Annotated in this window: 54 protein-coding genes and 1 pseudogene (2 of these 55 only partly in view); 24 read left to right on the plus strand and 31 right to left on the minus strand. The window is 61.8% G+C overall.

Annotated features, from left to right (window positions below):
• The 6 genes in view from LB555_RS14365 to cyoA (LB555_RS14390) are tightly spaced (at most 10 nt apart) and all read right to left on the minus strand, a layout consistent with a single transcriptional unit that may run on beyond the window.
• Positions 1-512 carry the 5' end (the start) of an ATP-binding protein gene (locus LB555_RS14365; RefSeq protein WP_015316468.1) on the minus strand. 841 nt of this gene lie to the left of the window's left edge, so only the first 512 of its 1,353 coding nucleotides appear in the window; its start codon is at positions 510-512; its stop codon lies off the left edge, out of view.
• The gene (locus LB555_RS14370; protein WP_224683123.1) at positions 509-1,315 is read right to left on the minus strand and encodes an SURF1 family protein; all 807 of its coding nucleotides are present in this window, start codon (positions 1,313-1,315) and stop codon (positions 509-511) included. The genes LB555_RS14365 and LB555_RS14370 overlap by 4 nt, the downstream gene beginning before the upstream one ends.
• Positions 1,312-1,689, minus strand: coding sequence for a cytochrome o ubiquinol oxidase subunit IV (gene cyoD / locus LB555_RS14375; protein ID WP_224683124.1), 378 nt, complete (start codon positions 1,687-1,689; stop codon positions 1,312-1,314). Before cyoD (LB555_RS14375) ends, LB555_RS14370 begins: the two co-directional genes overlap by 4 nt.
• Complete coding sequence (gene cyoC, locus LB555_RS14380; protein WP_140793965.1) at positions 1,686-2,312, minus strand: cytochrome o ubiquinol oxidase subunit III; 627 nt, start codon at positions 2,310-2,312, stop codon at positions 1,686-1,688. Before cyoC (LB555_RS14380) ends, cyoD (LB555_RS14375) begins: the two co-directional genes overlap by 4 nt.
• Before the next feature lie 2 nt (positions 2,313-2,314).
• Entirely contained in the window at positions 2,315-4,312 is a 1,998-nt protein-coding gene (gene cyoB / locus LB555_RS14385) for a cytochrome o ubiquinol oxidase subunit I (RefSeq protein ID WP_224683125.1), read from the minus strand.
• Between the two features lie 10 nt (positions 4,313-4,322).
• Positions 4,323-5,504 (minus strand): ubiquinol oxidase subunit II, encoded by a 1,182-nt coding sequence (cyoA, locus tag LB555_RS14390; RefSeq protein WP_224683126.1) that lies wholly within the window; start codon positions 5,502-5,504, stop codon positions 4,323-4,325.
• Between the two features lie 205 nt (positions 5,505-5,709).
• On the opposite strand from cyoA (LB555_RS14390), the gene LB555_RS14395 reads away from it, so the two are divergent.
• Positions 5,710-7,032, plus strand: coding sequence for an MFS transporter (locus tag LB555_RS14395; RefSeq protein WP_224683127.1), 1,323 nt, complete (start codon positions 5,710-5,712; stop codon positions 7,030-7,032).
• Positions 7,033-7,088: 56 nt separating this feature from the next.
• Here the strand turns inward: LB555_RS14395 and LB555_RS29390 are convergent.
• A pseudogene (locus tag LB555_RS29390) lies at positions 7,089-7,175 on the minus strand (SDR family NAD(P)-dependent oxidoreductase); the annotation flags it as partial.
• Positions 7,176-7,397: 222 nt separating this feature from the next.
• Entirely contained in the window at positions 7,398-9,467 is a 2,070-nt protein-coding gene (locus LB555_RS14405; protein ID WP_224683129.1) for an FAD-dependent oxidoreductase, read from the minus strand.
• A gap of 222 nt (positions 9,468-9,689) precedes the next feature.
• Here LB555_RS14405 and argE point away from each other — a divergent pair, with 222 nt between their 5' ends.
• Positions 9,690-10,847 carry an acetylornithine deacetylase gene (gene argE / locus LB555_RS14410; protein WP_224586275.1) on the plus strand — a complete coding sequence of 386 codons (1,158 nt, stop codon included), beginning with the start codon at positions 9,690-9,692 and terminating at the stop codon, positions 10,845-10,847.
• Between the two features lie 15 nt (positions 10,848-10,862).
• Here argE and LB555_RS14415 read toward each other — a convergent pair whose 3' ends face one another.
• Genes LB555_RS14415 through LB555_RS14435 form a run of 5 tightly spaced genes read right to left on the minus strand, consistent with a single transcriptional unit; the run spans position 10,863 to position 15,764 of the window.
• Entirely contained in the window at positions 10,863-11,798 is a 936-nt protein-coding gene (locus LB555_RS14415) for a LysR family transcriptional regulator (RefSeq protein ID WP_015316459.1), read from the minus strand.
• A gap of 49 nt (positions 11,799-11,847) precedes the next feature.
• A complete protein-coding gene (locus tag LB555_RS14420) occupies positions 11,848-13,338 on the minus strand; it encodes an aldehyde dehydrogenase (RefSeq protein WP_015316458.1) in 1,491 nt (496 codons plus the stop codon).
• Positions 13,339-13,358: 20 nt separating this feature from the next.
• Positions 13,359-14,033 carry a DUF1028 domain-containing protein gene (locus tag LB555_RS14425; protein ID WP_224683130.1) on the minus strand — a complete coding sequence of 225 codons (675 nt, stop codon included), beginning with the start codon at positions 14,031-14,033 and terminating at the stop codon, positions 13,359-13,361.
• A 5-nt stretch (positions 14,034-14,038) separates the two neighbouring features.
• Positions 14,039-14,455: a RidA family protein gene (locus LB555_RS14430; RefSeq protein WP_015316456.1), complete on the minus strand. Its 417-nt coding sequence runs from the start codon at positions 14,453-14,455 to the stop codon at positions 14,039-14,041.
• Positions 14,456-14,489: 34 nt separating this feature from the next.
• On the minus strand, positions 14,490-15,764 hold the full coding sequence (locus LB555_RS14435) for a flavin-containing monooxygenase (protein ID WP_224683259.1): 1,275 nt from the start codon (positions 15,762-15,764) through the stop codon (positions 14,490-14,492).
• A gap of 383 nt (positions 15,765-16,147) precedes the next feature.
• Here LB555_RS14435 and LB555_RS14440 point away from each other — a divergent pair, with 383 nt between their 5' ends.
• Entirely contained in the window at positions 16,148-17,767 is a 1,620-nt protein-coding gene (locus tag LB555_RS14440) for a GMC family oxidoreductase (RefSeq protein WP_224683131.1), read from the plus strand.
• An 89-nt stretch (positions 17,768-17,856) separates the two neighbouring features.
• On the opposite strand, the gene LB555_RS14445 is transcribed toward LB555_RS14440, so the two are convergent.
• The 3 genes from LB555_RS14445 to LB555_RS14455 form a co-directional block, all read right to left on the minus strand.
• Positions 17,857-18,615, minus strand: a complete 759-nt coding sequence (locus tag LB555_RS14445; protein ID WP_167331150.1) for an ABC transporter ATP-binding protein — start codon at positions 18,613-18,615, stop codon at positions 17,857-17,859.
• Between the two features lie 122 nt (positions 18,616-18,737).
• A complete protein-coding gene (locus LB555_RS14450; protein ID WP_140614610.1) occupies positions 18,738-19,541 on the minus strand; it encodes an ABC transporter permease in 804 nt (267 codons plus the stop codon).
• Positions 19,542-19,636: 95 nt separating this feature from the next.
• A complete protein-coding gene (locus LB555_RS14455; protein WP_140715593.1) occupies positions 19,637-20,620 on the minus strand; it encodes an ABC transporter substrate-binding protein in 984 nt (327 codons plus the stop codon).
• 273 nt (positions 20,621-20,893) lie between these two features.
• Between LB555_RS14455 and LB555_RS29305 the strand changes: the two genes are divergently transcribed.
• From LB555_RS29305 to LB555_RS14475, 4 genes are all read left to right on the plus strand, one after another.
• Entirely contained in the window at positions 20,894-21,448 is a 555-nt protein-coding gene (locus LB555_RS29305) for a GFA family protein (RefSeq protein WP_083882986.1), read from the plus strand.
• Between the two features lie 49 nt (positions 21,449-21,497).
• Positions 21,498-21,914, plus strand: coding sequence for an HD domain-containing protein (locus tag LB555_RS14465; protein WP_015316448.1), 417 nt, complete (start codon positions 21,498-21,500; stop codon positions 21,912-21,914).
• Positions 21,915-22,072: 158 nt separating this feature from the next.
• Entirely contained in the window at positions 22,073-22,420 is a 348-nt protein-coding gene (locus LB555_RS14470; protein ID WP_224531261.1) for a hypothetical protein, read from the plus strand.
• A gap of 446 nt (positions 22,421-22,866) precedes the next feature.
• The gene (locus LB555_RS14475; RefSeq protein WP_140790257.1) at positions 22,867-23,586 is read left to right on the plus strand and encodes a Crp/Fnr family transcriptional regulator; all 720 of its coding nucleotides are present in this window, start codon (positions 22,867-22,869) and stop codon (positions 23,584-23,586) included.
• Positions 23,587-23,823: 237 nt separating this feature from the next.
• On the opposite strand, the gene LB555_RS14480 is transcribed toward LB555_RS14475, so the two are convergent.
• The 4 genes from LB555_RS14480 to LB555_RS14495 form a co-directional block, all read right to left on the minus strand.
• The gene (locus LB555_RS14480) at positions 23,824-24,087 is read right to left on the minus strand and encodes a DUF6894 family protein (RefSeq protein ID WP_041163723.1); all 264 of its coding nucleotides are present in this window, start codon (positions 24,085-24,087) and stop codon (positions 23,824-23,826) included.
• Positions 24,088-24,239: 152 nt separating this feature from the next.
• Complete coding sequence (locus tag LB555_RS14485; RefSeq protein ID WP_224683132.1) at positions 24,240-25,586, minus strand: PQQ-dependent sugar dehydrogenase; 1,347 nt, start codon at positions 25,584-25,586, stop codon at positions 24,240-24,242.
• Positions 25,583-26,014 (minus strand): DUF2231 domain-containing protein, encoded by a 432-nt coding sequence (locus LB555_RS14490; RefSeq protein ID WP_224683133.1) that lies wholly within the window; start codon positions 26,012-26,014, stop codon positions 25,583-25,585. Before LB555_RS14490 ends, LB555_RS14485 begins: the two co-directional genes overlap by 4 nt.
• Before the next feature lie 467 nt (positions 26,015-26,481).
• The gene (locus tag LB555_RS14495) at positions 26,482-27,231 is read right to left on the minus strand and encodes a Crp/Fnr family transcriptional regulator (RefSeq protein WP_015316441.1); all 750 of its coding nucleotides are present in this window, start codon (positions 27,229-27,231) and stop codon (positions 26,482-26,484) included.
• 602 nt (positions 27,232-27,833) lie between these two features.
• On the opposite strand from LB555_RS14495, the gene LB555_RS14500 reads away from it, so the two are divergent.
• From LB555_RS14500 to LB555_RS14515, 4 genes are all read left to right on the plus strand, one after another.
• A complete protein-coding gene (locus LB555_RS14500) occupies positions 27,834-28,925 on the plus strand; it encodes a flavodoxin family protein (protein WP_140614613.1) in 1,092 nt (363 codons plus the stop codon).
• Entirely contained in the window at positions 28,925-29,779 is an 855-nt protein-coding gene (locus LB555_RS14505) for an alpha/beta fold hydrolase (RefSeq protein WP_041163351.1), read from the plus strand. Before LB555_RS14500 ends, LB555_RS14505 begins: the two co-directional genes overlap by 1 nt.
• A gap of 207 nt (positions 29,780-29,986) precedes the next feature.
• Positions 29,987-30,682 (plus strand): LysE family translocator, encoded by a 696-nt coding sequence (locus LB555_RS14510; protein WP_224683134.1) that lies wholly within the window; start codon positions 29,987-29,989, stop codon positions 30,680-30,682.
• A 28-nt stretch (positions 30,683-30,710) separates the two neighbouring features.
• Positions 30,711-31,187, plus strand: coding sequence for a GNAT family N-acetyltransferase (locus tag LB555_RS14515; RefSeq protein ID WP_141906372.1), 477 nt, complete (start codon positions 30,711-30,713; stop codon positions 31,185-31,187).
• Between the two features lie 171 nt (positions 31,188-31,358).
• Here the strand turns inward: LB555_RS14515 and LB555_RS14520 are convergent, their stop codons facing one another.
• The 3 genes from LB555_RS14520 to LB555_RS14530 are packed head-to-tail and all read right to left on the minus strand — an operon-like array spanning position 31,359 to position 33,195.
• Positions 31,359-32,198, minus strand: coding sequence for a hypothetical protein (locus LB555_RS14520; RefSeq protein ID WP_224683135.1), 840 nt, complete (start codon positions 32,196-32,198; stop codon positions 31,359-31,361).
• Entirely contained in the window at positions 32,195-32,587 is a 393-nt protein-coding gene (locus tag LB555_RS14525) for a phage holin family protein (RefSeq protein ID WP_224683136.1), read from the minus strand. The genes LB555_RS14520 and LB555_RS14525 overlap by 4 nt, the downstream gene beginning before the upstream one ends.
• Positions 32,584-33,195, minus strand: coding sequence for a hypothetical protein (locus tag LB555_RS14530; protein ID WP_224683137.1), 612 nt, complete (start codon positions 33,193-33,195; stop codon positions 32,584-32,586). Before LB555_RS14530 ends, LB555_RS14525 begins: the two co-directional genes overlap by 4 nt.
• A 555-nt stretch (positions 33,196-33,750) precedes the next feature.
• Here LB555_RS14530 and LB555_RS14535 point away from each other — a divergent pair.
• Entirely contained in the window at positions 33,751-35,184 is a 1,434-nt protein-coding gene (locus tag LB555_RS14535; RefSeq protein WP_224683138.1) for a M20/M25/M40 family metallo-hydrolase, read from the plus strand.
• 57 nt (positions 35,185-35,241) lie between these two features.
• Here the strand turns inward: LB555_RS14535 and LB555_RS14540 are convergent, their stop codons facing one another.
• On the minus strand, positions 35,242-36,087 hold the full coding sequence (locus tag LB555_RS14540; RefSeq protein ID WP_015316430.1) for a manganese catalase family protein: 846 nt from the start codon (positions 36,085-36,087) through the stop codon (positions 35,242-35,244).
• A 180-nt stretch (positions 36,088-36,267) separates the two neighbouring features.
• Positions 36,268-37,185 (minus strand): hypothetical protein, encoded by a 918-nt coding sequence (locus tag LB555_RS14545; RefSeq protein WP_181166253.1) that lies wholly within the window; start codon positions 37,183-37,185, stop codon positions 36,268-36,270.
• 358 nt (positions 37,186-37,543) lie between these two features.
• Between LB555_RS14545 and LB555_RS14550 the strand changes: the two genes are divergently transcribed.
• From LB555_RS14550 to LB555_RS14560, 3 genes are read left to right on the plus strand one after another with little or no spacing between them, the layout of a single operon-like run.
• Positions 37,544-38,716, plus strand: a complete 1,173-nt coding sequence (locus LB555_RS14550; RefSeq protein ID WP_140660825.1) for a glycosyltransferase — start codon at positions 37,544-37,546, stop codon at positions 38,714-38,716.
• Between the two features lie 2 nt (positions 38,717-38,718).
• Entirely contained in the window at positions 38,719-39,882 is a 1,164-nt protein-coding gene (gene glf / locus LB555_RS14555) for a UDP-galactopyranose mutase (RefSeq protein ID WP_140614620.1), read from the plus strand.
• A gap of 34 nt (positions 39,883-39,916) precedes the next feature.
• Positions 39,917-40,438, plus strand: coding sequence for a ferritin-like domain-containing protein (locus tag LB555_RS14560; RefSeq protein ID WP_015316426.1), 522 nt, complete (start codon positions 39,917-39,919; stop codon positions 40,436-40,438).
• A gap of 58 nt (positions 40,439-40,496) precedes the next feature.
• Here LB555_RS14560 and LB555_RS14565 read toward each other — a convergent pair whose 3' ends face one another.
• Positions 40,497-41,666 carry a beta-glucosidase gene (locus LB555_RS14565; RefSeq protein WP_181171001.1) on the minus strand — a complete coding sequence of 390 codons (1,170 nt, stop codon included), beginning with the start codon at positions 41,664-41,666 and terminating at the stop codon, positions 40,497-40,499.
• 313 nt (positions 41,667-41,979) lie between these two features.
• On the opposite strand from LB555_RS14565, the gene LB555_RS14570 reads away from it, so the two are divergent.
• The 5 genes from LB555_RS14570 to cyoD (LB555_RS14590) all read left to right on the plus strand — a co-directional run bounded on the left by LB555_RS14570 (position 41,980) and on the right by cyoD (LB555_RS14590) (position 47,149).
• Entirely contained in the window at positions 41,980-42,849 is an 870-nt protein-coding gene (locus LB555_RS14570; RefSeq protein ID WP_224683139.1) for an MBL fold metallo-hydrolase, read from the plus strand.
• Between the two features lie 181 nt (positions 42,850-43,030).
• Complete coding sequence (cyoA, locus tag LB555_RS14575; protein ID WP_224683140.1) at positions 43,031-44,047, plus strand: ubiquinol oxidase subunit II; 1,017 nt, start codon at positions 43,031-43,033, stop codon at positions 44,045-44,047.
• Between the two features lie 2 nt (positions 44,048-44,049).
• Positions 44,050-46,053 carry a cytochrome o ubiquinol oxidase subunit I gene (gene cyoB / locus LB555_RS14580; RefSeq protein WP_224683260.1) on the plus strand — a complete coding sequence of 668 codons (2,004 nt, stop codon included), beginning with the start codon at positions 44,050-44,052 and terminating at the stop codon, positions 46,051-46,053.
• On the plus strand, positions 46,050-46,736 hold the full coding sequence (cyoC, locus tag LB555_RS14585; protein WP_140614623.1) for a cytochrome o ubiquinol oxidase subunit III: 687 nt from the start codon (positions 46,050-46,052) through the stop codon (positions 46,734-46,736). Before cyoB (LB555_RS14580) ends, cyoC (LB555_RS14585) begins: the two co-directional genes overlap by 4 nt.
• On the plus strand, positions 46,733-47,149 hold the full coding sequence (cyoD, locus tag LB555_RS14590; RefSeq protein ID WP_140614624.1) for a cytochrome o ubiquinol oxidase subunit IV: 417 nt from the start codon (positions 46,733-46,735) through the stop codon (positions 47,147-47,149). The genes cyoC (LB555_RS14585) and cyoD (LB555_RS14590) overlap by 4 nt, the downstream gene beginning before the upstream one ends.
• A gap of 280 nt (positions 47,150-47,429) precedes the next feature.
• Here the strand turns inward: cyoD (LB555_RS14590) and LB555_RS14595 are convergent, their stop codons facing one another.
• Positions 47,430-50,771 carry a DEAD/DEAH box helicase gene (locus LB555_RS14595; RefSeq protein WP_224683141.1) on the minus strand — a complete coding sequence of 1,114 codons (3,342 nt, stop codon included), beginning with the start codon at positions 50,769-50,771 and terminating at the stop codon, positions 47,430-47,432.
• Between the two features lie 247 nt (positions 50,772-51,018).
• Positions 51,019-51,435, minus strand: coding sequence for a hypothetical protein (locus LB555_RS14600; RefSeq protein WP_041163349.1), 417 nt, complete (start codon positions 51,433-51,435; stop codon positions 51,019-51,021).
• Between the two features lie 73 nt (positions 51,436-51,508).
• Between LB555_RS14600 and LB555_RS14605 the strand changes: the two genes are divergently transcribed.
• From LB555_RS14605 to LB555_RS14620, 4 genes are all read left to right on the plus strand, one after another.
• The gene (locus LB555_RS14605) at positions 51,509-52,243 is read left to right on the plus strand and encodes a Crp/Fnr family transcriptional regulator (protein ID WP_140614625.1); all 735 of its coding nucleotides are present in this window, start codon (positions 51,509-51,511) and stop codon (positions 52,241-52,243) included.
• A 19-nt stretch (positions 52,244-52,262) separates the two neighbouring features.
• Positions 52,263-52,499: a DUF6894 family protein gene (locus tag LB555_RS14610; protein ID WP_140660820.1), complete on the plus strand. Its 237-nt coding sequence runs from the start codon at positions 52,263-52,265 to the stop codon at positions 52,497-52,499.
• Positions 52,500-52,875: 376 nt separating this feature from the next.
• Complete coding sequence (locus LB555_RS14615) at positions 52,876-53,469, plus strand: sigma factor-like helix-turn-helix DNA-binding protein (RefSeq protein ID WP_140790229.1); 594 nt, start codon at positions 52,876-52,878, stop codon at positions 53,467-53,469.
• Between the two features lie 171 nt (positions 53,470-53,640).
• On the plus strand, positions 53,641-53,817 hold the full coding sequence (locus tag LB555_RS14620) for a hypothetical protein (protein ID WP_157163632.1): 177 nt from the start codon (positions 53,641-53,643) through the stop codon (positions 53,815-53,817).
• Between the two features lie 339 nt (positions 53,818-54,156).
• On the opposite strand, the gene LB555_RS14630 is transcribed toward LB555_RS14620, so the two are convergent.
• The 3 genes from LB555_RS14630 to LB555_RS14640 all read right to left on the minus strand — a co-directional run.
• Complete coding sequence (locus LB555_RS14630; protein ID WP_015316412.1) at positions 54,157-54,549, minus strand: response regulator; 393 nt, start codon at positions 54,547-54,549, stop codon at positions 54,157-54,159.
• A 290-nt stretch (positions 54,550-54,839) separates the two neighbouring features.
• Positions 54,840-55,370 (minus strand): DUF1003 domain-containing protein, encoded by a 531-nt coding sequence (locus LB555_RS14635; protein ID WP_140725922.1) that lies wholly within the window; start codon positions 55,368-55,370, stop codon positions 54,840-54,842.
• A gap of 43 nt (positions 55,371-55,413) precedes the next feature.
• Positions 55,414-55,993, minus strand: partial view of an alpha/beta fold hydrolase gene (locus LB555_RS14640; protein ID WP_224683142.1) — the 3' portion only. Its footprint extends 452 nt past the window's final position; only the last 580 of its 1,032 coding nucleotides appear in the window; its start codon lies beyond the right edge, outside the window; its stop codon occupies positions 55,414-55,416.

Consider the following 55,993-nt stretch of genomic DNA (forward strand, 5'->3'; position numbering starts at 1 on the left):
TGATGCGGGATGGCGATCGGCTGGAAAAGGAAGATGAGGAAGACGAAGCAGGCCGACGCGGCCGCCACCAGGATCCAGGTAAACCTTGGGGTCAGCAGTGCCGCGCCGAGCGTGATCTGCAGAAGGTAGAGCGATACGAACGGATTGGACGCGCCGCCGCTCAGGTAAAGCTGCGTCGTCAGTGCCGCCATGTCGAAGATGAGCGCGACGAAGAGCTGGGTGTTGGTGATCGGCCTGATACCGCGCAGGACCAGCAAGCTGAAGATGTTGAGGCCAACCAGGAAAAGCACAACGCCGGCCATCTTCGCCAGCGGCAGCGGGATCTCGAACCAGTATTGCGTCGCCAGAATGGTGAGCACCTGACCCGCCACCGCCAGCCAACGCAGTTGGATGAGCAGGAACAAGTTCTTCCTGTTCGTTGCTTCGGGATTTGGTACCGCGCCATTGTTGGCGGCAAGGGACGCCGTCACCAGCGATTTGTCGCGGCGGAGCGCTTGCGTGGGAACGCTCATCTTGCTGGTCCTTGCCGCTGGGGGCGGCCGGTCATCGGCTTGGCCAGGGCGAGGGCAAGCATCGCAGCGAGCGTGAACCAGGTCAAAGCATAGATGAGGTGGCTGTTGCGGAAAGTCACGACGGTCAGCCCGCCGTGTGGCCAGCCGTCGATGCCGGATGCCTCAGCATCAACAAAATAGGGTGCGACATCCGTCAGGCCGCGCGCGGTTGCGATGGCAGCGACATCCCGCGAATACCAGCGATTGCCCGTGGTGTCATTCTTGCGCAGGAAGCCACCGCCTGGCTCGCTCATGCGCAACAGTCCATCGATGATGACCGGCGCGGTTGAGCCGCCGCTCTCTTGTCCGAACTCGGCCTTGCGCTTCGGGGGAATGAAGCCGCGATTGACCAGCACGACGAAGCCACTGTCGGTCCGCATCGGCGTCAGCACCCAATAGCCGCCGCCAAGCTCCGTCACCGCCTGGACCAGCGTGTTGGCGCCGCCCAGGAAGCGTCCGGCCAATCGCACATGGCTGTATTCGTAGCGGGCCGCGGTGATGCCGTTCCAGCTCTCCGGGCCAGGCGCTTCGAAAACCGGGGCATGAATGCGTTGGTCGACACGGGCGATCAGGTCGAGCTTCCAGGCCCGCCTCTCCAGCTGCCATATGCCGAGCCCGACAAACACCAGCACGCCGAGGAGCCCGAGCAGCACAAGGACAAGGCGCGATGCGGACGACCGGCCGGCGCCCTCTTGCGACGCGGGCCGCGGACCGATGCCCGTCGCCTCGGTGTTGGTTCTCCCAGAGCCCGCAACCGGGCTCATGGCATCTCGCGCATGTCGTGCAGCCCCGGCATCATGTTGGCGTTGAGATGATACATCACCCAGAGCGAGCCGGTCAGTACGATCACGACCAGGATCAGCGTGAAGATCAGCGCCAGCATCGACCATCCGCCTTCCGAGGTGGTGTTCATATGCAGGAAGAAGACCATGTGGAGGACGATCTGCGCGACCGCGAAGGCCATGATGACGATGGCCGTCGCCTGCTTGTCGTCGATGGCGCCGCTCATGACCAGCCAGAACGGGATGGCGGTCAGGATCACCGACAGGATGAAGCCGGTCAGATAACTCCGGAACGATCCGTGTGCTGCTCCACCATGGGCGTGGCCGTGACCCTCGGCATGATCATGAGCGCTCATCGCAACATTCCCATCAAATAGACGAAGGTGAAGACGCCGATCCAGACGACGTCGAGGAAGTGCCAGAACATCGAGAGGCACATCAGCCGGCGGCGGTTCGCCTCGACGAGGCCAAATCTCGCGACCTGAGTCATCAGCGTCACCAGCCAGACGATGCCGAAGGTGACATGCAGGCCGTGCGTACCGACCAGGGTGAAGAAGGACGACAGGAAGGCGCTGCGCTGCGGTGTCGCGCCTTCATGGATCATGTGCGAGAATTCGTAGAGCTCGATCGACAGGAACGCCAGGCCGAACAGGCCGGTGACGGCGAGCCAGGCTTGCGTCGCCCCTATGCGACCCTTGTCCATGGTCAGCATGGCGAAGCCATAGGTGATCGAGGAGAAGAGCAGCATGGCGGTGTTGACCGCCACCAGATCGAGGTCGAACAGGTCCTTGGGCGCCGGCCCGGCCGCGTAGTTGCCGCCAAGCACGCCATAGGCGGCGAACAGCATCGCGAAGATCAGGCAGTCGCTCATGAGATAGAGCCAGAAGCCGAGCATGGTGGAGCCGCCTTCGGCGTGCGCATGCTCCTCTTCCAGGTGAAAGACCGGTTCGGTGCCGGCCGTGATTGCTGTCGATGCCATGCTCAAACCCCAGCCCCGAGGAGCGTCGTCCTCGCCTCTTCCGTCCGAATGATTTCGGTTGCCGGAATGTGGAAGTCGCGGTGATAGTTGAAGGTGTGGCCGATCGCGGTGGCGATGAGGCAAACGAAGCTCAGCGCCGCCAGCCACCAGATGTGCCAGATCAGGGCGAAGCCGAGCGCGACGCTGAAGGCGGCCAGGATGACACCGGTGCCGGTATTGCTGGGCATGTGGATCGGCTTGAAGCCGGCGAGCGGCCTGGTGTAGCCGGCCTGCTTCATGTCAAACCAGGCATCGTTGTCGCGAATGACAGGTGTGAAGGCGAAATTGTAGGCAGGTGGCGGCGAGGAGGTCGACCATTCGAGCGTGCGGCCGTCCCATGGATCGCCGGTCGGATCGGCAAGCGCCTCGCGCCTGCGGATGGAGACGAAGATCTGGATCAGGAAGGCGGCGATGCCGCAGGCGATCAGCACCGCGCCGAAGGCGGCGATGACGAACCATATCTGCAGGGAGGGATCATCGAACACGCGCATGCGGCGTGTCACGCCCATCAGGCCGAGCACGTAGAGCGGCATGAAGGCGAACCAGAAGCCGACCACCCAGCACCAGAACGAGACCTTGCCCCAGAACGGGTCGAGCTTGAATCCGAAGGCCTTGGGCCACCAGTAGGCAATGCCGGCGAACAGCCCGAACAGCACGCCGCCGATGATGACGTTATGGAAGTGCGCGATCAGGAACAGGCTGTTGTGCAGCACGAAATCCGCCGGCGGCACGGCAAGCAGCACGCCGGTCATGCCGCCGACGGTGAAGGTGAGCATGAAGGCCACCGTCCACATCATCGGCAGTTCGAAGCGGATGCGGCCCCGGTACATTGTGAACAGCCAGTTGAAGATCTTCGCTCCCGTCGGGATCGAGATGATCATCGTCGTAATGCCGAAGAAGGAATTGACGCTGGCCCCGGAGCCCATGGTGAAGAAGTGGTGCAGCCAGACGAGATAGGACAGAATGGTGATGACCACCGTGGCGTAGACCATCGACGTGTAGCCGAACAGGCGCTTGCCGGAGAAGGTCGAGGTGACTTCGGAAAAGACGCCGAACAGCGGCAGGATGAGGATGTAGACTTCCGGGTGACCCCATATCCAGATGAGGTTCACATACATCATCGGATTGCCGCCAAAGTCATTGGTGAAGAAGTTGGTGCCGACATAGCGGTCGAGCGCCAGCAGCGAGAGCACCGCCGTCAGCACCGGGAAGGAGGCGACGATCAGCACGTTGGTGCAGAGCGACGTCCAGGTGAAGACGGGCATGCGCATCATCGTCATGCCGGGCGCCCGCATCTTGATGATGGTGCAGATCAGGTTGATGCCCGACAGCGTCGTGCCGACACCCGCCACCTGCAGCGCCCAGATATAATAGTCGACGCCGACGTCGGGACTGTAGCCTATGCCGGAAAGCGGCGGATAGGCGAGCCAGCCGGTGCGGGCGAATTCGCCGACGAACAGCGAGGCCATGACGAGGATGGCGCCGCCGACCGTCATCCAGAAGGAGAAATTGTTGAGGAACGGAAAGGAGACGTCGCGGGCGCCGATCTGCAGCGGCACGACGAAATTCATCAACCCGGTGACGAAGGGCATCGCCACGAAGAAGATCATGATGACGCCATGGGCGGTGAAGATCTGGTCGTAGTGATGTGAGTTCAGGTAGCCCTCGGAGCCATTGAAGGCGATGGCCTGCTGAAGGCGCATCATGATGGCGTCCGAGAAGCCGCGCAGCAGCATGACCAGCCCCAGCACCATGTACATGATGCCGATCTTCTTGTGGTCGACGCTGGTGAACCATTCACGCCACAGGTAGCCCCACAGCTTGAAATAGGTGATGACGCCTAGAAGCGCGATGCCGCCGAGTGCCACCGCGGCGAAGGTGGCGACAACGATCGGCTCATGCAGCGGCAGCGAGTCCCAGGTGAGGCGGCCGAAAATGAATTTGGTCAGCGTATAGGGCATCGCAAGTCTCTCACAATTCGCGCCGCAGCAGGCCGAGGGCCGGCGTATCGGCCGCCGCGCTGCGGCTGTCTGTCCGGGGCCGGAGCAGTCCCGCCCCGCGCAGCGGGGACAGGTTCTTCACCGGCCAATAGGTCGGCCGGGCATCGCGCGACGCGCGCGAGACGGCAGCGGCCTCCTCCGCCGTGCAGATGCTGGCGACATAGGAGGGGTCGTTTCCGAACACCGCGCCGCGCCGGGCGAGCTTGTCATATTGCAGCGGCAAGGTGTTGCGCACGCCCGCAAGGCCGAGACCGCCCTTGGCGTCGATCGACATCATCTCGTCCATGCACATCTTGCCGCGCTCGACGCACAGATTGAGGATGGCGCCATAGAGATCGGGATCGACGGAGGCGTAGTGGCGGACGGGTTCGTTCTCGCTCGGCTTTTCGAGTTCGAGATAACTGTCGCGGTTGAGAGCCGCGGATGCGGTCCTGGCCTGTGCCACCCACTGGCTGAAGGCATCATCGGATAGGCCGTGGAAGGCAAAGCGCATGCCCGAAAAGCCGGCGCCGCTATAATTGGCGGAGAAACCGCTATAGGTGCCCGGCCGGTTGATGACGGCGTGCAGCTTCGTCTCCATGCCCGGCATGGCATAGATCTGCCCGGCGAGGGCTGGAATGTAGAAGGAATTCATCACCGCCGAGGAGGTGATGCGGAAGTCGATCGGCTGGTTGACCGGCGCCGCCAGCTCGTTGACGGCAGCGATGCCGTAATCGGGATAGATGAACAGCCATTTCCAGTCGAGCGCCACGACCTCGACCCTGAGCGGCTTGTGCAACTGGGTGACGGGCTGGCCGGGTTCGATCCTGTCGATCCGGCGGTACGGGTCGAGCAAATGCGTGCCGAGCCAGGTCAGCGCGCCAAGGCATATGATGATGAGAAGCGGTGCTGCCCAGATCACCAGTTCCAGTTTCGTCGAATGATCCCAATCCGGCGCATAGGTCGCCGAGGCATTGGAGTGCCGGTAGCGCCAGGCGAAAAAGACAGTCAGCGCCATGACCGGGACGATGATGATCAGCATCAGCAAGGTCGAGACCACCAGCAGGTCGCGCTGCTGGGCCGCGACATCGCCTGCCGGCGCGAGCACGACCATATCGCAGCCGCTCAACAGCCCGGTCAGGGGAAACAGAAGCAAGGCCTCAAATCGTTTCATCAGATGCTGCCCTCGATGGACCGCCGCACGCGGAGGGATGTTGCGGTGCGGTATCAACAAAGGGCTACTGCCGGCGGCGGCGCGCTGACATTGGACAATTTGTCCAATGCCCAGCCGGGGTGGGTCTGGCACAGTGTGCCGCGCACAATGGAATCCCTGTGATTGGGTCCCAGATATTTCATTCCACGCGGTGGCGACGGACAAGATGGCTCAGACTTCGACTGCCGAAACAAACAGCGGGCTGATCGGCTCGGACCACGGCCAGGTCAGCGCGGGCGATATCGCGGTCGGCGTGATCGTGGGCAGGACGTCGGAATTCTTCGACTTCTTCGTCTATGCGATCGCGTCCGTCATCGTGTTCCCAAAGCTGGTGTTTCCGACGCACGACCCGCTCGTCGGAACGCTCTACTCCTTCGCCATCTTCGCACTGGCCTTCATCGCCCGTCCGTTCGGCTCCGTTCTGTTCATGGCCGTCGATCGCGCCTATGGCCGCGGGGCGAAATTGACGATCGCGCTGTTCCTGCTCGGCACCTCGACCGTCGCCATTGCGTTCCTTCCCGCCTATGGCGATATCGGCGCGCTTGCGATCTGGCTTCTGGCGCTGGCCCGCATCGGGCAGGGCGTGGCGCTCGGCGGAACCTGGGACGGACTTCCCTCGCTGCTGGCGCTGAACGCGCCTCAGAACCGGCGTGGCTTCTACGCCATGATCCCGCAACTCGGCGCGCCGATCGGCCTCATCGTGGCGAGTTCCCTCTTCGCTTTCTTCGTCGCCAACCTGTCGGCCGACGACTTCCTTGCCTGGGGCTGGCGCTATCCTTTCTTCGTCGCCTTCGCCATCAATGTCGTGGCCCTGTTTGCCAGGCTGCGCATTGTGGTGACGCCCGAATTTTCAAGATTGTACGAGAGCGGCGACCTGCAGCCGACGCGCATCAGGGATACGGTCAGGGCCGAAGGCCGCAACGTCGTCATCGGCGCCTTCGCGCCGCTGGCGAGTTTCGCCCTGTTCCACATGGTGACGGTGTTTCCGCTCTCCTGGGTGTTCCTGTTCACCAATGAGGGGCCGGCGCGCTTCCTGACGATCGAGGCGGTGAGCGCGCTGTTCGGCATCGCGGCCATCGTCGCGTCGGGGCCACTGGCCGATCGTGTCGGACGCCGTGCGCTGCTCGGCGGTTCGGCGATCGCCATCGCGACGTTCAGCGGCTTTGCCCCGCAGCTCCTGGATGGCGGCACCGTCGGGGAGGCCCTGTTCATGGTGTTGGGCTTCATCCTGCTGGGGCTGAGTTTCGGGCAATCGTCGGGCGTCGTAGCATCGAGCTTTTCGCGACACTATCGCTATACCGGCTCGGCGATAACCTCGGATCTCGCATGGATGTTCGGCGCCGGCTTCGCGCCGCTCGCAGCCCTGCTTTTGGCCGGCAATTTCGGCCTCATCGCGGCGGGCGCCTACCTGCTCTCGGGCGCGGCCTGCACCTTGCTTGCCTTGTGGATCGACGGGCGGCGTTCGGTCGCGGATCGTCCGACCGACTGAACTCTATAAATGGCGGGAAGGGTCAGCGAGCGTCGCCGGAGCCGCTGCCCTCCCGGTCAGCGGAACATCGAGCCGCCATCCACGTCGAGCGCGGCGCCGTAGACGAAGCTCGCGGCGTCGGAGCAGAGGAACAGGATCGCTGCGCGGCAAGGTAAGGCCTCGCCGAATACACCGGCGCCGTCACGCTCCTCCATGTCGAGCTGGACAGTGGTCAGACCTGCCTCGTCATCCACAATCAAGGACCGGCCACAATCAAGGACCGGCGCCCGAAACCGGCGCCGAGGTCGGCCTGTGGGCCGAACCCGGGCATCTGCACTTCTTCGGCCAGGAAGGGCGGGCGATCTGATCTGCCGCGCCCCGGCGTTCTATTCCGCCGCCAGTGCGGCGACTTCCCGCCGAAATGGCAATGCGTCGCCGATGTCAGGTTCGTCCAGCTCCCGGGCGAAGCGATGGCCGGCATAGGTTGCCCAGGCGATCGGCCCCGGTGCTTCGGCGTCGCCAATGACCTTGACCGAACGGATGCCGTTGTCGGCCCACTCGTTTTCCCGCGCCTTGAGCTCGCGCCAAACGGCGTCGTCCTGATTGCGTGACGTGACCAGGACGACGGCATCGGCCGCCAGATCCTGTTTAGCGCCGGTGTAGACGCAGGCCGTCACGACGCCACCTGAAGCGACACTCGTGACGGTCCTGTTGAGGACGATATCGACGCCGAGTTCAGCCAAGCGGCGGTGAATGGCCCCTTGCTCCAGCGTGTTGCGGGTCCAGTCCGAGACATAAGCCGATGGCGTCACCAGGGTCACCTTCGTTCCCCGAAGCGCCATCAGCTCGGCGAGAACGCCGCCCATGTAATAGTGGTCGTCGTCGAACAGCACGACCTTGCCGGCCGGAACCTTGCCGGCCATCAGATCGTCGGGTGAGTAGACCGGCATCGCGGCGTCGATCGGCATCGGCACGACATGGGCACGCGCGACGCCGTCGCGGCGCCAGGTCGATCCGGTGGCAATGGCGACGTTCTGGAAGCCGAACGAGAGGATGTCACCGGCCGACAGCCGGCTTTCGAAATAGATGTCGACATTGGGCATCTGGCTGAGCTGATACTGCCGATAGTCGCGCACCCTGCCCCAGGCCGACAGGCCTGGAAGTTTGCTTTCGCGCGCCACGCGTCCGCCAAGCTCGGTGCCCGCTTCCGCGATGGCCACTTTATAGCCGCGCAGGCCGAGCGCACGCGCGGCCTCCAGTCCGGCGGGCCCGGCGCCGACGATCAGCACGCTGTCGCTGTCGCCTTTCGCCTGCATGCGCTCAGGATGCCAGCCTTTGCGCCATTCCTCCATGAAGGTCGGGTTCTGCGTGCAGCGCGAGATCGACATGGTCATGTCGCCGGTGATGCAGATGTTGCAGCCAATGCATTCGCGGATGTCCTCGATACGCCCCTCCTCGACCTTCCTCGGCAGGAAGGGATCGGCGATCGACGGGCGCGCGCAGCCGATGAAATCGAGCGTGCCCGACCTGATCATCCTGACCATCACGTCGGGCGAAGTGAAGCGGCCGACGCCGACGACCGGCTTCGAGGTCAGCTTCTTGATGCCCGATACCAGGCTTTCCTGCGCCGCCTCGTCCTTGAAGCGTGACGGACCCGAGCAATCCTCCCAGGCGCCGTGCGCGAGATCCCAAAGATCGGGCAGTTCGGCATGCATCTCGATCATGTCGCGGACTTCCGAATTGGCGAAGCCGAGTTCACCGATCATCTCGTCCAGCGACAGCCTGAGCGTCAGGCCGCACGTGTCGCCAATCGCGTCGCGCCCTTCCTCGATCAGCTCGCGCATCAGCCGCGAACGGTTTTCCAGCGAGCCGCCATATTCGTCACCGCGCTGGTTGGTGGCCGTCGATAGGAAATGCTGGATGATGCCGAAGCCATGCGCGCCATAGAGGCAGACAAGGTCGAAACCCGCCTGCTTGGCGCGTTTGAAGGCATTGCGGTGCCAGCGGCGCAGGTCGCGGATATCCTCTCTCTCCATGGCGCGCGCCTGCACCGGATCATTGGTGAAGGTGCGGATCGGCAGGGCCGACGGCCCGCGCGGCACCTCCTTGGTGTAGAGATTGGGGCCGTTGATGCCGGAATAGGCGAGCTGGATGCCAGCCAGCGCCCCGTGCTCGTGCATGGCCTCGGCCATCTTGGCCAAAGCCGGAATGTCGGCGTCATCCCATAGCCGCAGTTCGATGAAGGGCGTGATCTCGGAGGTATGGTGCATCTCCGTCTGCTCGGTGAAGATCACGCCCCAGCCGCCTTCCGACTTGATGCGGCGCATCTCTGCCGCCGCCGATGGATCGCGATAGCCACCGCCATTGCAGTGCGGAACCTGATAGAAGCGGTTCTTGGCCGTCACCGGACCTATCTTCATCGGCTCGAACAGGATGTCGTAGCGTGGGTCGCGCATGTAGCTTCCTCCCTGCCGGCTCGGCACCGCCGGTGCTGCCGAGACTACTCATAAGTTCGAGCCGGTGCGGGAAAACTACGGATTTCTTCTGTGCCGATTAGGACGCGCCTAATCGCGCGCCGGCGCGAATTAGTCTGCGTTGAACCGGGGCTGAGCGAAATGCGACTTCAGAGCATCGGCGGCATGATGCTAGACAGCCAGAACCCGACCGAGAGACAGAAAATGGACAGCATCAGGATTCTCGAACGGCTGATCGCATTCCCCACGGTGAGCCGCGACTCGAACCTCGACTTGATCGGCTATGCGGCCGACTTGCTCGAAGCGAGCGGCGTTGCCTGCCAGATCGTCCACGGCGCGGACAGGCACAAGGCCAACCTCTTTGCCACCATTGGCCCGGCAGGCAGACCCGGTGTCATGCTGTCCGGCCACACCGACGTCGTTCCCGTGGACGGCCAGAACTGGACGCTGCCTCCCTTCGAAATGACCGAGCGTGACGGCAAGCTTTATGGGCGCGGCGCGGCGGACATGAAGGGTTTTGTGGCCTCTGCGCTCGCCACCTGCATCAAGGCCTCCAGGATCGCGCTTCGGACGCCGTTGCATCTGGCGCTCTCCTGTGACGAGGAAGTCGGCTGCCTTGGCGTGCGCGACCTGATCGAAATGCTGAGTGCGGCGCCGCAGCGCCCGCTGCTGTGCATCGTCGGGGAGCCGACCAACATGCAGGTGGCGACCGGGCACAAGGGCAAGCTTGCCGCTCGCGCCGTCTGCAGGGGACGCGAAGGCCATTCGGCGCTCGCCCCGCTGGCGCTCAACGCGATCCACCTCGGGTGCGATTTCGTGCGCGCCTTGCGTGACGAACAGGAACGGCTGGCCCGCGACGGCGCCCGCGACGGCGACTACGACATTCCGTACACGACGGTTCATGTCGGCAAGATCAATGCCGGCGTCGCGCTCAACATCGTGCCCAACCTCTGCCACGTCGATTTCGAGATCCGCAACATTGCCGCCGACGATGCCGCCAGCATTCTCGACAGGCTGCGCGCCGCCGCGGTGCGCATTGCCGGGGACGCCGCTTCGATCGCGGCAGAGGCAGCGATCGACATCGAGATCACCAACACCTATCCGGGCCTCGACACGCCGGCCGCATCGGAGGCGGTGGCCTTCGTCAAGTCGCTGACCGGTGCCAACGACACGATGAAAGTCGCCTTCGGCACGGAGGGCGGATTGTTCAGCCGCGATCTCGGCACACCTGCCGTCGTCTGCGGGCCGGGCTCCATGGCGCAGGGCCACAAGCCCGACGAATTTGTCAGCGTCGAACAGCTGCGTCGTTGCGACGCGATGCTGGACAGATTGCTGGAACGGCTCACGGACGGCTGGCCGTGAGCCGCATGGCAGGCCTCACTTCACGATGCGCTCGGTACCGAAGACGCCCTGCTCGACGACGAAGCGGCGACAGTGGTCGATGAAGGCCTGCACCGTCAGCGTGCGATGCTCGGCGTTCGGCAGGGCAATTCCTATAGTCAGCGGCCGGAGGTCGCCCAACAAAGGCACAAAGACCAGCAATTTGCCGTCCGGCGACATGGTGTTGAGCGGCCGCATATTGGCGATGCCGTAGCCGAAGCCGTTGGCGACCATCGAGCGCATCACGGCGATGTCGCCGGTGCGCTCGACGATCTTGGGCCGCAGGCCCCTGGGCTGGAAAGCCGACAGGAAATATTCCCTGCTGTAGGGCAGGTCAAGCAGCACCATCGGCTCATCGACCAGCTCCTCGGGCGTGATACCTGCCTTCGCCGCCAGGCGATGCGCGGCCGGCAGCATGACATAGGCCGGCAACTGCATCAGCGGCTCGAAAGTCATGTCTTGCGACAGCTCCAGATCGTAGGTCAGCGCGGCGTCTATTTCGCCACGTTGGAGCATCTCGAACAATTGCCCCTGGTTGCGCTCGAATTGCCTGACCCGCACATCGGGATAGGCGTCCTCGAATTTCTTGCGCAGTGCCGGCAGCACGATCTGGGCGAAAGTGAGCAGGCAGCCGATCGCCAGCGGTCCGCGCACCTTTTCGGCGATATCCCCGGCAATGTCGTGCAGCGCATCCGCGTCGTTAAGCAGACGCGCTGCTTCCTTGAGGAACAGGCGCCCGCCCGCCGTCAGCGCCAGCGCGTGCGAATGCTTGCGCACGAAAAGCTGCACGCCGAACTCGGCTTCGAGCTGAGCGATCGACGCCGAGATCGATGGCGGCGAGACATTCACCTGCTCGGCCGCCTTGGCGATCGAACCCGCTTCGCCAACGGCGACGAAATATTCGAGTTGTCTCAGCGTGAAGCGAAGCGGCATGGTGGCTATGTTGCCGGTTTGCAGCCGGCGATCAAGTCGCGGCCGCTTCTCAATATTTTATCCAGGTAGTCTTCAGCGCGGTGTACTTGTCGAGCGCGTGCAGCGACAGGTCGCGCCCGAAGCCGGACTGCTTGAAACCGCCGAAGGGAGTCATCGGGCTCAGCGCGTCGACGGTGTTCACGGAAACCGTGCCGACGCGCAGCCCTTCCGCGAGACGATGCGCCCGCGACAGGCTGTCGGTCCACAGAGATGCGGCCAGGCCGTAGACGCTGTCGTTGGCGATGCGAAGCGCCTCGTCTTCGGTGTCGAAGGCGATCACCGACAGGACCGGACCGAATATCTCGTCGCGCGCAAGCGGGTCGTCGGGCGAGACGTCGTCGAAGATCGTGGGCTGCACAAAACTGCCGCGCCCGTCGACGGTAACCCGGTCGCCGCCGGTCACCAGCCGTGCCGACTTCTTGCCGCCATCGACGAAACGCATGACGGTCGCCGCGTGGCGCGCGTCCACCATCGCACCCATCCTGGATGCAGGGTCGAGCGGATCGCCGGGCTGGGTCGCCGTCGCGCGCTGCGCCAGTTTCTCGACGAGCGTATCCTTGATGCCGCGCTCCACCAGAAGCCGGGAGTTGGCCGAGCATACCTGTCCCTGGTTGAAGAAGATGCTGAAGGCGGCCATGTCGGCTGCCGCGTCCAGATCACCGCAATCGGCGAACACCAGATTGGGGCTCTTGCCACCGGTCTCCAGCCAGACCTGCTTCATGTTCGACTGGCCGGAATATTGCAGGAACATCTTGCCGACGGCGGTCGATCCGGTGAAGGCAAGGCAATCCACGTCCATATGACGGCCAAGCGCCTGGCCGGCCGTCTCGCCGAGGCCGGGCACCACATTGAGCACGCCGGCGGGCAGCCCTGCCTCCATGGCAAGCTCGGCCAGCCTGAGCGCCGAGAAAGGCGACTGCTCGGCGGGTTTGAGCACCACCGAATTGCCCGCAGCCAGCGCGGGCGCGCATTTCCAGGTCGCCATATCGAGCGGAAAGTTCCACGGCACGACGGCGCCCACGACCCCGAGCGGCTCGCGCCGTACCAAAGCAAGGTCGCCTCGGGCCGTCGGCGCCACCTCGTCATAGACCTTGTCTATCGCTTCGCCATACCACTGGAAGATCGCCGCCGACCCCGGCACGTCGACGGTCGCTGCGTCCTTGACCAGCTTGCCCATATCAAGAGATTCCAGCAGCGCGAGCTCCTGCAGGTTCTCGCGCAGCAATTCCGCCAGCCGCAGCAGCACCCGTTTGCGATGCTGAGGGGTCGCTCTCGACCAGACGCCGGCCTCAAAACTGCGGCGTGCCGCGGCGACGGCAAGGTCGATGTCCTCTTCGCCGCAGGAAGCCACCTCAGCGAGCGTTGCTCCGGTGGCCGGATTGATGCTGGTAAATGTTCTGCCGGAACGCGCGGGCATTGCCTTGCCATCGATGAACGCCCTGTCGCGAAAACGGATAGCCGAGGCTTTGCTGATCCAATCCTTATGACTGAGTTCGCTCATGCTGGCTCCAGATTGTCGAACTACTCATCACCGGGAACGCCGTAGCTTGGCGCACCGGACGGGTTGAGGGCGCGCGTGACATAAGCATCGAGCTGGGGCTTATAGATGTCCCACAGCATTGCCAGCTGCTCGACCGGACACCCTTCGGTCCAGTCGCAACGCAGGTCGGCGACCGGCCATGACACATCGCGTACCAGTTTCATGCCGGCGGAACGGACAGGCCCCGCCTCGCCGCCGGCCTCGAGCGCGGCTCGCATGGTGGCAATCAGCCGGTCCCCGAGATCGCCCTCGGAGGCGAGAAAGGCGTCCACCATGGCTTGCGGAACCCTATCGCTGGCAAGCAGGTTGCCGCCGCAGGCGACGTCCTCGCCGCGTGCCTCGCTCCAGATGCCAAGCGCTTTCGGTCCCGAATGGATCGCGCTGCCGCCGGCCTTGTCGACCGCCAGGACCTGCCGGTATTCGCTGAAAGCAGCCGTGCGCTTCAGGATCACGACGGCTTCGGCGGCGGAGGCGCCTCGCGCCATCAGCTCCAGCGCCCGTGGCCCGAGCGTCGGGTCCGTGACATTCTGGCTGGCAACGGCGCCGACGCCGGCCTGTGCATAGGCGCAGCGAGCCGCGACTGCGGGGGATGACGAGGATACCGCCACTCCGAACATGCCGGTGCGCCGGCACCGTGCGACGATGGAGAAGGTCATGGCGCTCAGTCCGGAATTACGGCCGTGCCGTCGATCTCGACCAGCCATTCCGGCCTTGCCAGGGCCGACACGACAAGGCCGGTCGAAACTGGATAGACGCCCTTGATGTATTCGCCCATCGTTCGGTAGACGGCTTCGCGATGGCGGACATCGGTGATGTAGACCACCACTTTCACCAGATGCTCCATGGTGCCGCCGCATTCCTCGATGAGCTGCTTGATATTCTGCATCACCTTGTGGGTCTGCTCGACCGGATCGTGGCTGGCGATATTCTTGGCGGTGTCGAGATCCTGCGGGCACTGCCCGCGCAGATAGATCGTCCGGCCACCCCGTGTGACGACTGCCTGGCACAGATCATTGTCGAGCTTCTGCTCGGGATAAGTGTCCTTCGTATTGAAGGTACGAATTCGGGTATGCTTCATCTTGATCTCCATCAGGTCGGGCTTGCGGCGGCGGTCAGGCGTCCACGGTCTCGCGCTTAGCGGCGGCGTGATAAGCGAGATATTTGCGCTGCGTCGAAATACGGTCGGCCACGTGCTTGGCATCGTGCCATACGCCCCAGATGAAGCTGGAACCCCTTCGCGACTGCCAGGGGAGGCCCAGGAAATAGATCCCTGGCTCGGTCGAGACGCCGCGCTGGTGCCTCGGCCGGCCCTGCTCGTCAAAGGCATCGACCTTCAGCCAGCTGTAATCGACGGCAAAGCCCGTCGCCCAGATGATCGAACTTATCCCGGCTTCGGTCAGATCGAGCTCGAGGATCGGATTGGTCACGCAGTCCGGGTCAGGGCCGATCCGGCGGGCAGCGGGTTCTTCGGGAAGGTCGAGACCGTTGCGCGCGACATAGGCGTCGGCCTCGTCCAGCAATGCCATCAGATTGGCATCACCGCGGGCAATGTTTTTGGCAAGATCGGGCGCGAAGGTCATGGCGCCGTCCTGGTACGCCCTCGTCATGCCGACGAGCGTAAGCCCCTGCGCCGCCAGACGGCGAAAATCGATCGTTTCTCCGCCCCGCGCGCCGCTCACCGCGATCGTGACATGCTCCGTGCCGGGTCCTGGAGTTTCGAGGTCCCATTTGCCGAGAACGCCCAGCCACCAGCAGAAGTCGCGGCCGCGATAGGCGCGCGGCGGGCGGTCGTGCGCGCCTACCGAGAGATAGACGCGTTTGCCAGCACGCTGGAGTTCGTCCGCAATCTGGACGCCCGAGGATCCCGCGCCGACCACCAGCACCGCGCCTTTCGGCAACTGCGCGGGATTGCGGTAGGCGCTGGAGTGGATTTGCAGGATGCCGGCATCGGCAGGAACGACGGGCGGGATGACCGGGACCTGGAAAGGGCCGGTCGCCGCGACAACGCTGTTGGCCTCGATCACGCCATCGGACGTCTCGACACGGAATCCGGGCCGCCCTATGTTTCTTTGCACAAGCCTGACCTCGACGCCGCAGCGGACCGGCGCATTGATCTGCTTTGCGTAAGCGACAAAATAGTCGGCGACCTCTTCCTTGGAGGGAAAGCCATCGGGGCCTGTCACAGGAAATTCCATGCCCGGGAAGCGGTCGTGCCAGGCCGGGCCATTGGCAACCAGGGAGTCCCACCGCTGCGAGCGCCAGCGCTCGGCGATGCGGCCGCGTTCGAGAACGAGATGCGGCACCCCGCATTTGCTCAGGTGCTCGCTCATGGCCACCCCAGCCTGGCCGCCACCAACGACAAGCGTGTCTATCGTCTCAACCGACATGCCCAGTCCTTTTCTGACCATCCGACAGCTCCCGCCGCACGCGATGAAACCGATTTCCGCCGGCCGGCAAACGCAGCCCCCGGAGATCAATTTCTCCGTGTTCCGGACAGGCCGTGCGCCATCCGGTCGCCTCCCCATTGGCGCTCACAAGTAGCAGCACGTGCCGGTTGGCGCCCATAACGAATCTCCGAAGTCACGCGTAACCATTTCCGAATTTCTCGTGCCGATGGACGCATCTACAGTTTCAGCGGCCGGATCCGCAGCGCCGCATGAGCTGGCCGCGAAGCCGGGCACGTGTCGGCACCGAATTGTTGCGGAACAGGATGCAGCCTCGCAGCGGCCCGTTCGGCAATGCCACGAGCCGGCATTCTCGAGGGGCTGGCATGAAGACTGAGAGCTATGATTACATTGTCGTCGGCGCGGGTTCGGCCGGATGCGTGGTGGCCAATCGGCTGAGCGCCGATCCGTCGGTCAGGGTGTGCCTGGTAGAGGCAGGCGGCAGCGACAACAGCCTGCGGGTAAGGATTCCGGCGGGCATTCTGTCGCTCTATGGCAACCCGAACTACGACTATTGTTTCGTCGGCGTGCCGCAGCCCCATCTCAACAACCGCCGCATTCCGGTCAATCGGGGCAAGGCGCTGGGCGGATCGAGTTCGATCAACTCGATGGTCTATATTCGCGGTGCCGCGCAGGACTATGACGAGTGGGCCGGGCTCGGCTGCACCGGCTGGGCTTACAGCGACGTGCTGCCGGTGTTCAGGAAGCTGGAGCGCAACCTGATCGCCCAGGACCCACGCTATCACGGCACGGACGGCGAGCTCATGGTCGACAATCCGCGCGATCCGAACGTGCTTTCCGCCATGTTCGTCCTGGCCGGGAAAAATGCCGGCCTGCCCGCCAACGACGACTTCAACGCCGAGAGCCAGTTCGGTCTCGGCATCTACAACGTCACCCAGAACCGGGGCCATCGCTTCAGCAGCTTTACCGCCTTCATGCGTCCGGTGCTCAATCGCGGGAACCTGACGCTGCTCAGTGCATGCGAGGTGGTCGACCTTGTCATCGCCGAAGGGCGCGCCACCGGCCTGCGGGTGCGCCACGACGGCGAGCAAAAAATACTCGCGGCTGGCCGCGAGATCGTGCTCTGTGCCGGGGCCATCAACTCGCCCAAGATCCTGATGGCATCCGGCATCGGCCCCGCGGACGAGCTGCGGCAGATCGGCATCACGCCGATTCTCGATCTACCAGGTGTCGGCAAGAACCTGCAGGACCATGTCGACGGCATGATCACCGTGCGCTCCAGGAGCATCAGGACGCTCGGCCTGTCGTTTGCCAACCTGCCCCGCATCGCGGCAGCGCCTTTCCAGTATTTCGCGCGCCGAAAGGGAATCCTCACGACCAACTATGTCGAGGCCGGCGGCTTTGCGAAGACTCGGCATGCGAACGGCCTGCCCGACATTCAGTTCCACTTCGTGCCGGGCTATCGCAGCCATCGCGGCAGGCTCATCGAATATGGCCACGGCTACGCCGTTCACACCTGCGTTCTCAGGCCTAAAAGCGTTGGCGAGATCAAATTGTCACGGGACAGTTCTCGCCGTGACGTTCTCATCGACCACCGCTTCTTCGCGGACGAGGACGACGCCATAGTGCTTGTCGAAGGCATCAAGATCGCGCGCAGGATTCTCGCCGCGCCGGAGTTCGATAACATTCGTGGCAAGGAGATGCTTCCCGGCAAGGATGTTCGAAGCGACGACGAGATCCTGGCCTATCTGCGCGCCGAAGCTCTGACCGTCTACCACCCTGTCGGAACCTGCAAGATGGGGACGGACGCGATGGCGGTCGTTAATCCGGCGACGCTGAAAGTGCGAGGCGTGGACGGTCTCCGGGTCGCCGATGCGTCAGTCATGCCGAAGCTGATCGGCGGCAACACGAACGCGCCAAGCATGATGATCGGACAGAAGTGCTCGGAGATGATCCTGGGCTCGGCGTATCGCGGCGAAAGGTAACGATCCGCTCCGCCTTTCAACATTGTCGGCAGTTCAGCGTTGGCAACGCCGACCTGCCGACGACCGTTTGTGTTTCCTCGAGATTGCTCTCAATGATCCTCATCGATCTCGTCGTGCAAGAGGCCGAGGATGCGGCGCTTGAGGGCGATGAACTCGGGTTCGAGGATCACATCCATCGAACGCGGCCTTGGGATGTCGACCTTGATCTCCGCCTTGATCTTGCCGGGCCGGGCCGTCATCACCAGGACGCGATCGCCCAGGACCAGCGCCTCGTCTATATCGTGAGTAACGAACAGCACCGTCTTTTGCTGCCGCTCCCAGACGCGCAAAAGCAGTTTCTGCATGGTGCCGCGCGTCTGGCTGTCGAGGGCGCCGAAGGGCTCATCCATCAACAGAACGGCCGGATCGTTGGCAAGGGCGCGCGCGATCGCCACGCGCTGCTTCATGCCGCCGGAAAGCTGGGCGGGGTAGTGGTCGGCAAACGGCGCGAGGCCGACTTCGTCGAGATACTGGTCGACGATCTGCTTGCGCCGCCCCGCCGGCAGGCCTTTGCGCTTGGGTCCATACTCGATGTTGGCGCGCACGGTGAGCCAGGGAAACAAGGTGTAGCTCTGGAACACCATGCCTCTGTCTGGACCCGGTTCGATCACTTCCCTGCCATCGACCTTGATGCTGCCTGAAGTCGCGTCGTTGAGGCCGGCCGCAAGGTAGAGCAGGCTCGATTTGCCGCATCCCGAGGGGCCGACGATGACGCAGAATTCGTTCTTGGCCACCTTCAGCGACACATCGTCCAGCGCCAGCACGCCGTTGGCGTCGCCGTAACGCAATGTCACGTCCTCAACGGCCATCGTCGTGCCGGTCGAGCGCGGATCGCCGGTCGTCGCGGCCGTGCCGGCCAGATCGTTCGCCTTTATGGTCTCGCTCATTGCTACCCTTGATCCGACTGCGGTTTGCGAGCTTGCGTTCAAAATCAGGATGCCCATGGCGCGACCCTGGCCCGGATGATGCGGAACGCCGTGTCGGTGATAAGGCCCAGAAGCCCGATCGCGGCGATTGCCATGAAGATCACATCGACCTGGAAGCCTCGCATCGCCTTCAGGCTGATATAGCCGAGGCCGCTCGACGCGGCGACGAGTTCGGCCACGACCAGATAGGTCCAGGCCCAGCCCATGGTGACGCGAAGCGTGTCGAGGATGGCTGGAAGCGCGGCCGGGAAAATGACGTGCCACACCGCTTCGCTGCGCTTGGTGCCCAAAGTGTAGGAGGCGTTGACCAGGTCCCTGGAGACGCTGCGCGCACAGTCCGAAATCATCACGAGCTGCTGGAAGAAGGTGCCGAAGAAGATGACCGCTATGCGCTGTTCGATACCGATGCCGATCCAAAGGATGAACAGGGGCACGAAGGAGGTCACAGGCAGGTAGCGGATGAAGTTGACCAAGGGCTCCAGCGGCGCCTGCACCACCCGATAGGTCCCCATCCACAGCCCCAGCGGCACCGAGATCAGCGAGGAGACGATGAAGCCCAGGATCACCACCTTGGCGCTGGTGAAAGTGTGGTAAAAAAGGCTGCCGTCCTGGGACATGCGATAGGTCGTCTGCAGCACGGTTCCGGGCGTCGGCAGGAACATGTTCGGCACGACGCGGCCATAGGACAGCAGCGCCCAGCCGCCGATCACGGCCACCCACATCGCCAGCGCGAGTGTCGTTGCCGTGCTGGCGGGAATGTTGGCGAATGGGGTCGTCAGGCGTGTCCACGCCGTCCGCCTCTGTGCCATGGCATGGCCTCCGTTGATTTTCTGAAGCGAGAAGGCTCCGGCCCGTCGGGAAACCGGGGTCGGCCCAAGCGGACCGACCCCGGTTTCTCGAAGGCTCATTGTTCCCTGATGAAGTCGGTATCGAGGATGGTTTTCGCGTCGATCGTCATCTTGAGCTTGCCGGCCTTGCCCCAGATGTCCTGCGCGAAATTCACCAGCTCGGACGCCTCGCTCTTTTCCGGCATACCGAAGAATTCCAGGTTGCGATCGCGATCGTAATAGCGCACGCCCTTGGCACCGGCGGCGAAATCCTCGGGCTTTTCGAGATAGCCGCCAATGCCCTTGGCCATGATCTCATAGGCCTTTTCCGGATTGGTCTTGATGTATTCAACCGCTTTGTAATAGCCCTTGACGAGGGCCTTTACGTCCTCGGGATGTTTTTCGATCAGATCGCATTTGAGGGCGATCACGTCGACGATCAAGCCAGGGGTGGTCGTGGAATCGATCAACACCTTTCCCTTGCCACCCTTGCGGACCTCGGTGAGGTGCGGCTCCCACGTCACGGCGGCGGGAACCTGGCCGGCGATGAAGGCGGTCGCCGCGTCATCGGCGGTCATGTTGGTAATGGTAACGTCGTCCTCGGTCATGCCTTCCTTTTTCAGGAGCACGTTGAACCAGAATTCGGAAACGGAGCCCTCGTTCAAGGCCACCTGCTGGCCCTTCAGATCCTTGAGCGACTTGATGTCGGGCTGCGTGACGACGCCATCACCGCCGTGGCTGTCGTCGAGCGCAAGGACGTATTTGAAGCAGAGATCGTCCGAGCGGTACTTCATCAGCTCGTCTACGGTGGAGGCGGCGCCATCGAGATCGCCGCCGGCGACCGCAGCCATGTAAAGCGCTGATTCTTCTATGACCTTCAGGTCGACGTCGACGCCGGCCTCCTTGAAGTAACCGAGGTCGCGGGCAAGAAACAGCGGCCCGTAACCTACCCAGGTCGTCATGCCGAGACGGATGGCGCCCGCATTGGCGGGAGCTGCAAGCCCCAGGCCCAGCAGGCCTGCGCCGACCGCGCCCATCAGGCAGTTTCGAAATGTCTTCATTGTCGTGGTTCCCCTATGGCTGTTGCCGGCATCGGCCTCATTCTCGCGGCCTATGCCGGTTGCGTTTCGGCAGCCGCTCTTGTTTGGGCGTCGCCTCCCAGCGAGCCTTGCGTGTTCTAAGGTTTGCAACAGAGCATCCGGGCCGGATCGCAAAAAGAAGTCTTTTTCTGCCCATTGCTTCGTCGAAACCGAAGCGGCTCGATAGCCGATCGGCGGCCTGGCTCTGGACCTGGCTGGCCATTTTCCGCAGGGTCGCCGACAGAAGCGGCCTCAATGCCACGGCGCTCGAAAAGACGAGAGCCCCGTGCGCGAACCCCTCCTGCGGGGCATAGGAACCGACGAGGGCGGCCGACGTTTTCGCCAGATGAACGAAGCTGCCCGCACGAGATTGGAGAGCCTGCCGAAACGCAGGCTCATCGGACTGGAGCCAAGGTGGAACTGAACGGCGGATGTCTTTGCGGCCGGATTCGCTTCAACGTCACAAGCGAACCGAGAGTGCACTATTGCCATTGCGATATGTGCCGGCGCGCGACCGGCAGTGCATTTGCGGTCCTGGCGTGGGTGCCTTCGCCAGACCTGACCTGGATCGACGCCACTCCCGCCTATCGCCGATCTTCGCCAATCGCCCAAAGGGGGTTCTGTCCCGCCTGCGGATCACCGCTCAGCCTTGCCTATGACGTCTCGCCGGGGGAAATCGCGCTGCATGTCGGCACATTCGACGATCCAGCGCGGCTGGAGCCTCGCTACAATTACGGATCAGGGCAGCGGCTTGGCTGGGTCTGCTGCGGCGTGGACTTGCCGCACCGCGAAACCGAGGAACGCTGGTAGCGCCTGAAGGCGATGCGGCTCGCTGGCCGAAAGGACGGAGATCGATGTGATGAGTATTTTCTATCGGGCGGCCAAGATTGCGGAGCAGGCGCATGCATCGCAGCATGACAAGACAGGAGGCCCCTATATCGATCATTGCCGTCGAGTGGTCGACGCCGTCGAAACGATAGATCAGAAAGTCGTCGCCTATCTGCACGACGTCCTGGAAAAAAGCGAAGGCTGGAGCAGGGCCAAGCTCGAAGAGGCGGGCTTTGGACCGACGATTGCCGCCGCGGTCGACGCCATGACACGCAGAGAAGGCGAGGACTATTTCGCATTCGTACGCCGGGCCGCCTCGAACCCATTGGCGCTGCCGGTAAAACGGGCGGATCTGGCCGACAATATCTGGCAATCAAAGCAGATCGGAGCATCCACGGCCAAGTATGAAGAAGCATTGCGCATTCTTGACGACGAGTTCACCAAGTGAGTGCCGGGATGCTGGCGGCAATCGCGTCCTGGCATGCGACAAGCGCCACTGGACGATGCCTGTAGTCGCGCGATGCCAAAATACATGGATTACGGGAACCAACCCGTTTGGTAATTTTCGTACCAACGTTTTTAGTGACACGCTGGGTGGGTGGTTTTATGAATCCGATGATCGATCCGCGTCCGGCATGCCCTCTGATGCGCAATGCCTGGCTGCCTTCGGATCGCTTCGAGACCAAGGTGACGCCCATGCGGGAATTGCCGAAAGACATTGACGCCGATGTGGTGATCGAAATCAGCAGATTGCTGGACGACAGCGCGCTTTTCGTGCCTGTCCGCGTTCATGAACTCACAGCAAGGGTAAGGCAGAAAGTGAAGACGGGATTGCCGGATCGTTCGATCGAAGAGTTGATCGTGGAAATGGCTTCCTTGCGTCGGTTGGCCATGGCCTTTGAACTGCCCGGATCGGAAAATGTGGTGCAAATTCCACAGCGACTCCTACGCTGACCGCATCAAGGTCACGCGCTCCACCCGGCGGTCAGGACAAGCGATGCCTCGAACACCTGGGCGCCCGCCTCATTGCGCACTTTGCCGGTATGTTGACCAGGTCGCGATCCGGCATTTCATCGCGAGCGACTTCCTGCGAAATGCGAATGGCTTCTGCCCTCGCCTGTTCTCGCGATTCAAATGGCTGCCGTCGTCGTTGGGTGCGGGGCCATGACCGTTATAGAGATCGAAATGACACCGTTTCATTTTCGGGGCAGCCTTGGACACCTCTAGCGTGCTAATAGCTAGCGACACTGGTGGTTCCCGCTCCGGCGCTTGCGCCAGAATACGCGCAGGCTGCCGATGATAGGGTCCGCCATCTTCCGAAGGCCTAAGGTCCGGCTGCTATCCTTGCGTCCAGGACATCTGGCGATCGGCGTTTCAACCCCGATCGCCTTGAGGCCATGATGTTAGAGTCCCTCTATCTGCAACTCGGCCAGCACGACACTCTTTCGGACGTCGAGAAGGTCTTGCTGGCCGAAACGGTTGTTTTCGGACGCGAGTTCGAAAAGGGGCAAGATGTGGTCAAAGCGGGGTCCCGGCCAACCTATAGCACCATGCTGCTGGATGGCCTGGCGGCACGCTACAAGGTGCTCGAGGACGGCGGCCGGCAGTTCACGTCCTTGCAGGTGCCCGGCGACTTCGTCGATCTCCACGCCTTTTTGCTCAAGACCATGGATCACGGTATCGTCGCGCTGTCGCCTTGCCGGGTGATGTACGCGGACCACAACAAGCTGAAAGCCATTACGGAACAGGCCCCTCACCTGACCCGACTGTTGTGGCTCGATACGCTGGTCGATGGGGCCATACATCGCGAATGGATCGTGGCAATGGGCCGCCGCTCCAGGACCTCGCATCTGGCCCATCTCATCTGCGAACTGTTCGTACGTCTGCAGGCGGTGAAACGCACCAGCGGCATGAGTTTCCATCTACCGTTGTCACAGACTGAAATGGCCGACGTGCTTGGGTTGTCGGTCGTGCACATGAACCGGGTGATCGGAGGCTTGAAGAAGATCAAGGTAATCACCTGGACGAACCATATGGTCACCATTTTGGACTGGGACCAGCTTGCCAGGCTTGCCGAGTTCGACCCTACCTATCTGAGCATCAACAACGAACCGAGATGAGCAGCCTTAAACTCAGTTATGAGGCGGATTGCTCCACCACAACTCAAGCGGCCCGCGTTACGAGCGGGCCTTGTCATTCCCTACGGGTGGATAGCGCCTGATTTGGCGGAAAGCCGGTCCAGCAGCTTGCGCGATTCCTCGATTACGCGCCGCGTGTCTTCAATATTCGAGCGAAGATCGGCAATCTGTGCCGCCGCCCTCCGTTGATATAGGCGCGCACTTTCATTGAGGAAGTAGTCAGGTTCCCACGGGTCCATCGCGATCAGGTCCGTTGCGCACCAGTTCGAACGTTACCTTCACCATAACGAGGGGTTTGCTAGCACCAGCACGGACATGCAGGGCAACCTCTCGGAAATTGCCTTCAGGCATCTGGTCCTTTGCTATTTCGAGCAACGCCTTTGCCGCCTCATCCTCAGCTGCCTCCAAGCTCGGAAGCTCGGTTCCTTCAGTGTCCGGGAAGGAGGTTCCGTTGTCGACTAGATCAAAATAATAGCGCGCCATCATCGCTAACAAGGCGGCGCGACCTTTGTTCCTCTCGACTTATCGCGAGTGCCGGGTAACGCATGCTTTGAATCCTCAGTATAGGTTACGCCGCCGATAACAGCGTGAGGATCAGTTTCACTACCGGGCTTCCTGCGCATACAATCCGATAACTACCGAGCTGCGGTCACGCGCCAGACGGTGTTTCCGACATCGTCCGCAATCAACAGCGCGCCCGCCTTGTCGACGGCAACGCCCACAGGCCGCCCATGTGCCTTGTTGTCATTGTCAAGGAAACCGGTGACGACGTCCTGAGGCTTACCGTCAGGATGACCTCCATTGAACGGTATGAAAACGACCTTATAGCCGTTGAAGCGCTTGCGGTTCCAACTGCCATGTTCGCCGACAAAGGCGCCATTGCGATAGGATTCGGGCAGATTGGTGCCGGTGTAAAATGCCAGGCCCAGGGGCGCGACATGGGAACTCAGTGCATAATCCGGAGGGATGGCCTTGGCGACCAGGTCCGGCCGCCGCGGCATCACCCGCGGATCGACATGCTGGCCATAGTAGCTGTAGGGCCAGCCATAAAACGCGCCGTCCTTGACCGAAGTCATGTAGTCGGGAACCAGATTGGGGCCGAGTTCGTCGCGCTCGTTGATGACGGCCCACAGCGCTCCGCTCTGCGGCTCCCAGCTCAAGCCGTTGGGATTGCGCAGCCCGCCTGCGAAAATGCGCGAACGGCCTGTCGCCCTGTCGACCTCCCAGATCGCGGCGCGATCCTTTTCCGCCTGGATGCCGTTCTCGGTGATGTTGCTGTTGGAGCCGACACCGACATAAAGCAGCAATCCGTCCGGACTGGCGACGAGAGACTTGGTCCAGTGATGATCGATCGGGCCGCCGGGCAGCGGCGTCAGCACGGTGCCTGGCGCGGTGATCTTGGTCTCGCCGGATGTGTAGGGATAACGCACGATCGCATCCGTGTTGGCGACGTAGAGATCGTTGCCGACCAGGGCTACGCCGAAGGGCGAATTGAGATGATCGAGGAAGACATCCTGCACGTCGGGCACGCCGTCGCCGTTCGTATCACGCAACAGCGTGATGCGGTTGCTTCCCTCGGTGCCGCCGCCCGACGTCGCCATGGACTCGATCCAGCCCATGATCAGGTCCTTCGGACGCTTGATCGCGGCGCCGGGCGGCGCCACGGACTCGACCACGAGAACGTCACCGTTCGGCAAGGTGTAGAGCGAGCGTGGATGCTTCAATCCCTTGGCGAATGCCTGGATCTGCAAACCCTTCGCGACCGTTGGTTTCTCGTCCTGCTTCCAGCCGACGACCGAAGCGACATGCATGGGCGGAACAAGATATTGCGTTGGTTCAGGCAGTGTCGGATTTGGCCCGACCTGGCCGCTTGGGTCTGGGTCGTCGTTGCTGCAGGCGGGCAATGCCAAAAGCGATCCGCACAACAGACCGAACCCAAGGGCACGCCGAATGTGTGTGTTCGAAACCTGCAGGGCGTTCATTCGAGCACCTCGACGCGGGTGCGGCCGGTGCTCCATTCCAGCAACCACACGAGAACCAAGACGATCACGGCCGCCGCCGAGAGGACGAGCCCTGTCGGCACGACCGACGTCCAGGCGTCACGGCTGTGCACCAGCGCGTTGAAGAACGACAGCACAAGCACCACCAGGCTGCCGAGCAGATAGGCTCCGTGCGTACGGAGAATTCGACGGGTGAAGAGATCGAAAAGCGCCGCAAGCACCGCAAGAGCGCCCATCACGAGGCCGGCAAACAGCAGCCATGCGGAAAAATCGGCCCACATCATCTCCGCCGTTCGCCAATAGGTGAGGTCGGTCAGCAGCGTGCCGATGAAACAGGCATTGGCGACCGCCATCGGTGTCCGATGGATCGGACGGCCGACGACCACCGGTATCGATCGCGAATTGGCCACGGATCTTCTCCGCCCCTGCTCCAGATGGCATCTGGGCTTCAAACAAACCTGAAGTTGAGATGTTCCGGGAACTGTTCGCGTTCAAGGACTTGTGATTGCCCTGACCAATGCCGATCGCTGTCGCCGGTGAATGGCGCGAAGCGCGGTGTGCTCCGGGAATTCAAGTTCGCAATGTCCGCAGCGCGAGTAACATTGCCTGGCAAGCGGTGGGACGCCAGTTCCATTCCGTGTGCGAGATGAGCAGGGCCCGTATCGCCTCCCGTCAGTGAGATTAGGTTCGGCTTCGTACGTTTCTTACCGAGCCTTGGCCCTTTATTGTCAGTCATTGGCAGATGACTAGATTAACCAGGCGGCATCCCCAAATCATGCCGCAGTGGCCGATGCGGGCTTAGGCAATGTGCCGTCATCGGCATCGTCGCGTCGGCCACTTCCGCGATCCTCGCCCTGCAATGCCGGCATGATGGCGGTCAGCTGGGCGGGCGGTCCTGTCTCGAAGGGTTCTTTGAACCGAGGTCCCCGACCAGCCGACGGTATTGCAGTTCGGGAGGGCCGTAAGATTCCCGTGCCAGCGCCACGAGACCTTTCCGATCCCGGATCGTGATTTCGCCGCGGCGGGCACGGATGTAGCCGTGGCTCTCGATTGTCTGAAGCCCCACTGTAACCCCGGGGCGCCTGACGCCCAGCATGACGGAAAGGAATTCGTGGGTTATCATAAGCCTGTCGCCGACGGTTCGGTCGCTGCACATCAGAAGCCATCTCGCCAGCCTGACCTCCAGGCTGTGCCGCGCGTTGATCGACGCCGTGTAGCTGGTCTGGACATGGAGGTACTGAACGTAGCGCAACAGGAACGGCCGCAAGGTAGGGCTCTCTTCCAAGGCTTCGACGAACGGCGCGGCGCTCATCCGTATCGCTTCGCTCGTCGACTGGATGTAGCAATCGAAGCTTGCCAGATCGTCGCCCATGATCAGCGCCGAACCGGTCATGCCTTCGAAGCCGATTATTCCCACCTCTGATTCAGCCGTTCCCGCAGTCTTGGCGACGACCGATGCGATGCCACTCTCCAGGAAATAGACAGCTTCGATCTTTTGGCCTTCGATCTCCAACGGCGAGCGCAACTCCAGAAAAACACTTTCGAGATGCGGCCGCAGCCGCTCGAAATCGGCCACGCTCATTCGGCGCAACAACTCGCTCTTGGCCTGCAGAATCTTGGGATCCACGAGACGCTCTCCACTTGGGCAAGAGCACTGGGATCTCTCGGCCGGCCGCGCCCCTCGAACGAGGGGACGGTGGCAAAACATAAACTGTCCCACCCGGCCAGCACTAGGCAGGCGGCCGCGTCGGTATGAAACCGACAATAGCTGCTGTGGACAAATCGCAAGTTTTGTCGACTATCCATCCTTCGCCAGAAGACGAGCTTCCCTGAGGATCGAAGAGCGATCGAACCCTACCAGCAACACTATGTCACGTATCTGCTGTTCCGTAGCGCCCGATTCCCGGGCAAGTGTACGAACGGCTTCGGGCGCCAGACCGGGGCGCTCAGGGTCTTTCGTCATGACATCCTAGCCTCACGCTGGGGCAGGAGTGCGATGGTCGCTCCCAAGCGTCAACGCCCGGATCGTGCTGCTGACGACCTCTTTGTGTACGCCTTCGTACCGAACTTGGCGAATCAATTCGAAACACGCTGGTTCGGGTGATTCCGGCGCGCCTTGTTTTGTACTCGCCCAAAAGTCATTGCAGATCATGGCTATGCGCGTTCGGAACGCCGCGCCTGTTTGCCGCGTTTGAGCTTGGATCGCTTTCCATGCAGAGGTGAAACCCCATGTTCGATTGGCTGAAGCGCGGCGCGCCAGAACCGCGCAAGGGCATGCCCAGCCCCCGCCTCGACGAACAGGCTTTCAAGCGTCGCTATGGCGAACAGTTCAATGATCCGGCGTTCGAGCCCCTGGCTGCCGACATCGAGCGAATAACGGAGGTCGCCTGGCAGGCCTACAGGGATTCCAGGAAAAGCCCGCGGACCCGAAAGGCGGGCCGTGGCTTCGCCGATCCCGATTACGATCTGGCGGTCGATTGGCTCGAGGCGAGACAAGCAATCGAGCGCGCAAAGCGCATGAACGAGCTGGGCAAACGACGCCGCGTCCTGATCGTGAACGGATCGCCGCGCAGCGAGCACACCTGCCCCGGCGAGATGTCCAAATCCTATCGTTTTGTCGAGATCGCCCGGAAGATCTTCAAGGCCGGCGGCGCGGAAGTCGAGATCCTGGATTTGTCCCGGCTGGCCGCCGAATACGGCCGCAAAATCTACCCTTGCAAGGCCTGCTTCTCCACCGCTGCCGCGCTTTGTCACTGGCCTTGCTCCTGCTATCCAAATCATTCGCTCGGCCAGACGCAGGACTGGATGAACGAGATCTATCCAATGTGGGTTGCCGCCCATGCGGTGATGATCATAACGCCTGTCCACTGGTATCAGGCCACCTCGCCGCTGAAGCTGATGATGGACCGTCTGGTATGCGCCGATGGCGGCAATCCCGATCCTAGTTCCACGCACGGCAAGGAGGCGCGGGAGGCGAAGGCGCTGGAACTCGAGGGATGGGATTATCCCCGGCACCTTGCCGGCCGGCTCTTCTCGGTAATCGTGCACGGCGATACCGAGGGAGCCGAAAACGTCCGGCGCTCTTTATCGGATTGGCTGAAATCGATCGAAATGGTCCCGGCGGGGCCGAAGGCCGAACTCGACCGCTACACCGGCTATTGGAAGCCATACGCTACAAGCCACAACGAGCTCGACGACGACATGGACCTGCAGGAAGAAGTCCGAAACGCGGCGCGTACGCTTCTGGCCGCGGCGGTCGCTCGGAAGGAGGGCACTTTCGTCGCCGCTGGACAGTCGCTGACCGATCCTCGGCAAAAATGATGTTCGACGGCTTTAGCCTGGAGATCGTCAAGCTTGCGGATGCGACATTGCGCGTGCGCCATGGTGGGGCTGGCCCACCAGTGTTGCTCCTGCATGGGCACCCGCGAACCCACACCACATGGCATCGCGTCGCGCCGATCCTGGCAAGACATCACACCGTCATTTGCCCGGACCTGCCGGGGTTCGGGCAATCGTCCGTCCCGGCCGATGCCTGGGAAAGCGCGGGATCTTCAAAGCGGGCAAAGGCCGGCATTTGCGTGGCTCTCATGCACAGGCTTGGTTTTGATCGTTTCGCCGTCGCCGGGCATGACCGTGGCGCCCTTACCGCGTTCAGGATGGCGATGGATCATCCTGCCAGTATTTCGCACCTTGTCGAAATCGATGGCATTCCGGTCCTTGAGCATCTGGAGCGTTGCGACAGCCGCTTCGCGACAGAGTGGTGGCATTGGTTCTTCTTTGCCCAGCCAGACAAGCCCGAGCGCGCCATCAATGTCGATCCGCAGGCCTGGTATGGCGGATCGGCCGAGGCGATGGGCAGAGAAAACTTCGAGGACTATCAGGCGGCGATCAGCAGTCCGCATGTCGTGCATGGCATGCTGGAAGACTACCGGGCCGGGCTCACGATCGATCGCCGGCACGATGCGGAGGATCGCGCCCGAGGGCTCCGGGTCGAATGCCCAACGCTTGTCCTGTGGTCGCTGCGCGACGATCTTGAACGGCTCTATGGTGATGTGCTGGCGATCTGGCGCCCATGGGCCCGGCACCTGCAGGGCCGAGGCATCGACAGCGGCCACCATGTCGCCGAAGAAGCACCGGACCTGTTGGCAAAGGCGATCCTGGACTTCCTTGCTTGAACAGCCGCTGCCGGATGACACGCAGCGTTCATTCCCCGGGAACAAATCTCCCTTTGGAAAATTGTGACGCCGAGAAAAATGCCGCATGCTCCGGGCCGGAAATATCGCCTTGCGACGGAGTTCTCATCGAGCAGGGGCTCGCCATACGGTCTGACAAGGCCGGCCAGACGGCGCCAGGGGCGATCGCGCCGGCAAGGATGTCGCCGCTTGCCGGGACAGGGGGCCACCATTGAACGCACCAATAGGCTTGGGCCAAGGAGGTGTAAGATCGATCCCAATCTGTGGTTCGCCTTTCTCGGCACCGTGATCCTGTTGCAGATGCCGCCTGGGCCCGACAGCATGCTGGTCATGGCACGTGGCATCGGGCAAGGCCGTGGCGTGGCGTTGTTCACGGTCGTGGGAATGACATTGGGCGCAGGCATGGTGCAACTGCCGCTGATCGCCCTGGGTGTCTCCTCGCTCTTGCGTGCATCGCCATTGGCATTTGACACGCTCCGTTGGGCTGGAGCAGCCTATCTGGTCTGGTTGGGCATAAGTTTGCTCTCGGACACGAAAAGCGATCTGGATCTCGATTGCGTCGAGCGCGTCGGGCCGCTCGCCGCGATGCGGGAAGGTATGATAGCCAACCTCATCAATCCTTGGCCCATGACCTTCATGATCGCCTTCCTGCCTCAGTTCGTCGATCCGAACCGTGGCTCTGTCTGGTTCCAGATGCTGATGCTCGGCGCGACCCAGAAATTGACTGGCGTCTTGGTCCTGGGGACCTATGCGGTTGCTTCTGGTGTGCTCGGCGAATGGGTCATGCGTCGACCCCGCGTGAGACTTTGGCAACAACGGATAGCGGGCTGCTTCATTGTCGGCCTTGGCATTCGAATGGCCGTGGGCGGCGGGGCCGGCAAGTGAAGCCAAAGTCTCCTCCGCAGATCCAACGATGACAAGATCGAAGCAGGTTTCAGACTGGGCATGTTCAGCGAGCCGCGCAGCACGGAAGCCGGATCTCCTGATCGAGTTGGTTGAAACCGGCGGGGATGCCAAGGCAGAAGCGGGCGCTGCGCTCTATCGCTACAATGTGGCCAAGTCCGGCGTCGCGGATCGAATGCCGATCGGCGCCATAGTGCGGGATGCCTCGGGAAAGGTCGTTGGGGGTTTGTGGGGCAGGACTGAGCTTGGACTGTTGTTCCTGGACATGTTTTTCGTGGCTGAGGATGTTCGAGGAAAGTCGTATGGCAGCCGGCTCCTTTCAGCCGTTGAAACAGAGGCAAGAAAGCGTGGCTGCGCCCGCGCCGTGGTCGAGACCAGCAGCTTCCAAGCACCTGGCTTCTATGTTCGCCACGGATACGAGGAATTTGGCAGGGTTGAATTTGGCATTCCTGGCGCGGCGCGCATCTTCCTGCGAAAAGAGCTCTGAAAATTGGCGCTACAACCCTTTGGCGAGCTGTTGTATCGAAGGCGGCGCTTCATTCGAAGCGCCCGATCGTGGTTGCTGAAGTGGCGGAGCCCCCACTGCCAATCGGGTTGAAGCTCCCGCCTTGCCTTGCAAGAATCGCGCACATCGTTACGGCGGCTCCAGCATCCTCACCTAGGATTTTTGTTCCGACGGGGGAGAGATCCGTTCCCGTAGGGACTGCTCCGTCGTGTCGGCCGCGGACTTGACGATTTCACCAATCTGGTCGGCCACCGTGCCTGCTTGTGTGTCCTGCCGTCCAGCTTCCTGCTTGATCGTCTCATAGGCGTCCGCGGCAACCTGCCTGGCCTGATCGAGGCCTTGCTCGAGCATGGTCTCCGAGGTGTTGCGAAGCTTCTCGCCATAGCCGCCCAGCTGCTCATCCTCCATTGCGGTATGGGGCAACATGGCGCCTATCGCGGCGCCGATGGCGAGACCGACCGCCGCAACGGCGAGGGGCTGATCGTTCAACAGCTCCTGTGCCGAGCGGCTGGCTTTCGCAGCCATGTCGCCAGCCGTCGATCCTGCGCTGGCGGCGTTGCTCGTCAGCCCTTCGGCGACGCCGCTTGCTGCGCCCGATATGGCTGCGCCAGCGCTGCTTGCGGCCGACGTGAGCGATTCAGCGGTTCCGGAGAGCGTGCTGCCCAAGCCGCCGCCCTCCGCCTCGTCACCCCCGCTGGGCGGGGTTGGCGCCGTATAGCCGGCCGGGCGACGGCTGCCGTTCGACGGACCGCTGCCCAGCATCAGCCAAGCCAGACCGGCGCCCACCATGGTCACGGGCAAGGGATTGTCCCTGACCTGCGTTCTCAGGTTGTTGAGCATTGCCGAACTCTCTCCTCCAGAGAAGATGCCGGTGAATTCGTCCAGCAATTGTCCCGGTGTCATTTTGCCTCGAATGGATTCGGCGGTCTCCACCACCCTGGCGCGCGCGGCCTCGGCCTCGCGTTCGAGTTCGGCTGCGGATTTCTCGGTCATCTCACTTGTTCCTTGATCACAGTCGCGTCGCGCCTGAGCTGTTCCTGGGTTCGGTCGGGAGTAAGTTCGGAAGGCGCCATGCTTGCCATGCCGGTGCGCAGCAGAATGACGCCAAGAATTGCCACCACCACGCCGACCAACAGGGAGGACCACCCGGCCCCCAGCCCTACCCGCGTCAATGCGATGACCAGTGCCTGAAGCAGCACGAGCAGAGCCGCGAGCAGGCAGATGGCCCCGCCCAGCACCTCGGCGGCGCCAGCTCCCGTCTTGGTAAACTTTTCAGAGAGCTCCGCCCGCAGAAGCCTGGCTTCGGTTTGCACCAGCGTGGTGACGTTTTGCGCCAAGTCGGTCACCAGGGTCGCGAGGCTGGGATTATCTTGAGTGTTCATCTGTCTTGCTCCCCATACTGCGTGGCCAGATCGTCAACACCGCCGCCGAATCCTTGCGCCCCATCGGCCGACCAACCAGCAGCTTCGCCGGTCTGCGAATTTGCACCACCCGAGGCACTTCGAGATGCTTCGGGGCTTCTGGGCGGGGAAGCCTTGATGAACCGACCCAGCGCCAATCCGGCCAGTACAGACCCGGCAAGCAGGACACCGGGGTTTTGCCGGCCGAAAGACTGCACATCCTCAAGCACCTGGCCAAACGGCTTTTGTTTCAACGAGGAGGAAAGCCGCTCCAGCCCGCCAGCGGCGTCCAGGGCAAATTTCGACGCGGTCCTTTCATCATTGTTGGCCAGATGCTCGCTGGCCGCGCGCAACGCGCCGCCCAACGCCGCCAAGCTCGATCCTATGTCGCGCTGCGCCTCCTCCGCCTTGTCCGAAATAACCTGCGTGGCTTCTGTCGCGTAGTCGCCAGCCTTGCGGGTCAGTCCGTCGCGAGCATCGTGAAGCAACTCGCTCGCACGCTCTTTTTCCCGGCCAAGCCTGTCGGAAACGTCGCTTGTCGCCTTGTCGAAATCAGTGGGTTTACGGTCCTGGCCGTCATTGCGTTGCATGGGTCACCTAGTGAAAACCGAGGAAGGAGAGGACCGCGAGCACGACAACGACGAGGCCGATAAGATAGATGACACCGTTCATGGCACGTTCCTCCTTGGCAGCCCAACTTCATGGACCCTGCGATGTTCCGTCGGCGAAGAGCTTTTTGCGATCCAAGAGCAATGCAGGAAGAACCGGTCCAGAGCGTCGCCAGTCCGTCATCGAGACGAGCTGCCCGGCCCGGGAGTTCCCCTCTGAGCACGAATACCTTCCAAGTGGATTCCACTGAGCCACCGCCGAAGTGTGCTTGAGAGAAATCGCTTGACCAGGATAGGATCCACCGTTCCCACCCGAATGGCAGGATCGCAATGACCCGCAACCCTATCGAGACGCTGTCCAGTCGCGCGCGGCGCTGGGCAATCGGGTTGACCAAGCAGAAGAGCATCACCGGCACGGACGGCGAGGCTGCCTTCGGCCCTTGGTTGGCAGCGGAACTCCGGAAGGAGACGGCATTTCAGAACGCGGAGGTCTGGACGATCGAGGTCGGACCTCAGGACGGCCGTCACTGCGTGGCAATGCTCCTGCGCGGCACTGGTCGCTCGACCGTGCTCTTGACCGGTCACTACGACACTGTCGGGACAAGCGACTACGGACAGTTGGAGCCTCTGGCCACTCGGCCCGACGGGCTGACAAAGGCGTTGCACGGTTCCCTCGTCGCCGCGAACGCTCCAGCCGCCATCCTGGCCCACCATGATTTCGCGAGCGGGGAATTCCTTGCCGGACGCGGCCTTCTTGACATGAAAGCGGGCCTTGCAGCGGGGCTGGCCGTATGCGCCGAATTTGCCGAAAGTGCAAAGCCGGCTGGAAATCTGCTTTTTATCGCCGTGCCGGACGAGGAGAACAATTCCGCCGGCGCCCGCAAGGCGGCACAGATGCTGCCTGAACTCTGTAAAGAGCGCGACCTCGATTTGGTCGCGGTGATCAATCTCGATGCGATCGCGGATGATGGCGACGGCAGCAAGGGTCGCGTCATCGCTCTGGGAACCGTCGGCAAGCTGCTTCCGGCCGCCTGCGTGGTTGGTGTTCCCACACATAGCGGCTTTCCCTTGAATGGCCTCAATGCCGGCGCGATCGCCGCGGCAATCGCCGCGCGGATCGAATGGGCGCCCGAGCTCACCGACATGTGCGGCACCGAACCCGGCACCCCGCCCAGCCTGCTCGGGATTCGGGACGGAAAGACGGGGTATGATGTCACGACACCGCGGACCGCCCATGCCACTTTCAATGTGCTGAGTTATCGCCGGGCGCCCAGTGAGGTGCTCGACCGGTTCGACAGCCTATGCGCCGAAGCGGCCTCGCGTCTTTTACAGGAGCTCCGGCGGCGCGTCTCCGCTCAGCACGAAACAGGTCTGCTGGAGATGGTGCAATCGATCCCGGTCCATCGGTATGAGACTCTGCTGGCGCGTCTCGAAGAACCGGAGCGGATGCGGCTCGAAGCTGTTTCCGCTTCGATCGCCGCCGGCGACCAGCCCCTGCCCGAGAAGTGCCGATTGATAACCGAGCAGGCCTGGGAACTCAGCCGCTTGGCCGGACCAGCCATCGTGACGGGCTTCGGATCCATTCCCTATCTGCCGACGAACCTTTCCGCGCAGCCGGCAGCCGCCAGGCTGCGAGCCGCTGCCGTCGAGGTGGCCGACGAGGCAGCGGCTCGCTATGGCAGCGCGGTCACCTGCGCGGACTACTTCGCCGGGATTTCGGACATGAGCTTCTTTGGCGAAGCGGCCGAATCCTCCCTCGACGTCGTCGCCCGCAACACGCCAGCCTGGAAAGACAGCGTGCGCTGGCCTGTCACGCGAGCCCTGGCCAACATACCGACAATCAACATCGGTCCGTGGGGACGCGATTATCACACGCCGCTGGAGCGATTGCATGTCGGCTATGCGTTCGACGTCCTGCCGCAGCTCATTCGCGATGTCTGCGCCAAGCTCCTTCGGCCCGACGCGGCCTGACAAGTACCAAAGCGGAAGCGGCCCCATTTGGCCGCCGCCTTCGGCCTGCGACTATGACTATTCGGCTGCCTTCCTGTCGAACATCTGCTCACTCTGCGCACCAGAGCTTGGCCGTGGCGGCGAAAGCATTGGCTCCTCGCCCATCGGTGCGCCGGGCACCAGGGAGAACTCGCCCTTGCCGTCCATCGACGGGCCTTCGCTCCAGCGTCCCTGCGCCGGTGCTACACCTTCGATGAAACAGTTGATGAAGGCATAGGATACGTCCTGACGCTCTTTCTCCTGCGGGAAGGAATTGGGCACCGGCAGAGACGCGGTCAGGCCGCCCATGTCCTCGATCGCCGCCAGCCACTGCTGCTGATGCATGGTGTCGCGCGCAATGAGGAATGACAGCATGTCCTTCATTCCAGCATCGTTGGTCATGTTGTAGAGGCGGGTCGCAAGCACGCGTCCGCTTCCTTCCGCGGTTACGTTGGCGACCATATCGGCGGCAAGATTGCCGCTGGCATAAACATGCGAAGCATTGAAGGGAACACCGTTGGAGTTTTCCGGCAGGGCGGCGAGCCCAGTCGACAAGATATGACGGAAATTCATCCCGTTGAGGACAGAGCCGCCGACCGCATCGGACGACACGTCCTCCTGCAGCGAAAGCGGTGCCCCTTCGAGATTGAGCGCGACCGCGGTCGCCAGCATCTCGATATGGGCGAGCTCCTCGGTGGCTGTGTTCAACAGCAGGTCGCGGTACTTGGCCGGTCCACGGCACCCCCACGCCTGAAAGAAATACTGCAAGGCGACACGAATTTCGCCTTCCACTCCGCCTATGGCCTGCTGTAAGGCGCGTGCAAAGATTGGGTTCGGCGTCTCGACTCGAACCGGGAACTGCAATTTCTTGTCGGTGTAATACATGGCTGACTCTCCGTTTTGAAGTCAGCCGAACCTCAGCCCGGAAGCATTGTTCCGCCCGGGTAGGCGTTTAATTTGGAAAGAACTGGCAACGGATCGCCTCGTGTCAACGGAACTCAATTGCACGACGACGACAGCCGCTCCGGCCGGTCGAACGCAGTCGTGCCGGCCGGCAGACCAGGATCATGCAACCTTGGAAAACAGAGCCACGTCACATCGGGCCAAGCCGTAGCGCCATCGGTGGTCGGTCGCGGCAACCCGGCTTTGGTAAAACAGGGAAAGCTGGCTGCCTTCGATCATCACCGTTGAATGACCGTTCTCGCCCGGCTGGCCTGGTTCGAGTACCGGGCCTATGGACACGTAAGGTCCGGCAACCTCGTCAGCGATGGCAAAAAACACGCGCTGGCGATTCCCACGAAGGCCATTTGGAAGAAAGCAAGTGGCGTTCAGAAGCACTCGGCCATCCGGCAACTCGACCAGTTGGGCACCTTCTATGCCCCATTCATAGTCGGGGTCCTCTCTCGTATTGTGATGAGGGACATCAGCGTGATCGAGGATCTTGCCGATCCGCTTCCACGGCCCGAACCACGAGTCGGACTGGCTGCGTGCGAGATAGATGTCGGGCTGCGGCACCCTGTTGAATTTCGGCATGGCAGAGTAAACGAGATAGCGCTTGCCACCAATGACCGCCGGATGCGGATCGTAGATGCCATCCTCTTCCGTGTCGGGGATGGCGAGAATGGCCGGGCTGAGAACCACCCAATGGAAGCCGTCGTTGGAAACCGCATGCTCGCAGCGGCCCCCGGATTTCATGAACTCGGTCTGGATGAACATATGGAAGACGCCACTTTCGTGGATGACGCCCGGAGCCGCGACCCCGGTCCCATTGATGGGAAGCTCGATCGCTTCGTGCTCGGTCCAAGGCCCATAGAGGTCGGGGGCCGTGGCGTGCAGGATCCTCCACGTCTCGGTCGTCACCGTCCCGCTTGAGCCGAACACATGCCACAGCCTGCCATCGAAGACGGGGCATGGGTCCTTGAGATCATCCACGCTTTGCGGATGGAACAGCGGAAACACGTTGGTATCGAAGTCGATCTTCATCTTAGCCCCGGAATTTGCCCTTGCCCCGGACCCGCCCAAGCTGCGGGCGAATCAAGTTGATGTCCGGCACATTTTATAGCCAGCAAGTTCAACGCAAATACGGCGAAGGCGGTTCTCCACCAGCAAACTTGGTCGGGGCAGTTTCGATGACCGCCATTTGAGACAGCCAGTCTGCCTCCGCGCAGCCGGCGCTTTGCATTCGTCCAATCCGAAGCGGCGACCGAGGCTCTCCGTTTCACCTTGGAACAACTCACCTACCCGAAAGTTAGGAGCTGAAACCGAAGTCTAGTTCCCCCTCATCCCCGATTAACAAATGTTAGTCGAAACACAAACCACCGTCTATAAAAGGAATATCTCAATGGAAGCAGCCTTGGGCAGGGTCACCGTCAGTAAACAGGCTGGCAGGCAAAATCTACTGGTTTGCTTCTCTCATTTAAGGTGGAACTTCGTTCATCAACGCCCGCAGCATATCCTCACACTCGCATCCATGCAGCAGAGGGTTGTCTACTTTGAAGAACCTGTCTTTGAAGAACTGCCGCAGCCGCTAATGCGGACGAGCGAGGCCTCGCCAAACATTCTGATTGTGACACCAGTGCTCCCGGTCGGCACGTCGGCTGCGAAAGCAGATGCCACGCAGCGCAGATTTGTTCAGCAGACAATCGCTTCTATGCCGCACAGCCGGCTGATCGCTTGGTATTATACGCCAATGGCTCTCCGCTTCACGGAGTACCTTGAGCCTGACATATGTGTCTATGATTGCATGGACGAACTCTCGGCGTTCAAGAATGCGCCGCCTGAATTGAGGCAGATGGAAAAGGCGCTTCTGCACCGCGCCGATCTTGTTTTCACCGGCGGCCTGAGCTTGTTCGAGACCAAGCGCCACCTGCATCACGCGATCTATCCCTTTCCGAGCAGCATCGACGTGAACCACTTTCACAAGGCCAGGAAGCCGGGAAAAGACCCGGCCGATCAGGCCGGCATTCCTCACCCGAGGGTCGGCTATTTCGGCGTCATCGACGAGCGGCTGGACGTCGATCTCGTGGCCCAGGCGGCGGAGACCATGCCGGACGTGCATTTCGTCATGCTCGGCCCGGTGGTCAAGATCGACGCTGCAAGCCTGCCGCGCGCCGAGAACCTTCACTGGCTGGGCGGGAAAGCCTACCGCGATCTGCCCGACTACCTGCGCCATTGGGATGCCGGCTGGATGCCGTTCGCCCTCAATGAAGCGACCCGCTTCATCAGCCCGACCAAGACGCCGGAGTTCCTCGCGGCAGGGCTGCCGGTAGTCTCGACGGCGATCGTGGACGTGGTGCGCAGCTACGGCGCTGCCGGGCTGGTGGAAATCGCCGACAGCGACGATCTGGAAACCAAGCTCCGCTCGGCTCTTTCGCGACCGCGCCAGATGCTCCGGCAACAAGTCGACGCCTACCTTGCGGATACCTCCTGGGAGCGAACATGGAATGCCATGGCGGCTCACATCGAGCGCGCCCATGAACGCAAGAAAATCGTCCCTCTTCGCAGGAGCGCTTAGCCATGTTCGACTGGCTGGTCGTCGGGGCGGGTTTTGCCGGCAGCGTGCTTGCCGAAAGGATAGCCTCGCAGCGTCACGAAAGCGTCCTGCTGGTAGATCGTCGCGGCCATGTCGGCGGCAATGCGTATGATTGCTACAATGAAGCCGGCATCCTGATCCACCGCTACGGTCCGCATATCTTCCACACCAACAGCCAGGCAATCGTGGACTACCTGTCGCAGTTCACCGAGTGGCGGTCATACGAGCACAGGGTGTTGGCGGCGGTGGACGGGAAACTCGTTCCCATCCCGATTAATCTCGACACGATCAACAGCCTTTATGGACTGGACCTGACCTCGGCCCAGTTGGAGGAATTCTTCGCGTCGCGACGCGAGACTGTGGAGGACGTTCGCACGGCCGAGGATGTCGTTGTCAGCACGGTGGGCCGCGAGCTCTACGAAAAATTCTTCCGTGGCTACACCAGGAAGCAATGGGGCGTCGATCCCAGTCAACTGAGCAAGTCGGTGACGGCACGAGTGCCGACCAGGACCAACCGTGACGACCGCTATTTCAGCGATAGTTTCCAGAAAATGCCGGCCGGCGGATACACCAGGATGTTTGAACGCATGCTCGATCATCCGAACATCAAGATCATGCTGCAGACCGATTTCCGCGAAATCCGTGAGAAGATCCCGTTCAGGCGGATGATCTATACCGGTCCGATCGACGAATATTTCGGGTGGCAGCTTGGGCATCTTCCCTATCGCTCGCTGCGTTTCGAGCACGTCACCCTGGACCGCGAGCAGTTTCAGCCGGTCGCCGTCGTCAATTATCCGCAGACGCAAGATTACACCCGCATCACCGAGTACAAACATCTGACCGGCCAGCAGAACGCGCGGACCAGCCTGACTTACGAATACCCGACGGATATCGGCGACCCGTACTACCCGGTGCCGCGAGCCGAAAACGAAGCGCTCTACAAGCGCTACGAAGCGCTCTCCGCAACCTGTCCCGACGTGTGGTTTGTCGGCCGCCTGGCAACATACCGCTACTACAACATGGACCAGGTGGTCGGACAGGCTCTGGCCACTTTCGCTCGCATCCAGAAAAGTCTGCCGGAATGGGCGGGCACTGGAAGGACGTCCCTGGCCGGACTGGTGGCGAGTTCTCCCGCACATGGGAGCTGAATTAACCGCGGCAGAAAACAGAAGGAGAATTGCGATGGATACAAACTTCAACTCGGAGAGCCGTTCGATATTCATTGTTGGCTTGCGCAACGCCCATGCCATGGAGAACCAAGCGCTGTCGATCATGAAACCACAGGTCGAGCGTATCGAGAATTATCCTGAGGTGGCTGATCGCTTGCGCCGGCATATTCAAGAGACCGAGGGCCAGATCACTCGGCTCGAGACGGTCCTGGAGGGTCTCGATGAAGAGCACTCGACTCTCAAGGACACGGCCCTGTCGATGGTTGGCAGCATGGCTGCCATGGGACACTCGATGGCAGGCGACGAGATCATCAAGAACAGCCTAGCGAATTTCGCCTTCGAGAACTACGAGATCGCTGCCTACAATTCGCTCCTGGTGCTCGCCGAGGCCGGCGGCTTCCAGGATGCCGAAACGGTCCTCAAGCAAAATCTGAGCGAAGAGGAAGCGATGGCCGATTGGCTTAAGGAAAATCTGAGCGACGTGACCCTGCGGTACGCCAAGTTGCGCGCGGCGGGGGAGACCGCAAAAAGCTGATCCAACGGCCAGGGGCGGCATCCACAACGCCGCCCCCGCCTGGTTGCCGGCCGCTCCTTCAACGCGTCCGGTTTGGTGCGAACAGATCTTGCTGCCGAACCAGTTCGTCCGCGACGGGCTGGCGGAGGCGTCGCGTGCCATCCGCCTGGATGACGGAAAACAATCCCACCTCCGCATGTCGGGAATTATCCCACCCGGGGTAAGCGGTTATCGGATACAGGCAAATACCCTCGATCGGCGCTTCGAGTTTTATCGCCGCACGCACCTCGTCGCAGACATAGTGGAGCCAAGCCGCCCCGCCCGATCCCTCCGAGCCGGTTTCGGCAATGAACATCGGCTTGCCGTATCGATGAGCGACCTCGATCAGCATTTCCGACAGAGCACGGTACTCGTGGTGCCCCATCGGAATGGTCGGTCCATTTATGTACCATTGATTGTGTGGGTAGAAGTTCAGGCCCACGGCGTCGACAACATCCTCGCTGCCGCCCAACTCCGGTTCGACGCGGCCCAGCAACATGTCGTAGGCCTCGAACTGTCCCAGTCGGGCGTTTTCGGCGCGGCGCCGTTCGCCGCGGGTCCGGTCGCGAGGCGCGATGTGGATGAGCGGCTCGGCCCAGACAAATCCGCATGCCGGATCGACCTCCCGCATTGCACGAACACCGGCGATGGCAGCCTTGACGAGGTGCCGCTTGAACCATCCCCGCTTGTTCGGCCCTACGCGCGGGAAATAGCCGACCTCGACGGCCCAGGCGAAGAAGGAGATTTCGTTGATCGGACACAACAGAGGCGATGTTCCGGTTATCGAACGGTACACCCTCACGGCTTCCGCCGCGAACGAGGCATAGGCATCGATGAACTGGATGGACCCCTGATCGACATGATCCGGGGATCCATAATGGAAGATGTCCCAGATGACCTGGACCCCTGCCGATTGGGCTGCCTCGACCATAGGCATCCAACTTGACCAGTCATAGGTTCCGGGAGCGGTTTCGATCAGGTGCCAGCGCAGCCCATCGCGAATGGTGCGCAGGCCGAGTTCGGCGCAGGCCCGGTAATCGCCGAGGGCATGCAAATTATGCGAAGTCGCACGAATAAGGTCGAGGCGGACGCCATCCTTGCGCCGATGCGAGGAGCACTCAAAGCCCGCCATGAAAAAACTGGCAAAGCGCGAAGCTTTCGGAGCCGACTCACCCACTTCGTGCCCGTCCGTGCGTCCCACTTCGTCCATTCGAAGTCTCCTTTGGGCAGTCGGTTTCAAACTCGGCCGCCCTGTTTGGACCGCGAATTGCCTTGGCAAAACGCCGGATCCGATCAGGCAAGCCGCATCCCATTGCTCAGCTCAGCTGACCCCTCATCCTGCCTGAGCGGGGTAAAGCCGAACCGACTGGCCGAGCCTTTGTTCCGGTGGTCGACCAGCCGCGAGCTGGGTGGCGATTGGCGACATCAGGAACAAGGAGGCTCGAGCCAAGTTCGGGGCGATGTAGCACCGGCGTCGCTTAACTCGACCGGCTGCCCGGCAAACAACAGAGGCACGGGATCACATGACCGTTCAAATTCAACTTTCCGATATCGACCACGCCAGGCGCGAGGATCGTGGCGACGGTGCTTGGAGCATCGCACCGGATCTGGGTTATTTGCGGCTGGCAATCGTCAATGTCGTGTTCTTCGGCGCACCGGGCAGCGGAGACCGGAAATGGGTGCTGATCGATACCGGGTTGCCGACGTCCCGGAGCAGCATCCTTGCTGTGGCGGAGAAGCGCTTCGGGATTGACGCGCGGCCGGCTGCGATCATCTTGACGCACGGCCATTTCGACCATGTGGGAACGGTTCTGGACCTGGCGAATACGTGGGACGTGCCTGTCTTCGCGCACCCGCTCGAGCGCCCCTATTTGGACGGGACCACATCCTATCCGCCGCCGGACCCCTGGGTCGGGGGTGGACTGATGGCGCTGCTCTCGCCGCTATTTCCACGCGGGCCGATCGATCTTGGCAACCGTCTGGAACTCTTGCCGGCCGACGGTTCGATCCCCGGAATGCCCGGATGGCAGTGGCTGCACACGCCAGGACACGCCCCGGGGCATGTCTCGCTCTGGCGCGAGGAGGACCGCTCGCTGATCGTAGGGGACGCTTTCATCACCACAGGCCAGGAGTCGGTCTATGAGGTCGCCGTTCAGGATCTCGAGATGCACGGTCCGCCACGCTATTTCACGCCGGACTGGGATGCGGCGGAAAGATCGGTGAAGCGCCTGGCCGCGCTGAAGCCGCAGATGGTCATCAGTGGACATGGGGCGGCGGCGGCTGGCATGGGCATGCGTCAAGCTCTTGACAGCCTGGCTGATCGGTTCACGGAGTTTGCCGTGCCGCCGAAGATGAAATTCGTGCGCGAGCCGGCGACGGTTCCAAATAGCTGAGCCTGTCCGAGCGCAGCGCTCTGCTGCGGTTCTCAAGATCTGTCAAAAACGCGCCGGCTTTGCCGCCCGGGCGGCCCAAGACGGGCGGCGGCGGAACAAACGTCACAGGCGCCAGTTAGGCGTTCGTTGGGCGGCAGGCGACACCGGGCGTATCTCGAATTCTGCGTCAGGGAAGACTTAGATGGAAAACGCGAAGAACGCGTGCCCTCACGACGCGTCCTCCCCGAGATGCGTGGCGCAGCCACTGTTATTGCCACCCACCTTCAAGCCGGCGCGTTCGCTGCTCTGGATACCCGCAGCCGCATTCTTGCCCGGCTGCGCGGGGGGCGTGCTCGACCCGCAAGGGCCAATTGGCGCGGGCAATCGCACGATCCTTTTGAACTCGCTGGCGGTGATGCTGGTGATCGTCATTCCGACGCTGATCGCACTGCTGGCCTTCGCCTGGAAGTTCCGCGCCTCGAACAGCAATGCCCGTTACGACCCGGAATTCACCTATTCCGGTCGGATCGAGTTGATCGTCTGGTCGATTCCGACGCTCACCATCCTCTTCCTTGGCGGACTGATCTATTACGGTTCCTATCACCTTGATCCGCGCAAACCGATCGCCTCGGCGCAGCCACCGCTCGACATCCAAGTGGTGGCGCTCGATTGGAAATGGCTGTTCCTCTATCCCGAGCAGGGTGTTGGGGCGGTCAACCAGCTGGTCATCCCGGCCGGCGTTCCCGTGCGTTTCAAGCTGACCTCGGCCAGCGTGATGAACACGTTCTTCGTGCCTCAGCTTGGCAGCATGGTCTATGTCATGAACGGCATGCAGACCGAGTTGCATCTGCAGGCCGACCGCGAGGGGAGCTATTTCGGTCAGTCGGCGCATTTCAGCGGCGACGGCTTCTCGGACATGAACTTCAGCGTGACCGCGGTTTCGCCTGATGCGTTCACCCGCTGGACGTCATCGTTGCGTGGCGGCGGCGGCGTGCTCAACGCCGACGCTTACCGCGAGCTCACCCGGCAAAGCACAAACCTGCCGCCGGCTTCGTTCGGCCACGTGCAGCCCGGGCTGTTCGAAGCGGTTGTTCAGCAGACGCTGCCGCCCGGCCCCGGCCCCGCTGAAAGTGCCGGCAGCGGTGAGCCACAGGTCAGTCCGAAGGCGTTACGAGCGGCGGCCATGGCGCACCACCAGCAGGCAGAAGGGGGAGAATGACGATGCTCGGCAAGCTCGATTGGTCGGCGATTCCGTTCGACCAACCTATCCCCCTCGCTGCGGCCTTCGCGGTGTTCCTCGCCGCGGCAGCGGTGCTCTGCTGGATAAGTCTCAAGGGATATTGGCCCTATCTGTGGAGCGAGTGGATAACTTCGGTCGACCACAAACGCATCGGCGTGATGTACATCGTGCTCGCGATGCTCATGCTTTTGCGTGGCTTCATCGATGCCATCATGATGCGCACGCAACAGGTGCTGGCCATCCACGGTCCAGGCTATCTTCCGCCCGAGCATTACGACCAGATCTTTTCGGCGCACGGCACGATCATGATCTTCTTCGCGGCAATGCCCTTCATCATCGGACTGATGAATTTCGTCGTGCCACTGCAGCTTGGCATCCGCGATGTCGCCTTTCCGACACTCAACTCGGTCAGCTTCTGGTTGACGGCTACCGGAGCCCTGCTGGTCAACATCTCGCTTGTCATCGGCGAGTTCGCGCGCACCGGCTGGTTGCCCTATGCGCCCTTGTCGGAAACCACCTACTCGCCGGGCGTCGGTGTCGACTACTATCTGTGGTCGATCCAGATCTCCGGCGTCGGCACGCTGCTGACCGGCGTGAACCTGGTGACGACCATCCTCAAGATGCGTGCGCCGGGAATGGGGTACCTGCGCATGCCGATGTTCTGCTGGACATCGCTGGCATCCAACCTGCTCATCGTCGCGGCCTTCCCGATCCTCACCGCCACGCTCGCGATGCTGACGCTGGACCGCTATCTCGGCTTCCATTTCTTCACCAACGAAGCCGGCGGAAATCAGATGATGTTCGTCAACCTGATCTGGGCCTGGGGCCATCCCGAGGTTTACATCCTGGTGCTTCCAGCCTTCGGGATTTTTTCCGAGATCTTCTCGACCTTCTCGTCAAAGCCGCTGTTCGGATATCGTTCGATGGTCGCGGCGACGATGTTCATCTGCATCGTCTCGTTCATGGTCTGGCTGCACCATTTCTTCACCATGGGCGCCGGTGCCGACGTCAATGCCGCGTTTGGCATCGCCACCTCGGTCATCGCCGTCGGCACCGGCGTAAAAATCTACAATTGGCTCTTTACCATGTATGGCGGGCGCGTTCGCTTCGACACGCCCATGCTTTGGGCACTGGCTTTCGTCACCACCTTCACCGTCGGCGGCATGACCGGCGTTCTGCTAGCCGTCCCGCCCGCCGACTTCGTGCTGCACAACTCGCTTTTCCTCGTGGCACATTTCCACAACGTCATCATCTCGGGCGTGCTGTTCGGCGCCTTCGCCGGCTTCACCTACTGGTTCCCCAAGGCATTCGGCTTCCGGTTGCACGAAGGTTGGGGGAAGGCGGCGTTTTGGGTCACCTTGGTCGGCTACATGCTGGTCTTCGTGCCCCTCTATATCGTCGGCCTGCTTGGCATGACGCGGCGCCTTCAGCACATCGACATGGATCTTTGGGCACCGTGGCTGGTGGTGGCCGCGTTCGGCGTGCTGGTGATGATCATCGGCGCCGCACTGCAGATCATGCAGCTGGTGGTTTCGATCCGGCATCGCGACAAGCTTCGCGACGAGACCGGCGACCCGTGGGATGGGCGTTCGCTGGAATGGTCGACACCCTCCCCTCCACCCGCCTTCAACTTTGCGCGGCTGCCACATGTCGAGAACGAAGAACCCTACTGGACCATCAAGCAGCGGGGGATCGAGGAGCAGAGCGCGGAGACGGAGGCCGCGTACGAGCCTATCGAGATGCCGCGCAACAGCCCGACGGGCTTCGTCACCGCTTTTTTCAGCACGCTGATCGGCTTCGCGCTGATCTGGCACATTTGGTGGCTGGCGATCGTCGGCTTCATCGGCGCCTACGCCACCTTCGTCGTCTTCGCCTGGCGCGATCATGGCGACTACGAGATCCCCGCCGATGAGGTCGCGCGAATAGACCGAAACGGCCGAGCCGCGCGGCTTGCCTTCCTGCGCAGCTGGGAACGTCCGGTATGAGCGATCACGCCTTCACCACCGACATCAGCGCCGACGGCCAGACACGCGACCAATACCGGGTCAATCGCACCGGCAGCCATGGTGCAAGATCCGCGACGGGCCACGGACAGGGCGGCCCTGCGTCGAAGTTCGTCACCGTTGCCTACGGGTTCTGGATCTTTCTGCTGTCCGACATCATCATGTTCTCGGCTTTCTTCGCCGCCTATGCCGTGCTCGCCAAGGCAACCGCCGGCGGACCGACCGGCAAGGATCTGTTCGAACCCACGCGCGTTGCGGTGCAAACGGGCCTTCTGCTCAGTTCAAGCTTCACCTGCGGCTTGGCAACGCTCGCGAGCCACCGCAGATCGATGGCTGCCACCCAGTTCTGGCTGCTGGTTACGGGCCTGCTCGGGGCAGCCTTCCTGCTCCTGGAGGTGCAGGAGTTCGCGGCGATGGCCGGCGAGCAGGCAGGCCCGTCTCGAAGTGCATTTCTTTCAGCCTTTTTCGCACTCGTTGGTTGCCACGGGACCCACGTCGCACTTGGCCTGCTCTGGCTAGGCACCATGATGGCGCAGCTGTGGGTCAAGGGTTTTCGACCCGATATTTTGCGGCGGCTCCACTGCTTCGGGCTCTTCTGGCACGCGCTCGACATCATCTGGGTTGCAATCTTCACCCTGGTTTATCTGTTAGGAGTATCGCCATGACCGAAATCGGGGGCGAGAGCGGGGCCGGCGAGACGCCAGACCGCCGCGATTCAGCGCCGGGCGAGGAACGCATAACCGAGCACGAAATGGCGGGGGGCCTCTCTGGCTACCTGCTCGGCTTCGGCCTGGCCATCCTGCTGACGATTGCTTCGTTCCTGGCGGCTCAGACCAACCTGATCTACCAGCCGGCGGTGATTTCGGCCCTGGTGGTGCTCGCTGTCGCGCAGATGGGGGTGCATCTTGTCTTCTTTCTCCACCTGACGACCGGACCGGACAACACCAACAACGTCCTGGCCCTGGCCTTCGGCGTGCTGATCGTGGCGCTGGTGGTTCTGGGCTCAGTCTGGATCATGGCCCATCTGGATCAGAACATGGCTGCCATGACGGCCCATCAAGCCGGAGTGATGCCTTGAGCGAACCGCACGCCGGACACGGCATTAGCTGACTTTCGCTCGCCTCGTCACGCGTTTCAGGCGGGAACTTTGGTTCGGGCAGCAAGTTCGGACGCCATCGGAGACAACAGGCTCGCGGTAGATGGGCGCCCAGATCAATCACTTCGTCAAGGATATCCTCATCGAGGTCGCCGAAATGCTTCCGGCCGTGACTCAAAGGGAAAGAACGCCGGCTGACGAACTGCCCATCGAAGCGCCGGACTTTCCCCACGATCTGGAACCGGCGATCCGAGCGAACCCATCATGGGCGGCGCCGCGCCGGCCGGGCTGCACGCAAGGCACCGAGCACCGAGCGTACGGCATCGATACCTGAGCCGCGAGACTGGATCGGGGGCCTGAAAATCAGCCGGCCGTTGCGGAACTCGAAGCCCTGTGCGTTTTTAAAGCGCCATTTTGATGCCACCGGCTTCTTGCGGAAGGTAATCGCGATCCCTTCTGGTCCCACATCGACTTTGCTGATGCCCAGGTCCGCCGCGGCTATGCGCAACCTGGTCAGTTCCAGTAAATCCGCCACTTCGCCGGGCATGTCTCCAAAGCGGTCCTCAAGCTCTTCGCCGAATGCATCGAGGTCCGTCTCGGCAGCTAAACGAGACAGCCTCGCATAGAGGCTGACGCGCACCGTCGGCTCGTTGACGTAACTTTCGGGAAAGGCCCCTTTTCCGGCGCCGTTGATGTCGGCAAGCTGCTTGTCGGTATCGGCCCCTCCCGCAGCCAGCGAGACCGCCCGCTGCAGAAAATGTTGGTAAAGGCCTGCTCCGATCAGCTTCATGTGTCCGGCTTGATCTTCGCCGAAAAGGTCTCCTGCCCCGCGCAGGTCGAGGTCCCTTTGGCTGATCGCAAGGCCGGAGCCAAGCCGATCGAGCGCAATCATGGTCGAAAGTCGGGCTTTTGTGCCTTCGGCCAGTTCGATGCCAGGCTCGGTCAGAAGAAGAGCAATAGCCTGCACCGCCCCCCTTCCGACCCGGCCGCGAAGCTGGTGCAGCTGTGCCAGACCGAACCTGTCCGCTCGCCAGATCAGTATGGTGTTGGCCCGCGGCACGTCGAGGCCGCTCTCGATGATGTCAGTGCTCAACAAGACGTCGCCGTCACCGTTAGCGAACCCGACCATGATGTCGTCCAGTTGTCTCCCTTTCATTTCGCCGTGCGCCGTCTTGACCGCGAGTTCCGGCACCAGTCTGTTTAGCTGCAGGCGAACCGGATCGATGTCTTCGATGCGCGGAACCACCAGGAAGCTCTGTCCGCCCCGACGAAACTCGCGCAAAAGGGCGGCTCTTGCCGAAGCTGGATCGAAGGGCGCTAGGATGGTGCGAACGGGACGTCTTTTGGCGGGCGGAGAGTTGAGGACGCTGACCTCCTGGACGCCTGACATCGCCGATTGCAGCGTCCGCGGTATCGGCGTGGCGCTCATGCTCAGCGTATGAAGGCGGGGCGCCATGTTCCGCAGCGCCTGCTTCAGCTTGACACCGAACCGGTGCTCCTCGTCGATCACCAGCAGCCCGAGATTGGCGAAGCTGACGCTCTTGGCCGCCAGGGCCTGGGTACCCACAACCACCGCGACCTGACCGCTCCGCAGCCGCTCCTTCACCGCTCTCGCCTCCGCCGCTCCGACCATTCTCGAGAGGTGGGCGACGTCGAGGCCGGTTCCCGCAAATCTTCTGCTGAACGTCTCGTAGTGCTGACGTGCCAACACCGTTGTCGGCGCTATCACCGCCACCTGCTTCCCGCAGAGGGCCACGGCGGCGCAGGCCCTCAGGGCCACCTCTGTCTTGCCGAAGCCGACGTCGCCGCAGACAAGGCGATTCATTGTTCTCCCCGACGACAGGTCGCCGAGCACGTCGCGGATGGCGGCAGCCTGGTCGGGAGTCTCGGTATAGGGAAACCGCGCCGCGAACCGGGCAAGGTCCGCGCGAGAGGGTTTTATGATTGCGGCAGGCTGGCTGGACCTGGCATTGGCAAGGTCCCTCAAGCGCTTGGCCAGCCTGTCGATATCGCGCAGCGCCGCCTTGCGTCGGTTGAGCCACCCATCGCTGTTCAAGCGATCGAGCGGCACTGCACCGGGTTCCGAGCCGTAGCGCCATATCCGCCCAAACTCATCGACCGGGACCAGCAAGGAAGCTCCGTCCTGATATTCCAGCCTGACGACATCCTGCTGCTGACCGGCCAACTCGACCTGTTCGACCGCCACCAGCGTGGCCAGGCCATGGTCCTCATGGACGACGACGTCGCCAATGCGCAACTCGGGTTCGAGTATGCTGGTGGCCGCGCTGCCGTTTGCTTTCAAGGCGTGGCCAAACAGGTCGGCTGCGGCCACCACCGCGATGCCAGATTGCTCGTCGACAAAGCCTTCGTCGAGAACGATCTCGGCCTTGAGAAGAGAGCCCCTTGGGGCCGAACGGATCCGCGGCCAGTCCGCCACTTCCCCCATTCGCCGACCAAGCTTCCGATCGAGCAGACGATCGGCTCGCCGCAGTTCGGAGGCCTCGCCCGCGAACGCCACAGTGACACCCGACCTTGTCTGCCTTTCCGCAAATTCGGCGAACTGATCCCCGGATCGCGCCTGCTGGAAGAATTTGGGAACTCGCGCGGCAGAAACGGCGAGACTCGTGCCGTGGCGTTTACGGACTGCGACGTCCCATTCTTGACGCGACAGGTAAAACTGTTCCGGCAAGGGTTTGGCGGGCGCGGCAACCTCCTGCCTTGCACCACGAGCATCTTCGATCAGGCCCAGGAAGCGGTCGAGCGGCGCGCCTTCGAGACCTTCCGCGATGGAGACACAGGCGCCGGATGCCACATCGAAGACCGACGGCATGCTGCCGTATAACGCGACGAGGCGTTCTTCCATCGACGTCTCGCGCATCGCTGCCAACTCGGGATGATCCCCTGTTGCGAAAATCAACTCGGATGCCGGCCCAACCGTGACCGACTCGCGCGACTGTTCGCTAAGCTGGCTGATGGGATCATAGGCCTTGAGTTCCCGGATGCAGCTATCTGTACCGATGACGACACGAACCGGGTGATCGGCGCCAGCAGGGAATATGTCCATGAGGTCGCCCCGAAAAGCTATCTCGCCCGGTTCGTCGACCCTTTCGTCGACACCGTATCCAATCGCCTCTGCTCTCGTTCGGAAACCATCCGGGTCGAACTCTTGTCCGAGTTCCAGAATTGTAAAACCGCCAGCAATGACTGGTGCGGGCGGCACCCGCTGGAGAGTAGTCTCGATCGACAGAACCACGATGCGCGGACGTTTTGGCTCGCTCGCGATCTCACGCAGAGCGCGAAGCCTCCGCCCCATATTGGCGCGTGTCGGCCATACCCTGTCGTAAGGCAGGCAATCCCAGGACGGCAGCAAGATGACGTCCGCGCTCGGCAGAAACTGACGCAAAGCCGCAGCGGTCTCTTCGGCACTGCGTTCCGAGGCGGCTATATGGACAATATGCTTGTTTGGACCGCTCTCAAGGGAGTCGGCCAGCGCCGCCGCGATTGCGGCGGAAGGCGAGGCGCCCTGGTCTCTCGCGAGGTCCCCGTCATTCGACGGGTGATCCATTTCTTCGATGATTTCCGTCCGCGAAATGGGTCTGTTCACTGAGGTCTCACCTTGCCACCGTCGAGAACGTCAGTGGGACCACTCCGTTCCTGAGGCGCGGATTAAAGTGTTGCAGGCAGTGGCAGCGCGCGCGGTCTTGCGTTCTATGGAGCAACGCGCCAACGATGCGGCTCTCGATGAGCCGCTTCTGTTGGCAGCAGTCACCGCCGCCGACGATGGCCGTTTAGCCGGCCATGCTTCCAGAATCTCCACAAGGACTTTGAACGAACTCGTAATAGCGCGGGCGCTACGTGTCAGCCTTTCCGACCAGCGGGCTAGAATGGCCGCCTTGCTCGGAGACCTGGTTAGAATTCGTTTGGAAATCAGAGACGCCGCCGCCGTCCACGCTCATATAAGAGGCACCGTGGGCCTGTGGCTTCAGGAGCTTCGCTTCCCGGACCAAGGACGACCAATTGAGCCCTAGCAGGGCTATCAGTTCGCGGGCGTCTTTTTCGCTGACGCTGGTTTCCTTGATCAGGCGATCAATGAAAGCTGTCTTAGGCTCATCCATGGCGAACTCCCCGAAGAGTCCGACGTAACCGCGAATGCCTACCCTACGTTCCGGCGGAGCGGCGTTAGGTATGAAAACGTACAAAGCCGTGGGTGCGTTTGTTCCATGGGCCGCGGTTTTGATCGCGCCTTTGGCAAACCAGGTCCTGCTCATTCGGATTTCACCGCCATCCGGAACTTTTGGCCGGGATAAAAGTTCGGTGGGCAAAATCAGCTAGGTAGCCATTTTGTCCCCCACTTCATCCTCGGATGTACTTATCCGCAAGCTTCAGACCATCTCGGACATTCGAGAAGCTGAAATCGCGGTTTTGAAAAGCATACCGATTCAGGAGAAAGATTTTTCCGCCAACCACGACCTGGTGCGTGAGGGTGACCATCCTGTTTACTCGTTTGTCGTCCTGGATGGTTTGGTCGGGTCCACCAAATACACAAGCGAAGGAAAGCGACAGATCACGTCTTTCTTCGTGGCCGGAGACATTCCCGATCTGCACGGGCTGCATCTGTCGGTCATGGATTGTAATTTCTCCACCATGACGCCGGCCCGAGTGGGCTTCATGCGACACGATGTTCTACGCAGCATCTGTGACCAGCACCCTCGCATCGCCACCGCTTTCTGGCGGTCGACGCTGATCGACGCCGCGATGTACAGGGAGTGGGTCACCAACGTTGGAAGACGTGAGGCTTACACCCGCATGGCTCACATTTTGTGCGAACTCATATTTCGCTTGCGGGCGGTCGGACGCATTCAGGATCACATTGCGGATATTCCCATAACCCAAGCCGCACTTGGCGACGCATTGGGTTTGTCGACGGTCCACGTCAACCGAATGCTTCAGGAACTACGACGTGAAGGCCTGATCGCCACCACGGGGTCGAGAATGCATGCAATCGACTGGCCCGGCCTCACTCACGCAGGGGATTTCGACACGACTTACCTGCATCAAAAGAACCCGGCAGATTAGTGGTGACGGAAGCTCTCCCATGGCACGATTTTTCTTTGACACCGGCGATCGCGATTTGGTCTTGCAGGATGAGATAGGTGTCGAATGCACTGGCCTGGAAGAGGTGCGCCGAGTCGGATTCGAAGGCCTTATCGATCTTACGAGAGACGCATTGAAAAGCGTCGACGGACAGAAATTGTTTGTCGAGGTGCGTGATGAAAATGGCGACAAGGTTCTGCGGCTAAGCCTCTCGCTTCAGATCAAATTGATGAGATGAATTCGGCCGATTTTCGCGCCATTATCGGATCAGCCCCCCACCCAACCAGCTTCAACATGGCCATCGGACTGCATCGAGCGAGAACTCTCGAAGGGCCGCGAGCCATAGATCACTCAGTGCTCGGTCATGGAGTAGATCCATGAATGCAAGTGGGTGGGCGCTTTAATCTATGTAAGTGCGCCTAGTCGGCGACCGGATTAATTGGGTCTGTGCGTGCCGGGGGACAATGCACCCTTGCTCGCACGCAGGACCCTGCTGATGACGGGCCCGAGTATCAGCCTGGAGCAAAACATGACAATTGTCGCTTCTTGGACCCTTCACCCCACCAGATCAGACCGACACGAAAGAGGTCCCATGTCTCTGGAGGATCGGTGTGATGGCTGAACACCGTCGCAAGCTCGAAGCTTCCGATCCGGCGCTTGTGGAGCAGACACAGCCCGTTACCTACCCTGGCGGCTCGTCCTTGCCAGGTTCTGGCGAACAGACGAACCTGGTCGACCTTGTTCCCGCATTGCGGGCATTCGCACGGTCGCTCAGCGGCAGCATCGACGAAGCTGACAATCTTGTTCGAGAAACATTGGTCAAAGGGATTGCAGATCTCGATGGTCTTGATGGAAGCCGGGTAAAGCCCTGGATCTTCGCCACCATGCGCAGGGCTTCCTTGGCCAGGCTTGAAGGCACAGCCCCCCAGGCTCGAGGGTCGGCGAGTTGCTTGTCGGAACCTTTTGCCACCGACACACAGGAACAGATGGAAGCCGGCCCCAGGGTAGCGCGTGCCATTGACCTCCTGGCGGATCCGGAGCGGCAGGCCATCGTTCTGGTTTGCATGCTCGGACTGTCCTATGAAGACGCCGCCGACATCTGCGATTGCGACACAGCCACCATCAAGGGCCGGATACAGGATGCGAGGACAAGAATGGCTGTCCTGTCGGGCGTCCCGGCGGAAGCCACGCCTGAAAAATCGAATTGACGGTGAGCAAAGCGGCCGTGTTCAAGGCAAAAAATTCGGGATGCCTTTCAGGCAGCCACACATCGCTTGCCTTGAGGTGGCCCATAGCTCAACCGCAGGTTTGTTATGCATGACAGGGAACCATGAGGGGATCCGCCGAGTTCGACCCTCGGACAAGTTCGGGTTCCCAACATGGAAGAAATCGGCAAGGCGCAACAGAAGGCCATAGCCCGTCTCATACGTCAGTGGATTGCATCGGACGCCAGCCGTCGCCAGCTTCGCCAGTTGCTGGACCTACCGACCGATGCGGACATGCCGCGCGAGCATCGGTCGTTGCTCGACGAACTCGACCGAAAGCTCGACGAATAAATGCATGCTTGCCGAGACACGGACGCTCAGTCGTCATCTTCCCAGCGGCTGCCGGGACAGCTGTTCAAGCTCGTTCTCGTCCGTGATCCCGGCTTGGTAGTAAGCAAGGATGCGCGATGCGCGCCGTTCTCTCTCGGCTTCAGTCTCGTTCTTGAGATTGCTGCGTGCAAGAACACGGCTCAGTACGGCAAGTTCCGATGGGGTATAGGCATCCCTATGCATTTCATCCCGCCCATGCACTGCAAGAAACCTACAATAAGGATTCTCCGGCGCGCCCTAACGCTGGTCGGGACAGAATGTTCCATGGATTTTCGTGGAAGGAGAAAAAGCTTATCAGCGCTAGATGTGAGTTTCTGGGGCTTGCCGAGCGTTTAAAAGCTGCGAAACGGCGGTTATGATTTGCGGCAGAAAGAAGGGCTTGGTGATCATAATGCTGTTGGGCACTCCTTCCGCTCCCCAGTGTACCGCGCTGTCGCCGCTCATATAGACAACTGGGATGGTCGAGTTGGACCTACGCAAATGCCGGGCGATCTCCCACCCGGATTGTCCCGGCCCCAAACGGATGTCGGTGAGCACGGCCTTGAACCTGGTGGGATCGGGGTCGAAGGCCGCCAGCGCCTCGGCAGCATTTCGAACGCCGACGACCTGAAAGCCAGCCTCCTCCAAAGCTGACTCGAGGTCGAGCAGTATCATCGTCTCGTCTTCGACGATCAGAACAACGCCATCGCTCATCCGGGATATCCCCAAGTCGCCACCGCTACTACGATCTCGGCGTCAACTTGGTTCCATATGACACGCATCGGCCTGTTGTCACCGCGACCTCGCGGCGGAGTCATGAGAAGCCCGCCTCGGAAAGCCGAGACGGGCTGAAGCTGCTTCGACAGCCTCGAAGGCCAAGACAAGGGAGGATTGTAGGCCCGCGACCGAACCTTGAAGTGCAGCGAATGTTCCTCTGGATGTAGGCTCTTATTCGATTAGCCTCCGCGGCAGCCCGCCTCCAATGCGGGGCATTTCGTTTTTGCTCAAGATTTCTCCTGATCTCCAGAAGCTTGCTGGATTTCCGTCATCACCTGCCGGGGATCGACATTCTCGGCCAGTTGCGGCAGCTCCTGATCAGCCGGTGTGGAGACATTGAGGCGCTCGGTCAAAGCAGCCACCATTTCGATGAGCCTCGTGGTTTCGTGCTCGTTGAGAAGGCTGATCTGCAGATCCAGCTCCGCTCGGCGCTCGCTGTGTTCGGCCATCCTGTTTTGGTTGATCAGCACGAAGGTGGACAGGAAGATCGCCTCGACCGAAGCCACCATGGCCAGGATCACAAAAGTTGGGTCCCAAGCTGGGACGGCCGGTATCAGGCCAAGGTTCGCAAGGATCCAGGCGACCAGAATTGCGAGATGCAAATAGACAAAAGGCATGCTTCCCGCGAAGCGCGAAATGATGCCGGCAATTCGCACCTGAACGCCTTGGTGCTCCTCCTGTTGTCGCCTGTGGTCGACCAGAGCCTGTATGTTCTGCTGAAGGACCGACTGCATGTCGGCGGGATGCTGATCGTTCATCTTTGAAAGCCCGGTTTGGCGGCCAATGTCGTCCGAGCGTTGCTCATCGCCCGCCTGGCACGTCCGGCGAGGCTGCACCGCCTGAACTCGCGGGCTCATGGCCGCCGGTCTCTTCAGACGAGGAGTGCCGTCCTGCAATCGTGTCCACCATGGCGATCACCGCCCCCGGGGCGCTCTGATGAACCATATGGCCGGCGCCCTCAACGACGTCGAGGAGGGACCCACCGACCTCCGCATGCAGGCGTCGTGCCTCCCCCTCGGCGTCGAACAGCCGGTCTCCAGAACCCGCCAGGATGCCTGTCGGGACACCAATGTCCGTGTAGCTGGCCTTCGTCAGCAGGGCCGCCGCCAGCATCGATGCCGATTCCGAACACACCGCCCGCAGTTGGGAAGGGCGGCTGGCGATATCTTTTGCGAGAACGGCGAAGTCGGCAGCGACATCCGCTGGGTGGAAGATCTTCTGCATCGTCCAAGGCCAGGCAAGCCTCACAAGCACCGGCAGCAAGGTGTGGCGAAACGCGGTGCCGACGAATGGCAGAGCCGGGAGGGCGGCCAGCGCAAGATCAAGCCGCGGCGGCGGATAGTAATAGCCGGAGACCAGCACGACGCCGGCAACCGAACGA

The organism is Mesorhizobium sp. BR-1-1-10, from assembly GCF_020165595.1.
In the GTDB taxonomy this organism is placed as follows: Bacteria; Pseudomonadota; Alphaproteobacteria; order Rhizobiales; family Rhizobiaceae; genus Mesorhizobium; species Mesorhizobium australicum.

Bases quoted from the DNA above. Each gene is read 5' to 3' on its own strand.
- LB555_RS14370 (WP_224683123.1), bottom strand. From the start codon at position 1,315: ATGAGCCCGGTTGCGGGCTCTGGGAGAACCAACACCGAGGCGACGGGC.
- cyoD (WP_224683124.1), bottom strand. From the start codon at position 1,689: ATGAGCGCTCATGATCATGCCGAGGGTCACGGCCACGCCCATGGTGGA.
- cyoC (WP_140793965.1), bottom strand. From the start codon at position 2,312: ATGGCATCGACAGCAATCACGGCCGGCACCGAACCGGTCTTTCACCTG.
- cyoB (WP_224683125.1), bottom strand. From the start codon at position 4,312: ATGCCCTATACGCTGACCAAATTCATTTTCGGCCGCCTCACCTGGGAC.
- cyoA (WP_224683126.1), bottom strand. From the start codon at position 5,504: ATGAAACGATTTGAGGCCTTGCTTCTGTTTCCCCTGACCGGGCTGTTG.
- LB555_RS14395 (WP_224683127.1), top strand. From the start codon at position 5,710: ATGGCTCAGACTTCGACTGCCGAAACAAACAGCGGGCTGATCGGCTCG.
- LB555_RS14405 (WP_224683129.1), bottom strand. From the start codon at position 9,467: ATGCGCGACCCACGCTACGACATCCTGTTCGAGCCGATGAAGATAGGT.
- argE (WP_224586275.1), top strand. From the start codon at position 9,690: ATGGACAGCATCAGGATTCTCGAACGGCTGATCGCATTCCCCACGGTG.
- LB555_RS14415 (WP_015316459.1), bottom strand. From the start codon at position 11,798: ATGCCGCTTCGCTTCACGCTGAGACAACTCGAATATTTCGTCGCCGTT.
- LB555_RS14420 (WP_015316458.1), bottom strand. From the start codon at position 13,338: ATGAGCGAACTCAGTCATAAGGATTGGATCAGCAAAGCCTCGGCTATC.
- LB555_RS14425 (WP_224683130.1), bottom strand. From the start codon at position 14,033: ATGACCTTCTCCATCGTCGCACGGTGCCGGCGCACCGGCATGTTCGGA.
- LB555_RS14430 (WP_015316456.1), bottom strand. From the start codon at position 14,455: ATGAAGCATACCCGAATTCGTACCTTCAATACGAAGGACACTTATCCC.
- LB555_RS14435 (WP_224683259.1), bottom strand. From the start codon at position 15,764: ATGTCGGTTGAGACGATAGACACGCTTGTCGTTGGTGGCGGCCAGGCT.
- LB555_RS14440 (WP_224683131.1), top strand. From the start codon at position 16,148: ATGAAGACTGAGAGCTATGATTACATTGTCGTCGGCGCGGGTTCGGCC.
- LB555_RS14445 (WP_167331150.1), bottom strand. From the start codon at position 18,615: ATGGCCGTTGAGGACGTGACATTGCGTTACGGCGACGCCAACGGCGTG.
- LB555_RS14450 (WP_140614610.1), bottom strand. From the start codon at position 19,541: ATGGCACAGAGGCGGACGGCGTGGACACGCCTGACGACCCCATTCGCC.
- LB555_RS14455 (WP_140715593.1), bottom strand. From the start codon at position 20,620: ATGAAGACATTTCGAAACTGCCTGATGGGCGCGGTCGGCGCAGGCCTG.
- LB555_RS29305 (WP_083882986.1), top strand. From the start codon at position 20,894: ATGCCACGGCGCTCGAAAAGACGAGAGCCCCGTGCGCGAACCCCTCCT.
- LB555_RS14465 (WP_015316448.1), top strand. From the start codon at position 21,498: ATGAGTATTTTCTATCGGGCGGCCAAGATTGCGGAGCAGGCGCATGCA.
- LB555_RS14470 (WP_224531261.1), top strand. From the start codon at position 22,073: ATGAATCCGATGATCGATCCGCGTCCGGCATGCCCTCTGATGCGCAAT.
- LB555_RS14475 (WP_140790257.1), top strand. From the start codon at position 22,867: ATGTTAGAGTCCCTCTATCTGCAACTCGGCCAGCACGACACTCTTTCG.
- LB555_RS14480 (WP_041163723.1), bottom strand. From the start codon at position 24,087: ATGGCGCGCTATTATTTTGATCTAGTCGACAACGGAACCTCCTTCCCG.
- LB555_RS14485 (WP_224683132.1), bottom strand. From the start codon at position 25,586: ATGAACGCCCTGCAGGTTTCGAACACACACATTCGGCGTGCCCTTGGG.
- LB555_RS14500 (WP_140614613.1), top strand. From the start codon at position 27,834: ATGTTCGATTGGCTGAAGCGCGGCGCGCCAGAACCGCGCAAGGGCATG.
- LB555_RS14505 (WP_041163351.1), top strand. From the start codon at position 28,925: ATGTTCGACGGCTTTAGCCTGGAGATCGTCAAGCTTGCGGATGCGACA.
- LB555_RS14515 (WP_141906372.1), top strand. From the start codon at position 30,711: ATGACAAGATCGAAGCAGGTTTCAGACTGGGCATGTTCAGCGAGCCGC.
- LB555_RS14520 (WP_224683135.1), bottom strand. From the start codon at position 32,198: ATGACCGAGAAATCCGCAGCCGAACTCGAACGCGAGGCCGAGGCCGCG.
- LB555_RS14525 (WP_224683136.1), bottom strand. From the start codon at position 32,587: ATGAACACTCAAGATAATCCCAGCCTCGCGACCCTGGTGACCGACTTG.
- LB555_RS14530 (WP_224683137.1), bottom strand. From the start codon at position 33,195: ATGCAACGCAATGACGGCCAGGACCGTAAACCCACTGATTTCGACAAG.
- LB555_RS14535 (WP_224683138.1), top strand. From the start codon at position 33,751: ATGCTCCTGCGCGGCACTGGTCGCTCGACCGTGCTCTTGACCGGTCAC.
- LB555_RS14540 (WP_015316430.1), bottom strand. From the start codon at position 36,087: ATGTATTACACCGACAAGAAATTGCAGTTCCCGGTTCGAGTCGAGACG.
- LB555_RS14545 (WP_181166253.1), bottom strand. From the start codon at position 37,185: ATGAAGATCGACTTCGATACCAACGTGTTTCCGCTGTTCCATCCGCAA.
- LB555_RS14550 (WP_140660825.1), top strand. From the start codon at position 37,544: ATGGAAGCAGCCTTGGGCAGGGTCACCGTCAGTAAACAGGCTGGCAGG.
- glf (WP_140614620.1), top strand. From the start codon at position 38,719: ATGTTCGACTGGCTGGTCGTCGGGGCGGGTTTTGCCGGCAGCGTGCTT.
- LB555_RS14560 (WP_015316426.1), top strand. From the start codon at position 39,917: ATGGATACAAACTTCAACTCGGAGAGCCGTTCGATATTCATTGTTGGC.
- LB555_RS14565 (WP_181171001.1), bottom strand. From the start codon at position 41,666: ATGGACGAAGTGGGACGCACGGACGGGCACGAAGTGGGTGAGTCGGCT.
- LB555_RS14570 (WP_224683139.1), top strand. From the start codon at position 41,980: ATGACCGTTCAAATTCAACTTTCCGATATCGACCACGCCAGGCGCGAG.
- cyoA (WP_224683140.1), top strand. From the start codon at position 43,031: ATGGAAAACGCGAAGAACGCGTGCCCTCACGACGCGTCCTCCCCGAGA.
- cyoB (WP_224683260.1), top strand. From the start codon at position 44,050: ATGCTCGGCAAGCTCGATTGGTCGGCGATTCCGTTCGACCAACCTATC.
- cyoC (WP_140614623.1), top strand. From the start codon at position 46,050: ATGAGCGATCACGCCTTCACCACCGACATCAGCGCCGACGGCCAGACA.
- cyoD (WP_140614624.1), top strand. From the start codon at position 46,733: ATGACCGAAATCGGGGGCGAGAGCGGGGCCGGCGAGACGCCAGACCGC.
- LB555_RS14600 (WP_041163349.1), bottom strand. From the start codon at position 51,435: ATGAGCAGGACCTGGTTTGCCAAAGGCGCGATCAAAACCGCGGCCCAT.
- LB555_RS14610 (WP_140660820.1), top strand. From the start codon at position 52,263: ATGGCACGATTTTTCTTTGACACCGGCGATCGCGATTTGGTCTTGCAG.
- LB555_RS14615 (WP_140790229.1), top strand. From the start codon at position 52,876: ATGGCTGAACACCGTCGCAAGCTCGAAGCTTCCGATCCGGCGCTTGTG.
- LB555_RS14620 (WP_157163632.1), top strand. From the start codon at position 53,641: ATGGAAGAAATCGGCAAGGCGCAACAGAAGGCCATAGCCCGTCTCATA.
- LB555_RS14630 (WP_015316412.1), bottom strand. From the start codon at position 54,549: ATGAGCGATGGCGTTGTTCTGATCGTCGAAGACGAGACGATGATACTG.
- LB555_RS14635 (WP_140725922.1), bottom strand. From the start codon at position 55,370: ATGAACGATCAGCATCCCGCCGACATGCAGTCGGTCCTTCAGCAGAAC.